At 71.9% G+C, this 51,451-nt stretch carries 44 protein-coding genes, 1 tRNA gene and 1 pseudogene; 24 read left to right on the top strand and 22 right to left on the bottom strand.

What is annotated here, in order from left to right; genetic code table 11:
* Both ACFCV8_RS10950 and ACFCV8_RS10945 read right to left on the bottom strand, forming a co-directional pair.
* A pseudogene (locus ACFCV8_RS10950) lies at nucleotides 1-313 on the bottom strand (hypothetical protein); the annotation flags it as partial.
* A gap of 1 nt (nucleotide 314) precedes the next feature.
* A complete protein-coding gene (locus ACFCV8_RS10945; protein WP_376684989.1) occupies nucleotides 315-1,139 on the bottom strand; it encodes a thiopeptide-type bacteriocin biosynthesis protein in 825 nt (274 codons plus the stop codon).
* Nucleotides 1,140-1,766: 627 nt separating this feature from the next.
* Here ACFCV8_RS10945 and ACFCV8_RS10940 point away from each other — a divergent pair.
* Nucleotides 1,767-2,924 (top strand): acyl-CoA dehydrogenase family protein, encoded by a 1,158-nt coding sequence (locus tag ACFCV8_RS10940; RefSeq protein WP_376684988.1) that lies wholly within the window; start codon nucleotides 1,767-1,769, stop codon nucleotides 2,922-2,924.
* Nucleotides 2,925-2,944: 20 nt separating this feature from the next.
* Complete coding sequence (locus tag ACFCV8_RS10935) at nucleotides 2,945-3,820, top strand: acyl-CoA thioesterase (RefSeq protein WP_376684987.1); 876 nt, start codon at nucleotides 2,945-2,947, stop codon at nucleotides 3,818-3,820.
* Nucleotides 3,821-3,864: 44 nt separating this feature from the next.
* On the opposite strand, the gene ACFCV8_RS10930 is transcribed toward ACFCV8_RS10935, so the two are convergent.
* Nucleotides 3,865-4,203 (bottom strand): hypothetical protein, encoded by a 339-nt coding sequence (locus ACFCV8_RS10930; protein WP_376684986.1) that lies wholly within the window; start codon nucleotides 4,201-4,203, stop codon nucleotides 3,865-3,867.
* Nucleotides 4,204-4,331: 128 nt separating this feature from the next.
* On the opposite strand from ACFCV8_RS10930, the gene ACFCV8_RS10925 reads away from it, so the two are divergent.
* Together ACFCV8_RS10925 and ACFCV8_RS10920 are read left to right on the top strand one after the other, a co-directional pair.
* Nucleotides 4,332-4,556 carry a hypothetical protein gene (locus ACFCV8_RS10925; RefSeq protein ID WP_376684985.1) on the top strand — a complete coding sequence of 75 codons (225 nt, stop codon included), beginning with the start codon at nucleotides 4,332-4,334 and terminating at the stop codon, nucleotides 4,554-4,556.
* Nucleotides 4,557-5,192: 636 nt separating this feature from the next.
* The gene (locus ACFCV8_RS10920) at nucleotides 5,193-8,237 is read left to right on the top strand and encodes an NACHT domain-containing protein (protein WP_376684984.1); all 3,045 of its coding nucleotides are present in this window, start codon (nucleotides 5,193-5,195) and stop codon (nucleotides 8,235-8,237) included.
* Nucleotides 8,238-8,417: 180 nt separating this feature from the next.
* Here the strand turns inward: ACFCV8_RS10920 and ACFCV8_RS10915 are convergent, their stop codons facing one another.
* From ACFCV8_RS10915 to ACFCV8_RS10900, 4 genes are all read right to left on the bottom strand, one after another.
* Nucleotides 8,418-9,203 carry a phosphatase gene (locus ACFCV8_RS10915; protein ID WP_376684983.1) on the bottom strand — a complete coding sequence of 262 codons (786 nt, stop codon included), beginning with the start codon at nucleotides 9,201-9,203 and terminating at the stop codon, nucleotides 8,418-8,420.
* A gap of 15 nt (nucleotides 9,204-9,218) precedes the next feature.
* The gene (locus ACFCV8_RS10910; RefSeq protein ID WP_376684982.1) at nucleotides 9,219-10,799 is read right to left on the bottom strand and encodes a DUF6056 family protein; all 1,581 of its coding nucleotides are present in this window, start codon (nucleotides 10,797-10,799) and stop codon (nucleotides 9,219-9,221) included.
* Nucleotides 10,796-12,439 carry a glycosyltransferase gene (locus tag ACFCV8_RS10905; RefSeq protein WP_376684981.1) on the bottom strand — a complete coding sequence of 548 codons (1,644 nt, stop codon included), beginning with the start codon at nucleotides 12,437-12,439 and terminating at the stop codon, nucleotides 10,796-10,798. Before ACFCV8_RS10905 ends, ACFCV8_RS10910 begins: the two co-directional genes overlap by 4 nt.
* Nucleotides 12,440-12,643: 204 nt before the next feature.
* Nucleotides 12,644-13,252 carry a TetR/AcrR family transcriptional regulator gene (locus ACFCV8_RS10900; protein WP_376684980.1) on the bottom strand — a complete coding sequence of 203 codons (609 nt, stop codon included), beginning with the start codon at nucleotides 13,250-13,252 and terminating at the stop codon, nucleotides 12,644-12,646.
* A gap of 98 nt (nucleotides 13,253-13,350) precedes the next feature.
* Between ACFCV8_RS10900 and ACFCV8_RS10895 the strand changes: the two genes are divergently transcribed.
* The 4 genes from ACFCV8_RS10895 to ACFCV8_RS10880 are packed head-to-tail and all read left to right on the top strand — an operon-like array spanning nucleotide 13,351 to nucleotide 19,218.
* Nucleotides 13,351-14,958, top strand: a complete 1,608-nt coding sequence (locus tag ACFCV8_RS10895; protein WP_376684979.1) for a carboxyl transferase domain-containing protein — start codon at nucleotides 13,351-13,353, stop codon at nucleotides 14,956-14,958.
* A gap of 7 nt (nucleotides 14,959-14,965) precedes the next feature.
* Entirely contained in the window at nucleotides 14,966-17,068 is a 2,103-nt protein-coding gene (locus tag ACFCV8_RS10890) for an acetyl/propionyl/methylcrotonyl-CoA carboxylase subunit alpha (RefSeq protein WP_376684978.1), read from the top strand.
* Entirely contained in the window at nucleotides 17,065-18,015 is a 951-nt protein-coding gene (locus ACFCV8_RS10885; protein ID WP_376684977.1) for a hydroxymethylglutaryl-CoA lyase, read from the top strand. The genes ACFCV8_RS10890 and ACFCV8_RS10885 overlap by 4 nt, the downstream gene beginning before the upstream one ends.
* A 36-nt stretch (nucleotides 18,016-18,051) precedes the next feature.
* Nucleotides 18,052-19,218, top strand: a complete 1,167-nt coding sequence (locus tag ACFCV8_RS10880) for an acyl-CoA dehydrogenase family protein (RefSeq protein ID WP_376684976.1) — start codon at nucleotides 18,052-18,054, stop codon at nucleotides 19,216-19,218.
* 117 nt (nucleotides 19,219-19,335) lie between these two features.
* Here the strand turns inward: ACFCV8_RS10880 and ACFCV8_RS10875 are convergent, their stop codons facing one another.
* From ACFCV8_RS10875 to ACFCV8_RS10865, 3 genes are all read right to left on the bottom strand, one after another.
* Complete coding sequence (locus ACFCV8_RS10875; protein ID WP_376684975.1) at nucleotides 19,336-19,785, bottom strand: RICIN domain-containing protein; 450 nt, start codon at nucleotides 19,783-19,785, stop codon at nucleotides 19,336-19,338.
* A 281-nt stretch (nucleotides 19,786-20,066) separates the two neighbouring features.
* Entirely contained in the window at nucleotides 20,067-20,837 is a 771-nt protein-coding gene (locus tag ACFCV8_RS10870) for a hypothetical protein (protein ID WP_376684974.1), read from the bottom strand.
* A gap of 137 nt (nucleotides 20,838-20,974) precedes the next feature.
* Nucleotides 20,975-22,417: an MFS transporter gene (locus tag ACFCV8_RS10865; RefSeq protein WP_376684973.1), complete on the bottom strand. Its 1,443-nt coding sequence runs from the start codon at nucleotides 22,415-22,417 to the stop codon at nucleotides 20,975-20,977.
* 192 nt (nucleotides 22,418-22,609) lie between these two features.
* On the opposite strand from ACFCV8_RS10865, the gene ACFCV8_RS10860 reads away from it, so the two are divergent.
* The 3 genes from ACFCV8_RS10860 (at nucleotide 22,610) to ACFCV8_RS10850 (ending at nucleotide 24,029) form a co-directional block, all read left to right on the top strand.
* Complete coding sequence (locus tag ACFCV8_RS10860; protein WP_376684972.1) at nucleotides 22,610-23,065, top strand: MarR family winged helix-turn-helix transcriptional regulator; 456 nt, start codon at nucleotides 22,610-22,612, stop codon at nucleotides 23,063-23,065.
* Between the two features lie 62 nt (nucleotides 23,066-23,127).
* Nucleotides 23,128-23,769, top strand: coding sequence for a GNAT family N-acetyltransferase (locus tag ACFCV8_RS10855; RefSeq protein ID WP_376684971.1), 642 nt, complete (start codon nucleotides 23,128-23,130; stop codon nucleotides 23,767-23,769).
* Between the two features lie 26 nt (nucleotides 23,770-23,795).
* The gene (locus tag ACFCV8_RS10850) at nucleotides 23,796-24,029 is read left to right on the top strand and encodes a hypothetical protein (RefSeq protein WP_376684970.1); all 234 of its coding nucleotides are present in this window, start codon (nucleotides 23,796-23,798) and stop codon (nucleotides 24,027-24,029) included.
* 22 nt (nucleotides 24,030-24,051) lie between these two features.
* Here ACFCV8_RS10850 and ACFCV8_RS10845 read toward each other — a convergent pair whose 3' ends face one another.
* Nucleotides 24,052-24,978 (bottom strand): NAD(P)-dependent oxidoreductase, encoded by a 927-nt coding sequence (locus ACFCV8_RS10845; protein ID WP_376684969.1) that lies wholly within the window; start codon nucleotides 24,976-24,978, stop codon nucleotides 24,052-24,054.
* A 96-nt stretch (nucleotides 24,979-25,074) separates the two neighbouring features.
* Between ACFCV8_RS10845 and ACFCV8_RS10840 the strand changes: the two genes are divergently transcribed.
* From ACFCV8_RS10840 to glmS, 4 genes are all read left to right on the top strand, one after another.
* A complete protein-coding gene (locus ACFCV8_RS10840) occupies nucleotides 25,075-25,425 on the top strand; it encodes a winged helix-turn-helix transcriptional regulator (RefSeq protein WP_376684968.1) in 351 nt (116 codons plus the stop codon).
* A gap of 33 nt (nucleotides 25,426-25,458) precedes the next feature.
* Nucleotides 25,459-26,364, top strand: coding sequence for a DUF4429 domain-containing protein (locus tag ACFCV8_RS10835; RefSeq protein WP_376684967.1), 906 nt, complete (start codon nucleotides 25,459-25,461; stop codon nucleotides 26,362-26,364).
* Between the two features lie 110 nt (nucleotides 26,365-26,474).
* Complete coding sequence (locus ACFCV8_RS10830; RefSeq protein WP_365245908.1) at nucleotides 26,475-26,750, top strand: hypothetical protein; 276 nt, start codon at nucleotides 26,475-26,477, stop codon at nucleotides 26,748-26,750.
* Nucleotides 26,751-26,813: 63 nt separating this feature from the next.
* Nucleotides 26,814-28,643 (top strand): glutamine--fructose-6-phosphate transaminase (isomerizing), encoded by a 1,830-nt coding sequence (gene glmS, locus ACFCV8_RS10825; protein WP_376684966.1) that lies wholly within the window; start codon nucleotides 26,814-26,816, stop codon nucleotides 28,641-28,643.
* A 108-nt stretch (nucleotides 28,644-28,751) separates the two neighbouring features.
* Here the strand turns inward: glmS and ACFCV8_RS10820 are convergent, their stop codons facing one another.
* Complete coding sequence (locus tag ACFCV8_RS10820) at nucleotides 28,752-29,273, bottom strand: universal stress protein (RefSeq protein ID WP_352273826.1); 522 nt, start codon at nucleotides 29,271-29,273, stop codon at nucleotides 28,752-28,754.
* 958 nt (nucleotides 29,274-30,231) lie between these two features.
* Between ACFCV8_RS10820 and ACFCV8_RS10815 the strand changes: the two genes are divergently transcribed.
* The 3 genes from ACFCV8_RS10815 (at nucleotide 30,232) to ACFCV8_RS10805 (ending at nucleotide 32,262) form a co-directional block, all read left to right on the top strand.
* Nucleotides 30,232-31,452, top strand: a complete 1,221-nt coding sequence (locus ACFCV8_RS10815) for a helix-turn-helix domain-containing protein (protein WP_376684965.1) — start codon at nucleotides 30,232-30,234, stop codon at nucleotides 31,450-31,452.
* Between the two features lie 10 nt (nucleotides 31,453-31,462).
* Nucleotides 31,463-32,065 carry an oligoribonuclease gene (gene orn / locus ACFCV8_RS10810; RefSeq protein WP_376684964.1) on the top strand — a complete coding sequence of 201 codons (603 nt, stop codon included), beginning with the start codon at nucleotides 31,463-31,465 and terminating at the stop codon, nucleotides 32,063-32,065.
* Nucleotides 32,066-32,189: 124 nt separating this feature from the next.
* Nucleotides 32,190-32,262 (top strand) — tRNA-His (locus ACFCV8_RS10805).
* 158 nt (nucleotides 32,263-32,420) lie between these two features.
* On the opposite strand, the gene ACFCV8_RS10800 is transcribed toward ACFCV8_RS10805, so the two are convergent.
* Complete coding sequence (locus ACFCV8_RS10800; protein WP_376684963.1) at nucleotides 32,421-32,990, bottom strand: suppressor of fused domain protein; 570 nt, start codon at nucleotides 32,988-32,990, stop codon at nucleotides 32,421-32,423.
* A gap of 464 nt (nucleotides 32,991-33,454) precedes the next feature.
* Between ACFCV8_RS10800 and ACFCV8_RS10795 the strand changes: the two genes are divergently transcribed.
* On the top strand, nucleotides 33,455-33,988 hold the full coding sequence (locus tag ACFCV8_RS10795) for a TerD family protein (protein WP_376684962.1): 534 nt from the start codon (nucleotides 33,455-33,457) through the stop codon (nucleotides 33,986-33,988).
* A gap of 588 nt (nucleotides 33,989-34,576) precedes the next feature.
* On the opposite strand, the gene ACFCV8_RS10790 is transcribed toward ACFCV8_RS10795, so the two are convergent.
* The 7 genes from ACFCV8_RS10790 to ACFCV8_RS10760 all read right to left on the bottom strand — a co-directional run bounded on the left by ACFCV8_RS10790 (nucleotide 34,577) and on the right by ACFCV8_RS10760 (nucleotide 42,881).
* Complete coding sequence (locus tag ACFCV8_RS10790; RefSeq protein ID WP_376684961.1) at nucleotides 34,577-35,608, bottom strand: LacI family DNA-binding transcriptional regulator; 1,032 nt, start codon at nucleotides 35,606-35,608, stop codon at nucleotides 34,577-34,579.
* Nucleotides 35,609-35,807: 199 nt separating this feature from the next.
* Complete coding sequence (locus ACFCV8_RS10785; RefSeq protein ID WP_376684960.1) at nucleotides 35,808-37,268, bottom strand: GH1 family beta-glucosidase; 1,461 nt, start codon at nucleotides 37,266-37,268, stop codon at nucleotides 35,808-35,810.
* Nucleotides 37,269-37,347: 79 nt separating this feature from the next.
* Entirely contained in the window at nucleotides 37,348-38,283 is a 936-nt protein-coding gene (locus tag ACFCV8_RS10780; protein ID WP_376684959.1) for a carbohydrate ABC transporter permease, read from the bottom strand.
* Between the two features lie 15 nt (nucleotides 38,284-38,298).
* Nucleotides 38,299-39,297, bottom strand: a complete 999-nt coding sequence (locus ACFCV8_RS10775) for a carbohydrate ABC transporter permease (RefSeq protein WP_376684958.1) — start codon at nucleotides 39,295-39,297, stop codon at nucleotides 38,299-38,301.
* A gap of 179 nt (nucleotides 39,298-39,476) precedes the next feature.
* A complete protein-coding gene (locus tag ACFCV8_RS10770; RefSeq protein WP_376684957.1) occupies nucleotides 39,477-40,808 on the bottom strand; it encodes an extracellular solute-binding protein in 1,332 nt (443 codons plus the stop codon).
* Nucleotides 40,809-41,344: 536 nt separating this feature from the next.
* A complete protein-coding gene (locus ACFCV8_RS10765) occupies nucleotides 41,345-42,304 on the bottom strand; it encodes a spermidine synthase (protein ID WP_376684956.1) in 960 nt (319 codons plus the stop codon).
* Between the two features lie 130 nt (nucleotides 42,305-42,434).
* Nucleotides 42,435-42,881, bottom strand: a complete 447-nt coding sequence (locus ACFCV8_RS10760; RefSeq protein ID WP_376684955.1) for a hypothetical protein — start codon at nucleotides 42,879-42,881, stop codon at nucleotides 42,435-42,437.
* Between the two features lie 265 nt (nucleotides 42,882-43,146).
* Here ACFCV8_RS10760 and ACFCV8_RS10755 point away from each other — a divergent pair, with 265 nt between their 5' ends.
* The gene (locus ACFCV8_RS10755; RefSeq protein ID WP_376684954.1) at nucleotides 43,147-44,490 is read left to right on the top strand and encodes a tetratricopeptide repeat protein; all 1,344 of its coding nucleotides are present in this window, start codon (nucleotides 43,147-43,149) and stop codon (nucleotides 44,488-44,490) included.
* A 15-nt stretch (nucleotides 44,491-44,505) separates the two neighbouring features.
* Here the strand turns inward: ACFCV8_RS10755 and ACFCV8_RS10750 are convergent, their stop codons facing one another.
* A complete protein-coding gene (locus tag ACFCV8_RS10750; RefSeq protein ID WP_376684953.1) occupies nucleotides 44,506-45,102 on the bottom strand; it encodes a histidine phosphatase family protein in 597 nt (198 codons plus the stop codon).
* 260 nt (nucleotides 45,103-45,362) lie between these two features.
* Between ACFCV8_RS10750 and ACFCV8_RS10745 the strand changes: the two genes are divergently transcribed.
* The 3 genes from ACFCV8_RS10745 (at nucleotide 45,363) to ACFCV8_RS10735 (ending at nucleotide 50,395) form a co-directional block, all read left to right on the top strand.
* A complete protein-coding gene (locus tag ACFCV8_RS10745) occupies nucleotides 45,363-46,373 on the top strand; it encodes a phosphatase PAP2 family protein (protein ID WP_376684990.1) in 1,011 nt (336 codons plus the stop codon).
* Between the two features lie 1,062 nt (nucleotides 46,374-47,435).
* Entirely contained in the window at nucleotides 47,436-49,028 is a 1,593-nt protein-coding gene (locus ACFCV8_RS10740) for a hypothetical protein (protein ID WP_376684952.1), read from the top strand.
* On the top strand, nucleotides 49,025-50,395 hold the full coding sequence (locus ACFCV8_RS10735) for an AAA domain-containing protein (protein WP_376684951.1): 1,371 nt from the start codon (nucleotides 49,025-49,027) through the stop codon (nucleotides 50,393-50,395). Before ACFCV8_RS10740 ends, ACFCV8_RS10735 begins: the two co-directional genes overlap by 4 nt.
* 15 nt (nucleotides 50,396-50,410) lie before the next feature.
* Here the strand turns inward: ACFCV8_RS10735 and ACFCV8_RS10730 are convergent, their stop codons facing one another.
* Nucleotides 50,411-50,899 carry a MarR family winged helix-turn-helix transcriptional regulator gene (locus ACFCV8_RS10730; protein WP_376684950.1) on the bottom strand — a complete coding sequence of 163 codons (489 nt, stop codon included), beginning with the start codon at nucleotides 50,897-50,899 and terminating at the stop codon, nucleotides 50,411-50,413.
* A gap of 100 nt (nucleotides 50,900-50,999) precedes the next feature.
* Between ACFCV8_RS10730 and ACFCV8_RS10725 the strand changes: the two genes are divergently transcribed.
* Nucleotides 51,000-51,383, top strand: coding sequence for a hypothetical protein (locus ACFCV8_RS10725; RefSeq protein WP_376684949.1), 384 nt, complete (start codon nucleotides 51,000-51,002; stop codon nucleotides 51,381-51,383).
* Nucleotides 51,384-51,451 lie beyond the last annotated feature (68 nt).

The raw sequence follows: 51,451 nt of genomic DNA, 5'->3' as shown, positions 1-51,451 counted from the left end.
CACCGGGTGCGGGCGGGCCGGGGACGTCGTGGAGGAGGGCGAGGACCGTGCGGCGCTCGGGGCCCGTCAGGCGCGGGCCGGGGACGAGCGCGCCCGGCTCCGCGGCCGACCGCCGGGCCCGTGCCGCCTGCCGCTCGACGGTGTCGGCATGCTCGACGACCCGGCCGAACGGCCCGGAGCCGCCCGCGGCCGTCCACACCGAACAGGGGATGCCGGACGCGCGCACCAGCGCGGTGGCCCGCAGCAGCGGTCCGCGGGCCGCGTCGGAACGGGCGGGCGCGGGCACGGACGCGGCGGCACGGGGTCCGGCCATGTCAGTCCACCGCCCCGTCGTCGGCCAGCGCCTCGGTGATCAGGCTCTGCCGGGCGTACGAGAACCGGCCCCGGTTCCAGTGGAAGATCACGGCATGGGCGGCGGCGCGGCGCGGCCCACGCACCGCGTCACCGGACTCGAAGTAGCCGGTGCGCCAGTGGTCCGCGGCCCGGCGCACCGCGTCACCGTGACCGTCCGCCCCCGCCCGCCACTCCTCGGGCAGGGCCGCGAGCATCCGGGCACGGGGCTGCCGCCAGTGGACGCGGATGCCTTCGGCGGCGCGGCGCAGCGCGGCGTCCCGCAGCCCCCCGGAGATGCCGCGCCCGGTGTCGGTGCGCACCGCGTCCCAGACGCCCCGGTGCTCCCAGCCGACGATCCGGAGCCCGTCGAACATGTCGCGGAGCAGGAAGAGGGAGAGCCGCCAGTCGGCGGCGGTCTCTCCCGGCCGCCGGGTGTGGTGGTCGAGCCAGGCCAGGGAGTCGGCGGTGAACAGCTCGTGCACCCAGGGCATGGAGCCGGGGCCGCCGAAGAGGTATGCCTCCGGTTCGTAGACCGCGCACACGGGAGGCCCGGCCAGGCCGTCGAACTCCCTTACCCTGGCGCCGAGTTCGGCCCGGAGCGGGACGGTTCCGCCCGCTCCGTACGCCTGGAAGCGGACCCGCAGGCCCGGGGGCTTGTGCATGAAGAAGAAGGCGCGCGCGGTGTCGGCGCCGAGGAGGTCGTGCGCGGTGCCCGCGAGCCATGCGTACAGGCGCGGCCAGGCCGTCGGCCGCGGGGTCAGGTTCACCTGGACCCAGCTCGCCTCCGGGTGCTTCACCTCCAGCATGGGACCTCCGTGTCCTACGGGTGCGGCGCGCGTGCCGTACTCGCGCCGTGTGCCATGTGCCGTGTGCGACTACGGGTGCGCATCTGCGCATGCACCCGTGCCGCACATCTGCGTCCGTGTACGTCCGTGTCCGTGCACGCATGCCGCGGTGCGGGCGCGGAGGGGGCGGTCCGAGGGACCGTCCGATGAATCCGCAGAGCCGCCGGACGGCCCGGGTGCGCGGGGTGCCCGCGGAGCTTCACGATGGAATCGGCTGCGCCGGACGGGTGTGCGGGACCGTCCTTCTCGCCTGTGTCGGCCTGCTCAGGCCCTTCATCCCTCTCATTTCCCGCGGAAGCACCGACTGAAAGGGATATCGGCATTAGTCATATCTTGGATGGTTGTGCGCTTGGCGTCATCGCCGTGGTGCGAGCGCGGTCGGCCGCGCCGGTGCACACCGGGACACGCGGTCCACCGTGCGGGCCCCGAGCGCCCCCGCGGGCAGCCTCCGGATCCACTCGCTCCGGCCCCGGCGTGCTGCGCATCACCTGGACAGCGCCTGTGACCGTTGGGTAACTTCTAACGGTCTGAGCAAGCGCTTAGCCAGCCCGGCCGAAGCCCGACCGCAGCCGACCAAGGAGGCATCCCGTGCGCCGTACGGTATTCAACGAGGACCACGAGGCGTTCCGGGAGACCATCCGCGCCTTCATCGAGGCCGAGGTCGTCCCGCACTACGACGAGTGGTTCCAGCAGGGCATCGTGCCGCGCGAGTTCTACGGCAAGCTCGCCGACCTGGGCCTGTTCGGCATCAACGTGCCCGAGGAGTTCGGCGGCGCCGGGCTGGAGACGCACAAGTTCGAGGCCGTCCAGTACGAGGAGACGGCCCGCGCGGGCGTCAACTTCGGCGGGTCCAACGTGCACGTGCTGCTGGCCCTCCCGTACATCAAGTCGCTGGCCACCGACGACCAGAAGAAGCGCTACCTGCCGAAGTTCGTCTCCGCCGAGGAGATGTGGGCGCTCGCGATGACCGAGCCGGGCACCGGCTCCGACCTCGCGGGGATGAAGACCACCGCCAAGCTCTCGGACGACGGCACCCACTACGTGCTCAACGGCTCCAAGACCTTCATCACCGGCGGCGTCCACGCCGACCGGGTGATCGTCTGCGCCCGTACCTCCGCGCCGACCGCCGAGGACCGCCGCTTCGGCATCTCGCTGTTCGCCGTCGACACCAAGTCCGAGGGCTACTCGATCGGGCGCAAGCTCGACAAGCTCGGTCTGCGCACGTCCGACACCGCCGAGCTGGCGTTCGTCGACGTGAAGGTTCCCGTCGCGGACCTGCTCGGTGAGGAGAACAAGGGCTTCTACTACCTCGGCCAGAACCTGCCGTCGGAGCGCTGGGGCATCGCCCACGGCGCGTACGCGCAGGCCAAGGCCGCCGTGGCGTTCGCCAAGAGCTACGTCCAGGACCGCACGGTCTTCGGCAAGACGGTGGCGTCCTTCCAGAACACCAAGTTCGAACTGGCCGCCTGCCAGGCCGAGGTGGACGCCGCCGAGGCCGTCGCCGACCGCGCCCTGGAAGCCCTCGACGCCGGCGAGCTGAGCCCCGCCGAGGCCGCCTCCGCGAAGCTGTTCTGCACCGAGGTCGCGCACCGTGTCATCGACCGCTGCCTCCAGCTGCACGGCGGCTACGGCTACATGAACGAGTACCCGATCGCCCGCCTGTACGCGGACAACCGGGTCAACCGCATCTACGGCGGCACCAGCGAGGTCATGAAGTCGATCATCGCCAAGTCCATGGGTCTCTGAGCCACGGCTCCTTCCGTCCCATGAGCGCAGCACTCGATTCCCTGCTCGATCTGCTCGACCTGGAGCAGATCGAGCGGGACATCTTCCGAGGTACGAGCCGTTCCTCGCTCGTCCCCCGCGTCTTCGGCGGCCAGGTCGCGGCCCAGGCCCTGGTCGCCGCGGGCCGCACCGTCCCCGCCGACCGCAGCGCCCACTCCCTGCACGCGTACTTCCTGCGGGCGGGCGACCCGGGTGCGCCGATCGTCTACAGCGTCGACCGCATCCGCGACGGCCGCTCCTTCACCACCCGCCGGGTCGTCGCCGTCCAGCACGGCCAGCCGATCTTCCACCTCTCGGCGTCCTTCCAGACGTACGAGGAGGGCCTGGAGCACCAGGCGCCGATGCCGCCCGCCCCGGACCCGGAGACGCTGCCCACCGCCGCGCAGATGCTCCCCCTTCACGCGGACCGCTTCCGCGACCCGGGCGTGGTGGACCGGCTGATCGAGGCGCGGGCCGCGGTCGATCTGCGGTACGTGGACGAGCCGCCCTTCGCCACCGTCGGCGAACCCCGCGAACCCCGCTCCCAGGTGTGGTTCCGCACCAACGGCAAGCTCGCGGACGATCCGCTGCTCCACGTCTGCCTGGCGACGTACGTCTCCGACATGACGCTGCTCGACTCGGTGCTCCTCGCCCACGGGCGCGGCGGCTGGACGGTCGGCGACGTGGTGGGGGCGAGCCTGGACCACGCGATGTGGTTCCACCGGCCGTTCCGGGCCGACGAATGGCTGCTGTACGACCAGGAGTCACCGTCCGCGTCCGGCGGGCGGGGCCTGGGCCAGGCCAGGATCCACACCCAGGACGGGCGGCTGGCGATCACCGTCATCCAGGAGGGCGTGATCCGGGTGCCCCGGGCCTGACAAGCGCCGGAACGAGCCTCTCCCGGCCTCCCCGATCGGGAGGATCACGGCCCCGGCGGCCGGGGCCGTGCCACCGCAGGGCCGGGGCCGCACCCGCCGGTGTCCCGCACCCGGCACCTCCTCCAGCTGTGACAGACCGGGCTCGGCATCGCCGCCTGGTTCGCGCCGACCATGTCGTACAAGCCGGTCGACAGCGCCAAGGGCGCCGAGGCCGTCGTGGACGGCAAGTTCGACGAGAGCTGGATCAGCACCCTCGTCCTCGTGTGCGCCTTCCCGTTCGTGATCTCGCTGTTCGCGTTCGCCGCGCGGGGTGCGCTGCGCGGGCTCTTCCTGCGCCGGCCGCCGAAGTCCTTCGGGGCGGTGGCCGCCTTGATGGGGGCCATGGCCGCCTTCTCCCTGGTAGCTGGGGTTCGCCCTTTACGGGACCGGGCTCGGTCTCACGCCCGAGTTCCGCACCGCCGACATCCACGAGGTGCTGCCGCCGGTCCTCGCCACCCTGATGGTGTGGGCAATGACCGCCCTCGACGTGGTCAACAACACCAACGCCGAGGTGCCCCTCCTCGCCCGCGCCGTGTTCCTGCTCGGCGCCCCGGTGTCGGTGACGGCCCAATCGTGCTGGGAGCCGTACCGCCTGCGCACACACCACGGCCTGACGGTACGAAGTGCCCTCGGCCGGCCGTCCGTTGGTGGCGGGATCCAGGCGCCCGCGCCGCCTCGACTCGCGAAAGGTATTTGAATAGATTCACGGATTCAGTTGCGGAGAAAGGTGGTTGGGCCGATGGACGCGATTTCCACTGCTGGACTGGTGGCCATGGCCGGCGGAGCGGGCGGGGCGGCCGGCACACAGCTCTGGGCCGCTCTGGTCGAGCTCGTTCGTCGGCCTTTCGGGCCGGGGACGAGGGAACTGGAGGAGTTCGAAAGAGCCCCCGGGGATCATGCGGCGGCAGCTGCTCTCGCGGACGCCCTGCGGGCCAGGGCCGGCAACGATCCACAGTTCGCGCAGGCATTGGGCATGTGGGAGGAGGAGCGGGTACAACTCATGGGTCAGCGTGGACCTACGGTGAGCAACACCATCACAGGGGGCAAACAGCACAACGTACTGCAGACCCGTGACGTCCACGGCGGGGTCTCCTTCCACAGCACCCCCGCACCCGGACAGCACAGCCGGGAGTGACCGGCCACATGCGGGAGCCCACCGGCGCGGTCGGCATTTCAGCCGATACGGACGACGGCTGTACGCGGCTTCCGCGCGTACGGATCAGTGGCGCTTCGCTCGGCGCGGAGCGGCAGGCTGTTTTCCGTGCGATGGAGCTCCGGGGCAAGGCCCTGGACTCCCGTCAGTTGCATTCTGAGATCACTTGCAGGGGGGCCAGTGGACGACGGCAACGTGCGTAACAGCGCTTCAGGCAATGCCGACCAGTTGGTTCAGGCAGGAGTTGTCCACGGTGGGGTGCACGTCCATCGCGGTGACGGACGTCGCATGGTCGGCGCGGCAGAGGCTGTGCGGGAAGCACTCTGGCGGCGCACCGCCGACGAGGTGGCCTTACGGGGCCTTTACCAGTTCGGAGAGTTGCGGGTTCCCTGGGAGGTCGTGCCGGGGCCGGGGGCCGACGCTGTCGGCGACGAGGGGCGGGTCCTGTCCAGCCCGGCCGCGGTCGCGGACGCGTTCTTGGCCATGCCGGCACGGCGACTGGTCCTCGTGGGCGACGGCGGTTCGGGCAAGAGCACGCTCGCGCTGTTGCTCGCCAGGGAACTGGGGGAACGCGCGGCAACCGATCCCACGGTCCCTCTCCCCGTTCTCACCACTGCCGCGTCGTGGAATCCGCAGCGTGTTCATCTTCGGGTCTGGTTCGTCCAGCAGCTGGCTTCACTGTACCCGGGCCTCGACAAGCGGCTCGGAAGGGATGTCCTGCTCGACCTCGTCGAGTCAGGTGTGGTGTTCCCGGTTCTGGATGGTCTTGACGAACTGCCACCAGAACAACGTGACCTGGTGCTTGCCGCGCTCGCCCGGACCCTGGCCCCGTCCGACGCGGTGGTCCTCACATGCCGCGAGGACGAGTTCCGTGAAGCCGGGGGCAATGAGTCCCTGCCTGCCTTGACACTGCACTCCCAGCCCGTCGGCGGGAAGGTGGTGGAGCAGTATCTCACCGGCGGAAACAACACGGCACGCCAGCAGTGGGCTCCCGTCATCGAACAGCTCCGCGAAGAACCGAGCGGGGTGCTGGCCTCCTCCCTGAACACACCCCTGATGCTGTGGCTCGCCAGGCGGACAGCCACCGTCACCAGCCCGCACATGCTCGCCGACCGGGACCGTCTGGCCGATACCCAGGCCGTGCAGAACCACCTGTTGGACGCACTCATCCCGACCGTATTCGGCATGGGCCCAAGCGCGACTCAATCCCAGGAGAATCGCTGGAAAGCACGGAACGCACAAAGATATCTGAGCTACCTCGCCCTACGCTTCTCACGCCTGTACTCACAGGATCTCGAATGGTCACGCACCGCCCCTCGCGGCGCGATATTGATCGGCCAGCTCTGCCTACTCGCATCTCTCGCTGCCGCCGCTTTCGGAATCGACCAATGGTCGGGGAATAAATACAACCCCCTACTCCTGATATTCTCACTCCTATTCACAAGCGCCATCTATTCTTCCGTGATTTACGCATACCGGATCATAACCAGCCCCGACAGCAAAAAATTCGGCCGGCGGGAACTCCTTCTTCTCGCACTCTTGATCCCGACATGGCTCCTCGGCAAGAGCACCGAAGACCTCAACCAAAGAATATATTTAGCAATACCCTTCGTATTCATACTCCTCTCGCTAATCTTTCACGTAATTCGAACATTCATACGCCCTGAGCAGGCATCCACTCCTCGAGAAAGAATGAAGCTCGAACGCAACCTGACGCTCTCATACATGGCCGCCTTCTGCATCGTCTCAATTCGCGGCACGCTGGCCGTACAAGGTCAGCACCACACCGCACCGACCTGGGTGCTTTTCTTTTCATCGTTGATTGTTCAATCCCTCTTCATGTTCTGCTTCACGCCATGGGGGCGATGGCACTGCGGTCGGGCCGCACTCGCCATGACAGGGCGCCTCCCCTGGCGGACACACGCTTTCCTCGACGACGCCCGAAGGCTCGGAGTCATTCGCCTCTCAGGCGGAAATTATCAATTTCGACACATCACTCTGCAAAAGCGATTGGCAGGCCCAGCCGAGGCAGATAGGGCTGTCGGCGCCCAGTCCAACACCTATCGATTCAGCAGGCGCCTGCCCTGGCGACGCCGGCCGAGGAGGGCGCTCCTGCCGATCGGGTGGACTCTCATCCTCATCGCCTTCATGGCGGATTACGAAGGGAGTTTCACGTCAAAAATTCTCATTGTGATCGTCGGCATGGCATGGCCAGTTCTGCTGCTGACGCTCTTCGTACGCCGCTGCCTACTCCTCGGCACGTCCGTCTCTGTGGTCATCGACCACGACCGGCTCGAAGTCACGCACCACAGACGACGCATTGTTCTCGCGCCGCATGAGGTCCGCCGCCTGTCGGTACGGGCGGTTCACAACTCGGCAGGGCGCCCGACCCGCTACCACGCCGTCCAGGCGATCCTCCGCACCCACGCGTCCTCCTCAACCGACACCCCGTCTCCTCAGGAATGGGTCACACTCATTCCGCTCACCCCGATGCACCCCCTCGACACCCCGCTCCGGGAAGCCCTGGCCCGCTTCGGAGGCACCGCCTGGGAACCTCCGACCGCAACTGACCACAGAGGTGGCAGCAGGTCCGCTTCCTCACCCGCGCTTCGCTCTCCGAACCACCACGGCGAACTCGGCGGAGTGGCATGCGCCGCAGAGCAATCGGCGGGCCCAGTCAAGGCGGACAAGGCTGTCGGCGCCCAGTCCGACACCTATCGATTCAGCAGGCGCCTGCCCTGGCGACGCCGGCCGAGAAGGGCGATCCTGCCGATCGGGTTGGCTCTCGGTTTCATTGCCTTCATGGTGGATTGCGAAGGGAGTTTCAGGTCAAACCTTCCGGTTGTGATCGTCGGCATGACATGGCCAGTTCTGCTGCTGACGCTCTTCGTACGCCGCTGCCTACTCCTCGGCACGTCCGTCTCTGTGGTCATCGACCACGACCGGCTCGAAGTCACGCACCACAGACGACGCATTGTTCTCGCGCCGCATGAGGTCCGCCGCCTGTCGGTACGGGCGGTTCAGGACTCGGTAGGACGCCCGACGCGCTACCACGCCGTCCAGGCGATCCTCCGCACCCACGCGTCCTCCTCAACCGACGCCCCGCCCTCGCAGGAGTGGGTCACACTCATTCCCCTCACCCCGATGCACCCCCTCGACACCCCGCTCCGGGAAGCCCTGGCCCGCTTCGGAGGCACCGCCTGGGAACCTCCGCCCCGCGACTGACCACAGAGGTGGCAGCGGGTTCGATTCCCCCACCCTCAGTTCGTCCTCGAAACCGCCACGGCGCCCTCGACGGACCGACATGCGACGCAGGACGAGCATCCGGCCCCGGTGCTCCCCGCATCGCCACGGCCGTACCGCCGAGGAACGCCGGGGCGCGGACAGGACCGTCGTCGTGACGGCTCAGTCCGCGTCCAGCCCCGCCGCGTCCAGCAGGTAGGCCGTCATCGGGTCGTAGAACCGCGGGTCGAGCACATGGTCGTCCAGCGGGACGGCGACCTGGAGGGTGCCCTCCGCCTCGCCGAGGAAGAGCGCCGGGTCGTTGCAGTCCGCGTACCCCACCGCGTCCAGCCCGCGCTGCGCCGCGCACCCGGCCCAGCCGTGGTCGGCGACGACCAGGTCCGGGAGCGGACGGCCCTCGCGCTCCAGACCGTCCAGAATGGCGGCCATCGGGGCGGGCGAGTGGGTGTGCCAGAGCGTCGCACCCCGCTCCTGCACGGCGACGTCCGCGAACTGGAACACCATGCCCTCGTCGGCGACCAGCCCGGAGGGAATCCGTACGATCTCGCAGCCCGCCGCCCGCAGCGCCTGCGCGGTCTGCCGGTGCACGTCCAGCAGCCCGCCCGGGTGCCCCGTCGCGAACAGCACCCGCTCCGCGCCCGCCACCGCCTTCCGCAGCCGTGCCGCCATCCGCTCCAGCGCGTCCACCGTCAGCTCCGGGTCGATGGTGTCCTGCCCGAACCGGTGCTCCGGGTCGTCACTGACGCCGCAGCGCTCGGCCATCACCGCCAGCACGTCCTGCTCGTCGCGCCACCGGTCCCCGAGCTCCAGCCCCAGCCAGTAGTGACGGTCGCCGTTGGCGAGCCGCCGGTAGTGGGAGAGGTTGTTGTCGCGCGGCGTGGCGACATCCCCGGCGATACGCGTACGGACGAGGTGTTCGACGAGGGCGGCACGGCTGGGTATCGACATGAACCCATTGTGCCGTCAGGGGTGCGCTCCGTGCCGGGAGTACGTGACCTTGTCCAGACCGTAGTACTCGGCGACGCACTCCGCGGGCCAGGGCCGCAGCCCGTGCCTGCCGAACGGCTCCACCATCCGGCCGACCGACACCGGCGTGTACGGGAGCACCCGGGCGCCGTGCGCCGCCCCCTCGCGCAGCGCCCGGTCCTGGCGGTCCCAGCGCTGGGCGCGGACCTCCATCTGGGTGCCGAGCCGGAGCAGCGGGGCGGCGAGCCCGACACAGCTCAGCGCGCAGACGGCGGCGGCGACGGCGGTCACCGCCGGGCGGGCGCCCGGCCGGTGGGCCCGCAGCACGCGCCCCAGCAGGACGCCGAGGCCGGCCAGCAGCAGGACGTAGAGCAGCAGGAAGTCGCCCCAGACCCGGGCCGCGGTCACCACCGAGGCGCCGAAGGCCGGGTAGGTGATGACGGTGCAGAGGAAACCGGAGACCAGGAAGGCAAGGGCCCCGGCGGCGACCAGGAGCAGCGGCCTCCGTCGCGGCTCCCCGTCCGCCGCCTCCGTGTCCGCCGCCTCCGTGTCCGCCGTCCCCGTGTCCGCCGCCCCCGTGTCCGGCGCCTCCGTGCCCGCCGTCCCCGTGTCCGGCGTCCGCCCGCCGTTCCGGAGCAGCAGGCCGAGCAGCAGCCCCGCCGCGAGCGCCCCCAGGTACTGCCAGGTGGCCAGGACCGTGCCCAGGATCTCGCCGAAGGCCTTCAGCGCGGTGGCCAGCTGCCCGGCGTCGAGCATGGAGCCGGCGTCGGCGCCGAAGCGAGCACGCCGGGCACGCGCGCCCGGCGCGGTGTACAGCACAACCACCCCGACGGCGATCCCGGCGAGGGCCAGCACGCACCAGCGACGGACGAGGGTGCGGCCGGGGCCGGGAAGGGTGCGCAGGCCGAGCAGCAGCACGGTGCCGATCAGGACGCAGGCGACGACCGCGGTCTCCTCCGAGAGCGTTCCGAGGAAGAACCCGCCGAAGAGCGCGACGCCCAGGGCGAGGCCCCTCCCCCGCCGGGTCCGGGCACGCAGCAGCGGGATCACGGCGGCGCAGGCCAGTACCGGGGCGAGGGTGTGCGAGACGGAGTTGGCGGGCCAGTAGAACACCTTGTACGTGTCGGGCGTCGCGAGGAAGAAGACCACCGCGCCCGTCGCGGTCACCACCAGCGGCACCCCGCGCGGCGCGGTCAGCCCCGTCCGGCGGAGCACGGTGACGGTCAGCGCCCACAGGATGCCGACCATGATCACCCCGCTGACCAGGGCGAACCAGGGATGCCCACCGGCGCCGAAGACTCCGTACGCGACGACCATCAGGGCGTTGGCGACGCGCCCGTTGTCCTCGTAGTAGAACTTCGCGATCATCCCCGAGGCGCCCTCGTCGCGTACGACGGGCAGGAAGCACCAGTCGTCGGCGCCCGGTCGGACCAGGCGGCCGATCCAGAAGACCGCGGCGAGCAGGGCGAACGGGAAGAGGCCGAGCGCCACCGTCCAGCCGGTGGCCCACCGCCGCTCCTTCCGCGGCTCCTGCTCCCCCTCGCGTTCCGTCGGGGTTTCGAGGGTGTCCGTGGTCATGCGCGGGCTCCCCTTCCGTCCGTGCCCCGGGCGGCGCCGGAGTCGATCGCCCAGCGGGCGAGCAGGAAGGAGAACGGGGTGGCCAGCAGTCCCGCGGCCACGGCGGCGAGGTTCTTGTCGATCCCCAGCCCGCTCACCCCGAGCGCGAGCAGGGCGCCGCTGAGCACCAGGTTGGCCACGCTCGACAGGGGGTAGCGGACGAACGCCCGCCAGGTCGGCCGGGTACGGCAGGTGAGGTACGAGTTGAGCAGGAAGGAGCCCACGACGCTCACCACGTATCCGAGGACGTGGGCGACCGGATACGGCATCCAGGTGTTCAGCGGGACGTACACCGCGAGGTAGACCGCCGTGTTGACGACGCCGATCGCCGCGAACGTCAGGAACTGCCGCCCGGTGCGGGAGCCGGGGGCGCACGCCTCGGCATCTTTGCGCGCCGGTTCCTCCCGGACCGCCGCCACCTGGACCCGCCCCGCCGGAGCGCGTTCCCCCGGAGTACGTCGCCCCGGGCCCGGAGCGTCCGGCCCGGGCCCGCCCGTGCCGGGCCCTGTCGTACCGAGTCCGGTCGTACCGAGTCCGGTCGTACCGGGCTCTGTCGTACCGAGTCCTGTCGTACCGAGTCCGGTCGTGCCGGAATTCACCGCGGCCGAATGGGTCCGGGCCGAATTCGCGGTGACCAGCTCCGCCGGAATTCCGCGCATCAGGACGGCGTCCAGGGATTCGCTCGTCTCCCGCACCAGATAATGCGGTCTCCGTTTGGACTCGCAGTAGATGCGGCCGACGTATTCGCCGATCACGCCCAGGGTGGCGAGCTGAATTCCGCCGAGTGCCACGACGGCGGTGAGCAGTGTGGTGTATCCGGGGACGCCGACCCCGTGCAGGGCGACATCGGCAATGATCCACAGGGCGTACCCCAGCGCCGCCAGCGCGAGGGCGAGCCCGGCGTGGATGGCCAGGCGCAGGGGGCGGCTGTTGAAGGAGATCAGCCCGTCGATCCCGTAGTTCAGCAGCCGCCTGCCGCCCCATTTCGAGCTGCCCGCCGCGCGCCGGACGTTCCGGTAGGTGAAGGCCACGGTGTCGTAGCCGATCCAGGAGAAGATCCCCTTGGAGAACCGGTTGGTCTCCGGCAGTGCGAGCACCGCGTCCACGGCCCGGCGCGACAGCAGCCGGAAGTCGCCCTCGCCGTCGACGACGGCCACGTCCATGCACCGGCCCATCGCGCGGTAGTAGGCGGTGCTGAGCAGCGTGCGCAGGGCGCCCTCGCCGCTGCGGTCGCGGCGGGCCACGACCTGGTCGTAGCCGTGCCGGTGCAGCTCCAGCATGCGGGGCAGCAGTTCCGGCGGGTGCTGGAGGTCGGCGTCCATGAGGACTACGGCGTCGCCGCGGGACATGCCCAGCCCGGCGAGCATGGCGGCCTCCTTGCCGAAGTTGCGGCTGAAGGAGAGGTAGCGGACGCGGCGGTCCGCGGTCGCGAAGGCACGGACGCGGGCACGGGTCCGGTCGCCGCTGCCGTCGTCGACGTACACGATCTCGAACGTCTGCCGTGTCGGCTCGAGGGCGGCGACCAGCTCACGGTGAAAGGACTCGATCACCTCGTCCTCGTTGAAGCAGGGGACGACGACCGAGACCTGGCATGTTTTCATTTAATTTCCCCAGCGGGCGCGGGCGAGACGCCTCAAACCATATGCCGGGGGATCACCGCGACACTCCGAGGAAATGAACCGGAAAAGGGGAAAACGGAGAAGGATCCGGGAAATCCGCAGAAACCCTGCAGAAACCTCGCCCCCACCATTCATCAATTCACATATTCGGGGCGCCGCAGGGTCTCAGGTACGGGCCGCAGGGTCTCAGGTACGGACCGCCGCCGCCTCGAACGCCCCGCGCGCCAGCCGGTGCAGCAGCGCCGCGGTCTCCGCACGGTCCGGGCGCACGCCGGGGCGCCCCAGGTGCGGGGTGGAGTTGAGCAGGCCGAAGACGGCGTGGACGGCGGCGCGGGCCTCGTGCTCGGGCAGGTCCGGATGGATCGCGCGGACCACCTCCACCCACACCTCGACGTACTGCCGCTGGAGCTGGCGGACCCGCTTGCGGTCGGCCTCCCGCAGCCGGTCGAGCTCGCGGTCGTGGAGGGTGATCAGGGGGCGGTCGTCGAGGGCGAAGTCGATGTGCCCCTCGATGAGCGCGTCGAGCAGCGCCCGCGGGGAGCCGGCCCCGCTCGCCGCGTCCTCCGAGACGCGCAGCCGCCCGCCCTCCAGCAGCCGCTCGCTGATGCCGACCAGCAGCTCGGCGAGCATCGCGTCCTTGCCCGGGAAGTGGCGGTAGAGCCCGGGACCGCTGATGCCGACGGCGGCGCCTATCTCGTCGACCCCGACGCCGTGGAAGCCGCGCTCGGCGAAGAGGCGGGCGGCCTCTCTGAGGATCTGCTCGCGGCGGGTGGGGGCGTCGGTCCTGGTGCTCATGGATTCGATTCTAGACAGCCGGGTTAGCGAACGTTAACCTGGAGAACGGACGTTAACGTTCACTAACCACTGCGGTACGGGCAAGGGGGCTCGACACGATGCAGCAGGCACCGGTGCTGTCGAGCGCGGCCGATCCCGCCTCCGAGGCCTGGAAGGCCAACGAGGCGGCGCATCACGCGCTCGCCGACGAGCTGCGCGAGCGGCTCGCCAGGGTCAGGCTCGGCGGAGGCGAGCGGGCCCGCGCCCGGCATGTGGCGCGCGGCAAGCTGCTGCCCAGGGACCGGGTGGACACCCTGCTCGATGCGGGCTCCCCGTTCCTGGAGCTGGCCCCGCTGGCCGCCGAGGGGCTGTACGGGGGCGCCGCCCCGGCGGCCGGGGTGATCGCCGGGATCGGCCGGGTGAGCGGCCGGGAGTGCGTGGTCGTCGCCAATGACGCGACCGTCAAGGGCGGCACGTACTACCCGATGACGGTGAAGAAGCATCTGCGCGCCCAGGAAGTGGCGCTGGAGAACCGTCTCCCCTGCCTCTACCTCGTCGACTCCGGCGGGGCCTTCCTGCCGATGCAGGACGAGGTCTTCCCCGACCGGGAGCACTTCGGGCGGATCTTCTACAACCAGGCCCGGATGTCCGGGGCCGGGATTCCGCAGATCGCGGCGGTCATGGGCTCCTGCACGGCGGGCGGCGCGTACGTCCCCGCGATGAGCGACGAGGCCGTGATCGTCCGCAACCAGGGCACGATCTTCCTGGGCGGCCCGCCGCTGGTGAAGGCCGCGACCGGCGAGGTCGTGACGGCCGAGGAGCTCGGCGGCGGCGAGGTCCACTCCCGTACGTCCGGGGTGACCGACCATCTCGCGGAGGACGACGCGCACGCACTGCGGATCGTGCGGAACATCGTGGGCACCCTGCCGGACCGGGGCGCGCTGCCGTGGTCCGTGCGCCCCGTCGAGGAGCCGAAGGCCGACCCCGCCGGGCTCTACGGCGCCGTCCCGGTCGACTCCCGCACCCCGTACGACGTGCGGGAGGTGATCGCCCGGGTCGTGGACGGCTCGCGGTTCGCCGAGTTCAAGGCCGAGTACGGCACGACGCTGGTCACGGGCTTCGCCCACATCCACGGCCACCCGGTCGGGATCGTCGCCAACAACGGCATCCTGTTCTCCGAGTCCGCCCAGAAGGGCGCCCACTTCATCGAGCTGTGCGACCAGCGCGGCATCCCGCTGGTCTTCCTCCAGAACATCTCCGGCTTCATGGTGGGCCGGGACTACGAGGCCGGCGGCATCGCCAAGCACGGCGCCAAGATGGTCACGGCGGTGGCCTGCACCCGGGTCCCGAAGCTGACCGTGGTCGTCGGCGGTTCGTACGGGGCGGGCAACTACTCCATGTGCGGCCGGGCCTACTCCCCCCGCTTCCTGTGGATGTGGCCCAACGCGAAGATCTCCGTCATGGGCGGCGAACAGGCCGCCTCCGTCCTCGCGACGGTCAAGCGCGACCAGCTCGGCGACGACTGGAGCGCGGCCGACGAGGAAGCCTTCAAGGCGCCGATCCGCGAGCAGTACGAGACCCAGGGCAACGCCTACTACGCCACCGCCCGGCTCTGGGACGACGGCGTGATCGACCCGATGGAGACCCGGCAGGTGCTGGGGCTCGCCCTGACCGCCTGCGCCAACGCCCCCTTGGGCGATGCCGGCTTCGGCGTCTTCCGGATGTGAGGAACAGATGACGATGTTCGACACGGTTCTGGTCGCCAACCGCGGCGAGATCGCGGTACGTGTCATCCGCACGCTGCGGGAGCTGGGCATCCGCTCGGTCGCCGTCTTCAGCGACGCGGACGCCGAGGCCCGGCACGTCAGGGAGGCCGACACCGCCGTACGGATCGGGCCCGCCCCCGCCGCCCGCAGCTATCTCCACGTCCCCGCGCTACTGGACGCGGCCCGCCGCTCCGGCGCGCAGGCCGTTCACCCCGGCTACGGCTTCCTCGCCGAGAACGCCGCCTTCGCGCGGGCGTGCGCCGAGGCGGGGCTGGTCTTCATCGGCCCGCCCGCCTCCGCGATCACGCTGATGGGCGACAAGATCCGGGCCAAGGAGACGGTCGCGGCGGCCGGTGTCCCGGTGGTGCCCGGTTCCTCGGGCAGCGGCCTCACCGACGCCCAGCTGGTCGACGCGGCCCGCGAGATCGGTACGCCGGTGCTGCTGAAGCCCTCGGCGGGCGGCGGCGGCAAGGGCATGCGGCTGGTGCGCGACGCGGCGCTGCTCGGCGACGAGATCGCGGCGGCCCGGCGCGAGGCGCGGGCCTCGTTCGGTGACGACACCCTGCTGGTGGAGCGGTGGATCGACCGGCCCCGGCACATCGAGATCCAGGTGCTGGCCGACGCCCACGGCACCGTGGTCCACCTCGGCGAGCGGGAGTGCTCGCTCCAGCGCCGCCACCAGAAGATCATCGAGGAGGCGCCGTCCGTCCTGCTCGACGAGGAGACCCGGGCGGCGATGGGCGAGGCCGCCGTGCAGGCGGCCCGTTCCTGCGGCTATGTCGGCGCGGGCACGGTCGAGTTCATCGTCCCGGGCGACGACCCGGCCGCGTACTTCTTCATGGAGATGAACACCCGCCTCCAGGTCGAGCACCCGGTGACCGAGCTGATCACCGGCCTGGACCTGGTGGAGTGGCAGCTGCGGGTCGCGGCCGGCGAACCGCTCCCCCTCACCCAGGCCGACATCGCGCTCACCGGCCACGCGGTCGAGGCCCGGATCTGCGCCGAGGACCCGGCCCGCGGCTTCCTGCCCTCCGGCGGCACCGTCCTCGCCCTGCGCGAGCCGCAGGGCCACGGGGTGCGCACGGACTCCGGGCTCGCCGCGGGCGGCGAGGTCGGCAGCCTGTACGACCCGATGCTGTCGAAGGTCATCGCGTACGGCCCCGACCGCCCCACCGCACTGCGCCGGCTGCGGGCGGCGCTCGCGGACACGGTGATCCTCGGCGTGCCGACCAACGCCGGGTTCCTGCGCCGGCTGCTCGCCCACCCGGCGGTCGCGGCGGGCGAGCTGGACACCGGCCTGGTGGAACGCGAAGCCGCCGCCCTGGTCCCGGACGGGGTGCCCGAGGAGGTGTACGCGGCGGCGGCGCTGCTGCGTACCGCCCGCTCCGGTGCCGCCGGGTCCGCCGACGCCGCCGGCTGGGTCGACCCGTTCTCGGTGGCGAGCGGCTGGCGGCTGGGCGGCACCCCGGCCCGTACGGTCCTCGACTTCCGGCTCCCGGGCCACGACCCGGTGCAGGTCTCACTGCGCCCCTGCCCCGGGGACGCGTGCGGTACGGAGCTCTCCTTCGGCCATGTCGGCGAGGGCGCGGAGCCGCCGCGGCCGGACACGGGGTGCTGCGGTCCGCTCGGCCCGCTGCCCGGCGGCCGGGAGACGGCCCGCGCGGTCCAGGTCTCCGCGGACAGGATCGCCTTCGAACTCGCGGGTGTCACCCACACGTTCACCCATGCCGCCACCCCCGAAGGGGTGTGGCTCGGCCGGGACGGCGACAGCTGGTACGTCCAGGACCACGACCCGGTGGAGGCGTCCCTGTCCGGGGCGGGCCGCTCCGGGGCGGACACCCTCGCCGCGCCCATGCCCGGCACGGTCACGGTGGTGAAGGTCGCGGTCGGGGACGCGGTCGCGGCCGGGCAGAGCCTGCTGGTGGTGGAGGCGATGAAGATGGAGCACGTCATCTCCGCCCCGCACGCCGGAACGGTGACCGAGCTGGACGTCACCCCCGGCGCCACCGTCGCCATGGACCAGATCCTGGCCGTGGTCACCCCTGCCGAGCCCTCCGGGGAGGAAGCATGACGACCGGCCGCATCGACCGCACCCTGCCCATGACCGTACCGGCGCAGGACCTTCCCGCCCGGGTCCGGATCCACGAGGTCGGCGCCCGCGACGGGCTGCAGAACGAGAAGTCCGTCGTACCGACCGAGGTGAAGGCCGAGTTCATCCACCGGCTGGCCGCCGCCGGGCTCCGCACCGTCGAGGCCACCAGTTTCGTGCACCCCAAGTGGGTGCCCCAACTGGCCGACGCGGAGGACCTGTTCCCGCGCCTCGCGGACCTCGACGGGGTCGCCCTGCCGGTCCTCGTCCCCAACGAGCGCGGGCTGGAGCGGGCGCTGGCGCTCGGGGCGAGCCGGATCGCCGTGTTCGGCTCCGCGACGGAGACCTTCGCCGCCCGCAATCTCAACCGTACGGTCGCCGAGTCGCTGGCGATGTTCGAGCCGGTCGTGGCCCGCGCCAAGGCCGACGACGTGCACGTGCGGGGCTACCTGTCGATGTGCTTCGGCGATCCGTGGGAGGGCCCCGTCCCGGTCCACCAGGTCGTGCGGGTCGCCAGGGCGCTGATGGACCTCGGCTGCGACGAGCTGTCCCTCGGCGACACCATCGGGGTCGCCACCCCCGGCCACGTACAGACCCTGCTCGCCGAGCTGAACGAGGAGGGGGTGCGCACCGACGTCATCGGGGTGCACTTCCACGACACGTACGGCCAGGCCCTGTCGAACACCCTGGCCGCGCTCCAGCACGGTGTGACCACCGTGGACGCCTCGGCGGGCGGCCTCGGCGGCTGCCCGTACGCGAAGAGCGCCACCGGAAACCTGGCCACCGAGGACCTGGTGTGGATGCTCCAGGGCCTCGGTATCGAAACCGGGGTCGATCTCGACGCGCTCACCGCCACCAGCGTGTGGCTCGCCGACCGCCTGGGCCGCCCCAGCCCGTCCCGTACCGTCCGCGCGCTCTCGGTGCGATAGGCACCCGTCCCCAGTCCCACAAGGAGTGACCCTGCCATGTCCCTGGACCACCGGCTGACCGCCGAACACGAGGAACTGCGGCGCACCGTCGAGGAGTTCGCACACGACGTCGTCGCGCCGAAGATCGGCGACATCTACGAACGGCACGAGTTCCCGTACGAGATCGTGCGGGAGATGGGGCGGATGGGCCTGTTCGGGCTGCCGTTCCCGGAGGAGTACGGCGGCATGGGCGGCGACTACCTCGCCCTCGGGATCGCCCTGGAGGAGCTGGCCCGGGTCGACTCGTCGGTGGCGATCACCCTGGAGGCCGGGGTCTCGCTCGGCGCGATGCCGGTGTACCGCTTCGGCACGGAGGAGCAGAAGCGGCGCTGGCTGCCGAAGCTCTGCTCGGGCGAGGCGCTCGGCGCCTTCGGCCTGACGGAGCCGGACGGCGGCTCGGACGCCGGGGGCACGCGTACGACGGCGGTGCGCGACGAGGCGAGCGGCGAGTGGGTGATCAACGGCTCCAAGTGCTTCATCACCAACTCCGGCACGGACATCACGGAGCTGGTCACGGTGACGGCGGTGACCGGCCGCAAGGAGAACGGCGCCCCGCTGATCTCCTCGATCATCGTGCCGTCCGGCACCCCCGGCTTCACGGTCGCCGCCCCGTACTCCAAGGTCGGCTGGAACGCCTCGGACACCCGCGAGCTGTCCTTCTCCGACGTCCGCGTGCCGCTGGAGAACCTGCTGGGCGAGGAGGGCCGCGGTTACGCCCAGTTCCTGCGCATCCTCGACGAGGGCCGGATCGCCATCGCCGCGCTGGCCACGGGCCTGGCGCAGGGCTGTGTGGACGAGTCGGTGAAGTACGCGGGCGAGCGCCACGCGTTCGGCAGGGCGATCGGCACCAACCAGGCGATCCAGTTCAAGATCGCCGACATGGAGATGCGCGCCCACATGGCCCGCATCGGCTGGCGCGACGCCGCCTCGCGGATGCTGGCGGGCGAGCCGTTCAAGAAGGAGGCGGCGATCGCCAAGCTGTACTCCTCCACGGTAGCCGTGGACAACGCCCGCGAGGCCACCCAGATCCACGGCGGCTACGGCTTCATGAACGAATACCCGGTGGCCCGCATGTGGCGCGACTCCAAGATCCTGGAGATCGGCGAGGGCACCAGCGAGGTGCAGCGCATGCTCATCGCCCGGGAGCTGGGCCTGAAGGCCTGACGGCCTGACGGCCTGACGGCCTGACGGCGTAGGGCGACACGCGACGCACGACGCGACGCACGACGGGGCGGGCCTCTTCGAAGAGGCCCGCCCCGTCCGCGTACGGACCCTCAGGGGTTACGAGTCCCAGTGCTGGTTGTCGCCGCCGTTGCAGCCGAGCGTGTAGACCTTGCCCGCGCCGTTGCTGTCCAGGCACTTGCCCGTCGCCACGTTCTTCCAGGCCACGATGCCACCGTCCGGATGCTCCACCGTCCAGCGCTGGTTGTCGCCGCCGTTGCAGCCGAGCGTGTAGACCTTGCCCGCGCCGTTGCTGTCCAGGCACTTGCCGGTCGCCACGTCCTTGAGCACACCGCCCCCGATGTCGTTGAACTCCACGGTCCACTTCTGGTTGCCGCCGCCGTTGCAGCCGAGCGCGTAGACGTCGCCCGCGCCGTTGCTGTCCAGGCACTTGCCCGTCGCCACGTTCTTGAACGACACCTGCGGACCGGCGTACGCCGGGGTGGACACCGCTGCCACCAGGGCGCATCCCACGCCCAGGGTGACCAGTGGGGTGATCCTCGACCGCATGACTGAACCTCCTGCTTGCATCAGGTGAGTTGAGGTCTCAGTGCGCTGCTCGCGGCGGGGGCGCGTTGCCCCCGCGGGGAACGCGCGGCCCTCCCGCACAGCACGACCACGTCCAAGGACCCGGGACGCGTGTCCACGCACGCCACTGCTGTACCCCGTCGCATCGGGGGCGGCGTCGTGGATTCCCGTCCTTTGTACAGCACCGTCAGGGCGTATTGCGCCAGAAACCGCCGCCGTATCCCTCTCCCCCGCCTCATGGGCCCGCCGGGCGCACCCGGCGGTCAGCAGCCGCGGTAGGGCCAGTGCGGGTCCTCCCAACGGGCGGGGCCGGTGAGGGCGAGCAGGCGTATGCCGTGGAGCAGTTCGTCGGGGGCTCCGTGACCGGCGAGGCGGGGACGGGCGTGGTCCAGCAGCCAGGCGGTCAGTTCGGCGCGCTTCTCGTCCCCGCCGTCCCAGGCGTCCCAGGGGAGTTCGTCGCCGAGGAGGTGGTACTCCCAGTCGGCGGCGGCCTCGGCGAGGTGCTGGGTGGCGGTGGTACCGGTCCGCTCCTCCCACCGGGCGAGCCACGGGGTGAGCGTGCCGGACGCCTCGGCGACCACGACGAGCAGTTCGCGGGCCGGGACCGCCGGGGCCGGATCGGTGAGTACGTGGTCCCACCAGGCGTGCAGGAACTCCGCCACCGCCTCGGCCTGTTCCCGGGGCCACGACCGCCACCGGCCCCGGTCGAAGGAGCGGCCGATGCCGGCCGGGCCGAGGATCGGTTCGACGCGGCCGGCCACGAGGGACCGGGCGAACTGCGGGAGTATCCGGCGCAGCACCGCCGGATGGTCGCTCCAGTCGGGGGCCTGCCAGGTGCGGTGCAGGAGGTCGTGGTCCAGCTCGACGTCCGGGACCTTGAGCAGGGCCAGCTCCTCGGGGCCGCCCCAGTGGCACTCGCAGTTGTGCTCGTCGGGATGGGCGGTCATGCCGCGGAAGGTGACGGCGAGACCGTCCAGCGCGGCGTCGAGGCGGTGATGGGCGGAATGCGCGGCGGAGGGGTGCGGGAAGGTCATGGGCGCGGTTCGCCTTCAGGGCTCCGGAGGCTGACGCCGCCCGAAGAGCGCGACCTTACCGGAAACCGCCGCCGCCCGTCCCTCACGAACGGACGAGGAACGGGCGGCGGCGGTACGCGGGTACGCGGGTACGCGGGTCAGACCTTCGCGGCGGCCGGTTCGGGCGTGGCGTCGGTGCCGTCCCCGGCGCGGCGCAGGGCCGGGATGGCGGCGGCGACCGCGGCGGCGACCAGGGCGACGCCGCAGCCGACCATGAGCCCGGTGCGGAAGCCGCTCTCCGAGGTGAGGGTGTGGCCGCCCATGGTGACGGTCATCTGGGAGAGGACCACACCGACCACCGCGGCGCCGATCGACGTGCCCAGCGAGCGCATCAGCGTGTTGAAGCCGTTGGCGGCGGCGGTCTCGGAGAGCGGGACCGAGCCCATGATCAGCGCGGGCATCGAGCCGTAGGCCAGACCGACGCCGCTGCTGGTCACCATGCCGACCAGCATCAGGCCCCACGCGGAGCCCATCAGCACCAGCGCCAGGCCGTAGCCGGCCGCGATGACCAGGATGCCGCAGACCAGGGTGAACTTCGGCCCCCGGGCGTCGATGAGCTTTCCGCCGAGCGGGGAGACGATCATCATCATGATGCCGCCGGGCGCCATCCACAGGCCCGCCGCGAGCATCGACTGGCCCAGCCCGTAGCCGGTCTCGGAGGGGAACTGGAGGAGCTGCGGCGAGATCAGCATGGTGGCGTACATGCCGAAGCCGACGAAGACGGAGGCGAGGTTGGTCATCAGCACCCGGGGGCGCGCGGTAGTGCGCAGGTCGACCAGCGGGTCACGGGTACGCAGCTCCCACAGGCCCCAGGCGAGCAGCACCACCACGGCGGCGGCGAACAGGCCGAGCGTGGTGGCCGACCCCCAGCCCCAGTCCGCGCCCTTGGACACCGCGAGCAGCAGGCAGACCAGGCCCGCCCCGAGGCCGAGCGCGCCGAGCACGTCGAACCGCTGCCCCTGGGCCCCGGCCGGGACGTCGGGGATCAGGAACCAGATCAGACCCGCGACCACGGTCGCCAGACCGGCCGAGCCCCAGAACAGCACCCGCCAGTCGGTGTACTGGGCGACCGCCGCGGCGATCGGCAGACCGAGCGCGCCGCCGATGCCCATGGAGGCGCTGACCAGCGCGATGGAGGAGCTGAGCTTCTCCGCGGGGATCACGTCACGCAGCAGCGCGATGCCGAGCGGCAGCACACCCATGCCCATGCCCTGGAGACCACGGCCGACGATCATGGGGACGACCGACGACGAGAGCGCGCACACCACCGAGCCGGCTATCAGCGGTACGGAGCAGACCAGCAGCATCCGGCGCTTGCCGACCATGTCGCCCAGCCGTCCGGAGACGGGTACGCAGACGGCGGAGACCAGCAGGGTGACGGTGATCACCCAGGTCGCGTTCGAGGGGGTGGTGCTCAGGATCTGCGGCAGCTCGGCGATGAGCGGCGTGACCAGGGTCTGCATGATCGCCGCCGTGATGCCGGCGATGGCCAGGGTGGCGACGACGCCGCCGGTGCGAGTTGATGGCTGGGGCGCGCCCATCCGGGACTCCTCGGGTGTGTATCGGGAAGAAGGCTATGCATCGTACACACTCCATGCATTCTGCATGTTATGTGTAAGCTACATGTCCTGTGGGAGGATGGAGGCCGGCCTCCGGAGCACACCGGGGCGCCGGAACGGACCGGGCCGCACGGACGCCCGGACGACGAGACGGCAAGGGAAGACGGCAGGCACATGACCAGGCCCACCCATGAGGTCGAGTACGAGCAGATGCTCCTCAGCCGCCACAGCCTGCTGCGGAACAAGGGCGGACGGCGCAAGGGCGGCCTGATGGACCACAGCGCCTACGTCCTGCTCAGCCGCATCCGCATCCAGGGCCCGATGTCGATCGGCGAGCTGAGCGACGCCTTCGGGCTCGACGCCTCCACCCTCAACCGGCAGACCGCGGCGGCCATGCGCGCCGGGCTCGTGGAGCGCATCCCGGACCCTGCGGGCGGCATGGCCCGCAAGTTCCGGATCACCGACGAGGGCGCCCGCACGCTCGACGCGGAGCGCGAGGGCATCGTCGACTCCCTGGAGCGGGTCATGGCCGACTGGTCGGACGAGGACATCTCCGGCTTCGCCTCCTACCTGCGCCGCTTCAACACCGACATCGAGCGCCTGGGCGGCCGCCCCTGGCCGCGCCCCTGACACCCGGCAGGCGGCGGGGAATTCGTTCGACACCACGGCTCCGCGCCCGGCAGAGTCCGGACATGAAGCCACAGCACTGGCCCCTGTACGGGCTCCGCATCCGCACGCCCCGCCTGGAGCTGCGCCTCCCGGACCTGGAGCTGCTCGACGACCTGGCCTCGGTCGCGGCCGGCGGGGTGCACGCCCCGGACGAGATGCCGTTCACGATTCCCTGGACGGACGCGCCGCCCGCCGAGCGCGCCCGGGCCACGTTCCAGCACGTGCTGCACACCGTCGCCGACTGGTCGCCCCGGAGCTGGACGCTCAGCCTGGCCGTGCTGCACGAGGGCCGGGCGGTCGGCCGGCAGGACCTGAGCGCGACGGATTTCGGGGTCACCGGTCAGATCACCTCCGGGTCGTGGCTGGGCCTCGCCCACCAGGGCCGGGGCATCGGCACCGAGATGCGCGCCGCCATCCTGCACTTCGCCTTCGCGGGCCTCGGGGCCCGGAGCGCGGTGACGGCGGCGATGACCGACAACGCCCGCTCGCTGGGCGTCTCGCGCCGGCTCGGCTACCTGCCGGACGGCCTCGCCGTCGCCGCCGTACGCGGAGAGCCCGTCACCGTGCAACGGCTGCGGATCGACCGCGCCCGCTGGGAGGAGTGCCGGAGCATCGAGGTCACCGTCGAGGGACTCGACGACTGCCGGGCGGAGTTCGGAGCGTGACGTGACCCTGCTCGTCCACGCGTGACGTGACCCTGCTCGTCCACACCTTCGTCCACGCCTTCGTCCACGACGAGGACGGGCGGCAGCGGCTGCTCGACGGCCCCGGGGACGGCAGCGGCATGGCCGGGGCCGAACGGACCCGGACCGGGCTCCGGGGCTCAAAGTGCGCGCGGGCGCGCGAGCACACCGCCCGGCTCGCCGGCATCGACCGCGCCGCCCTGCGCGCCCGGTCCGCGGGCGGCGGGGTCCTCGTCCGGTGAGCGGCGGGGACCGGCGACGGGCTCAGCGCACCAGCAGGTCGACCACCCCCGTCAGGTCCTCGTCGCCGCCGCCCTCGTCCAGCCGGCGGCGCATCAGGTCGAAGTAGGGGCGCAGCAGCTCCGCACTGGCCCCCTGCTCCTCGGCGGCGCGCAGGAAGGCGGGCGTACCGGCCACCTGCATGGCCAGGCTGGACACCACGCCCTCGGTGTAGTCGCCGCCGCGCAGGTTCGCGGCCGTCCGGTGCACCGACGGGGCCATCGCGACGAGCCAGTCGGCCAGCAGCGGGGCGAGCGCCACGGGGTCGATGTCCTCCTTGCGGATCAGCGCGAAGGCGTGGGCGGCCCCGGCGAACATCCCGTACATGGCGCCGAGCAGGGCCATGTCGTACAGGGCCGCGAAGCCCGGGTCCGTACCGACGTAGGTGGCTCCGGCCGGGGTGGCAAGGGTCTCCCGGTGCTGCTCGAACAGCTCCCGCGAGCCGCTGTGGAGGACGTAGCCGCCCGCGCCCGGGGCGCCGATCATCGGGGGGACGGCCATGATCCCGCCGTCCAGGTAGCGGGCGCCGCGCTCGTGGGCCCACCGGGCGCGGGCGCGGGCCTCGGCCGGGGTGGTGGTGGTCAGGTTGACCAGGTCCTTGCCGGTCAGATCGGTGCCGTCCAGCGTGTCCGCCACGGAGGCGTCGTCCAGCAGGCAGACGACGACCAGGGGGTTCGCCGCGACCGCCGCGGCGGCGCTGTCCGCCGCCTTCGCACCCTCGGCGGCGAGGGCGGCCGCGCGGGCGGGGGTGCGGTTCCAGACGGTGAGCGGATGGCCCGCGGCGAGCCAGGCCCGGGCCAGGGCCGTACCCATGGCGCCGAGGCCCAGCAGGGTCACGGGAGCCTTGTCGGTGATCTTCTCTCCGGCCTTCTCGGCAGGGTTCTCGGCGTTCTCGGCGGAGTGCTGTGTCATGCCGTCGAGGCTGCTCGCCGCCGCCGAAGTGATCAAGTACGCACTTCGGAGTGGGTGGTTACCCTGAGGTGAGCGAGCACGTCAAAGGGGTGGGGCATGGCGACGCCGAACCGGCCGGGCACGCCGGAGGGACACGTCTGCGGGATCGACACCGCGATGGAAGTGATCGGCGGCAAGTGGAAGGTGCTCGTCCTGTGGGCGCTCCACGAGCACCCCTGCCTCCGCTTCGGCGAACTGCGCCGCCTGCTGCCCGGGGTCACCGAGAAGGTGCTGGCCTCCCACCTGCGGGAGATGGAGGCGCACGGTGTGGTGCGGCGCGTCTCGTACGACGAGGTCCCGCCCCGCGTCGAGTACTCGCTGACCGAGGACGGCACCCGTCTCAACGAGGCGCTCCGGCCGCTGGCCGCCTGGGGCCGCGAGCGGTCGGACGCGCCGCCGCCCCCCTGAGCCCCGTTCGAACAGGCTGACAGAATGTCCGCCATGGCGGACATCACCCAGCGCGACGGGACCTGGCACTTCGACGGCGAGGCGGTACGGATCGTGCCCGGCCGGGGCAAGGGCGTCCACCCGCTCCGGGAGGCGCTCGGGGAGCGGGTCGTCCCGCTGCACGCCTTGGCGGGCGTCTCCTTCGAGCCGGACCGCAAGGGCGGCCGGCTGCGGTTGCGGCTGCGCGACGGGGCGTGCCCGGTGCTGCGCGCGGCCGACGGGCGGCTGAAGGACGCGGCGGACCCGTACCAGCTGGCTGTGGAGAAGGACCGCGACGGGGTGGCCGGGTACTTCGTCGACGCGGTGCGCAACGCCCTGCTGCTCGAGCAGGTGCCCGCCGGTCCGGCGGACGGCTTCCTGCTGCCGGGGCCCTCGCTGCCGGTCGCCGGTGGCGGCGGGGACGGCACGGCCTCCTTCGACGGGGAGACCGTACGGCTCACCTGGAACTGGAAGGCCGACGAGATCAAGACCTCGAACGGCCCGGTGGCGTTCCCGGTGTCGGAGGTGACGGACGTGCGCTGGGTGCCGCCCATCGGCCTGGAGAACGGGCACCTCCGCTTCGTCCGGGCCGGGGCTCCGGCGTCGCCGCCGGCGCCCGAGAAGGACCTGTACTCGCTGGACCTGTGGGGGCTGTCGAAGAAGGAGTACACGGCGGTGCTGGTCGCGGCGGCGGTGCTGGTACGGCTGCCCGGCGCCCCGGCCGGCGCGGGCACCGGCACCGGCACGGGAGCCCTGCCCGAGGCCGCCGGGCCCGCCGCGATCGGGTCCGCGCCCCCGGCCGGGGACGAGCACGACGTGGCTCTGCGCAGACTCCGCGAGCTCGGCGAGCTGCACCGCTCCGGGGTGCTCACCGACGACGAGTTCACCGCCGCCAAGCAGGCCGTGCTCAAGCGCCTGTGAGCCCCTGCCACCCCCTCCCGCCAAGCGCCCGAGACCGCAATCACACCCTCCCCTGCCCGATATCGGGCAGAATTGTTGCGTAAGCGCCCCGCCGACCGCAGTATCGACGAGTGCTCGAACGCCGCCCGTCGCACGACGACCTCATCGACCACCTGGTGCGCAGCACCGCGCTCCAGCGCGGTGAGGCCGCCCGGGTGATCCTCGACGTGCTGGCGTACTTCGACGAGACGACCGAGGACTTCGTCCGCCGCCGCCACCGCGAACTGCAGTCCGGCGGCCTGGTGAACGCGGAGATCTTCGAACGGATCGCGGCCGAGCTGCCGCACCGCGCGGTCGCGCCGCCGGAGCTCTCGCTCCGCCAGCTGCGCCGCATCGTCTACGGCTGACGCACCCGGTACGGCCGGGCGTACGGGCACCAGGAAACACATCGTCGGAGGGGCAGAGACTCTATGTGCGGAATCGTCGGATACATCGGGAAGCGTGACGTGGCTCCGCTGCTGCTGGAAGGGCTGCAGCGGCTGGAGTACCGGGGTTACGACTCCGCGGGCATCGTCATCACCGGCAAGGCGACGGCCCAGAAGCCCGCCGCGCTGCGGATGGTGAAGGCGAAGGGCCGGGTCCGCGAGCTGGAGGCCCGCGTCCCCAAGCGCTTCAACGGCACCACCGGTATCGCCCACACCCGCTGGGCCACCCACGGCGCCCCGAGCGACGAGAACGCCCACCCGCACCTGGACGCCGACAACAAGGTCGCCGTCGTCCACAACGGCATCATCGACAACGCCTCCGAGCTGCGCGCCAGGCTCGTCGCCGACGGCGTCGTCTTCCTCTCCGAGACCGACACCGAGGTGCTGGTCCACCTGATCGCCCGCTCCGGGGCGGACAGCCTGGAGGGGAAGGTCCGCGAGGCACTGCGCTCGGTCGAGGGCACGTACGGCATCGCCGTCATGCACGCCGACTTCAACGACCGCATCGTGGTCGCCCGCAACGGCTCCCCGGTCGTCCTCGGCATCGGCGAGAAGGAGATGTTCGTCGCCTCGGACGTCGCCGCGCTGGTCGCCCACACCCGCCAGGTCGTGACCCTGGACGACGGCGAGATGGCCACCCTCAAGGCCGACGACTTCCGTACGTACACCACGGAGGGCTCGTCCACGACGGCCACGCCGACCACCGTGGAGTGGGAGGCCGAGTCGTACGACATGGGCGGCCACGACACGTACATGCACAAGGAGATCTCCGAGCAGGCCGACGCCGTGGACCGGGTGCTGCGCGGCCGGATCGACGACCGGTTCGCCACCGTGCACCTGGGCGGCCTCAACCTGGACGCCCGCGAGGCGCGCGGGGTGCGCCGGATCAAGATCCTGGGCTGCGGCACCTCGTACCACGCGGGCCAGATCGGCGCCCAGCTGATCGAGGAGCTCGCCCGCATCCCCGCGGACGCCGAGCCGGCCTCCGAGTTCCGCTACCGCAACCCGGTCGTCGACCCGGACACGCTGTACGTCGCGGTCTCCCAGTCCGGCGAGACGTACGACGTGCTGGCCGCCGTCCAGGAACTCAAGCGCAAGGGCGCCCGGGTGCTCGGCGTCGTCAACGTGGTGGGCTCGGCGATCGCCCGCGAGGCGGACGGCGGTACGTACGTCCACGCCGGCCCCGAGGTCTGCGTCGTCTCCACCAAGTGCTTCACCAACACGGTCGTCGCGTTCGCGCTGCTCGCCCTGCACCTGGGCCGCATCCGCGACCTGTCGGTCGCCGACGGCAAGCGGATCATCGAGGGGCTGCGCAAGCTCCCCGCCCAGATCAGCGAGATCCTCGCCAACGAGGACGAGATCAAGAAGATGGCCGCCGAGTACGCGGACGCCAGGTCGATGATGTTCATCGGCCGGGTGCGCGGCTACCCCGTCGCCCGGGAGGCCTCGCTGAAGCTCAAGGAGGTCTCGTACATCCACGCCGAGGCGTACCCGGCCTCCGAGCTGAAGCACGGGCCCCTCGCGCTGATCGAGCCCGCGATGCCGACGGTCGCGATCGTGCCCGACGACGACCTGCTGGAGAAGAACCGGGCCGCGCTCGAGGAGATCAAGGCCCGTGAGGGCCGCATCCTCGCCGTCGCCCACCAGGTGCAGGAGAAGGCCGACCACACCATCGTCGTGCCGAAGAACGAGAACGAGCTGGACCCGATCCTGATGGGCATCCCGCTCCAGCTCTTCGCGTACCACACGGCGCTGGCCATGGGCCGTGACATCGACAAGCCGCGCAACCTGGCGAAGTCCGTCACCGTCGAGTAGGACCCGCCCCGCCCGCCTTCGTACGTCGCCCCGACGGTCCGTCAACCACCGTGCTTCCACGGACGAGTTGACTCAGGACCGGCGGGGCGACGCGCGTTCGGGAACGGCTCAGGGGATGACGACGACCGGGCGCTGCGCGCGCCGCGCGAGGCGGCCCGCCACCGAGCCGAAAATGCGGCCCACGACGCCGTGCGTGGAGCCCACGACGATGGCGTCGGCCGAGTACTCCCGGCCGACCTCCTCCAGTTCGTGGCAGATGTCCCCGCCGCGCTCGACCAGCACCCAGGGCACCTCGGAGAGGTAGTCCGCGCAGGCGAGCTCCAGCCCGAGGACCTCGGTGCGGTGATCGGGGACGTCGACGAAGACGGGCGGCTCGCAGCCCGCCCAGACCGTGGTGGGCAGTCGGTTGGCGACATGGACGATGATCAGGCCGGAACCCGATCTTCGGGCCATCCCGATGGCGTAGGCGAGGGCCCGTTCGCTGGAGGTGGAGCCGTCGAAACCGACCACCACTCCGTGGCGGAACGCCGGATCGCAGGAATGACGTGCTTCTTCGACCGCCAGCGGGTCCGACAGGTGGTCGGCTACCTGCTTGCGGTCGGCGGGTTCGGGGATTTCGTGACCGGCCATCGGTGTCTCGGCGAAGAGGATCCTCGTGAGGAGAACGACTTGGGGAAGGTGCTTCAGCGGGCGGTGATGCGGTGTCCGGGAATCATCTTCCCAACCCCTTACCCCCAAGGGTACGGCGCCACTCCTCCACTGCCCAGATCCGCGCAAAGCACGCGCGATGTGTCACGGAGCATGCCCGAGGCCGTCCCGGATGGCAATGGCACCTGTGTCGTACACCGACGCCAGCGGCGCCGTACGGCCCCGCTGGGTGACCGCGCGGACCGGATGAGTCACCACTCCAAACCGCTTCTACGCGAAGTTCGGGCCACCGGGCGCCCCACGCCCGCGGCGCGGCCCGCCACCCCGCCACCGGCCCTCCGGCGCGGTACGGCACCCCAGGAACCCCACCGCGTCCGCCGCGGCCCGCCCGCCCCGCTCCCGGCCCCCATGTGGCCGGAGACACACGCCGGCCCGGCAGGCGGAAACCGGTCGCCGCGAGGCGCGAGTGCCCCATTCCCCCCAATCGACCGCTTCACCTGCCCCGGGGGCGCATAGAAGCGGTCGTTCAGCAGGGTTGTGCGCCGGTTCCATGACCGAATCACGTACGCACAACTGTCTATTTCAAGCCAACTTCATCCCCCTGCCCGTTCCTTGCCGAAATGGCCGACCAACCCCCTTGCACCAGGCAGGAAGAGACCGCGCGGTACGCTTCTGCCCAACAGGGACGGGCCATCAATGCACAGCGCACTTCCCTGTGCGTTCTTCAGATGCAACGCTTCGTGATCGAATGCTTCCCGCCAAGTGACCTTGTCGACATAACGCCGGTGAGCGAACTTGTCACCTCGACACCACGGGACGCAGTAGATTCGATCTTGGGTTTCGCAGTCCGGGGAACTCGTGCAGGACCGAGGGGAAAAGTGCAGGAGCGACAGGCCCGTAAGGACCAGGGAGACGCGAACACCGAGGGGGGCTTAGCGTCATGAGCCAGGACTCCGCCACCGCAACGGAGGCTGTACGAAAGCTCAGCGGCCGTCGACGACGTGAAGTCGTCGCAGTGCTGCTGTTCAGCGGCGGCCCCATCTTCGAGAGTTCGATCCCGCTCTCCGTGTTCGGAATCGACCGTCAGGACGCGGGAGTTCCGCGCTACCGCCTGCTCGTTTGCGGCGGCGAAGAGGGACCACTGCGCACCACCGGTGGGCTCGAGCTCACCGCGCCGTACGGGCTGGAGGCGATCAGCAGGGCAGGCACCGTCGTGGTGCCCGCCTGGCGCTCGATCACCTCACCGCCGCCCGCCGAGGCACTGGAGGCGCTGCGCCGCGCCCACGAGGAAGGCGCCCGCATCGTCGGGCTGTGCACGGGAGCGTTCGTGCTCGCCGCCGCGGGCCTGCTGGACGGCCGTCCCGCGACGACCCACTGGATGTACGCACCGACGCTGGCCAAGCGCTATCCGTCGGTGCACGTCGATCCGCGCGAGCTCTTCGTCGACGACGGCGACGTGCTCACCTCCGCCGGAACGGCGGCCGGCATCGACCTGTGCCTGCACATCGTCCGTACGGACCACGGCACGGAGGCCGCCGGGGCGCTGGCCCGCCGGCTCGTCGTACCGCCCCGGCGCAGTGGCGGTCAGGAGCGCTACCTCGACAGGTCTTTACCTGAAGAGATCGGCTCCGACCCGCTCGCCGAGGTCGTGGCCTGGGCCCTGGAGCATCTGCACGAGCAGTTCGACGTGGAGACGCTGGCCGCGCGCGCCTACATGAGCAGGCGGACCTTCGACCGGAGGTTCCGTTCGCTCACCGGCAGCGCACCGCTCCAGTGGCTGATCACCCAGCGGGTGCTGCAGGCGCAGCGGCTGCTGGAGACGTCCGAGTACTCGGTCGACGAGGTGGCGGGCCGCTGCGGCTTCCGCTCGCCGGTCGCGCTGCGCGGACACTTCCGGCGCCAGCTGGGCTCCTCCCCCGCGGCGTACCGGGCCGCCTACCGGGCCCGCCGCCCGCAGGGCGGGGACCCGGGGCCCTCGGTGCCGGAGACGGTGGTGCCCGCCCAGGGCGGTGCGATGATGCGGCGGGCCGCGGCCACGGCGGGCCCGCAGCTGATGGCGCCGCCACCGCCCGGCCCGGTCCAGTCGGAACAGGGCAAGCCCGGACCCGACGCGTACACGACCGGACGCCCGACCCTGCCGGGGCAGCGCAGCGCCCCGTAGGGTGGGGGCCATGAACGATCGCATGGTGTGGATCGACTGCGAGATGACCGGGCTCTCGCTGACGGACGACGCACTCATCGAGGTGGCCGCACTGGTCACCGACTCGGAGCTGAACGTGCTCGGTGAAGGGGTGGACATCGTGATCCGCCCGCCGGACGCGGCCCTGGAGACGATGCCCGAGGTGGTACGGCAGATGCACACCACCTCGGGCCTCCTCGACGAGCTGGCCGGGGGCACCACCCTGGCCGACGCCGAGGCCCAGGTGCTGAACTACGTCCGCGAGCACGTGAAGGAGCCCGGCAAGGCCCCGCTCTGCGGGAACTCGGTCGCCACCGACCGCGGATTCCTGGCCCGGGACATGGCCGCCCTGGAGGGCTACCTCCACTACCGGATCGTCGACGTCTCCTCGATCAAGGAGCTGGCGCGCCGCTGGTACCCGAGGGCGTACTTCAACAGTCCCGAGAAGAACGGCAACCACCGGGCGCTCGCGGACATCCGCGACTCCATCACCGAGCTGCGCTACTACCGCGAGGCGGTCTTCGTACCGCAGCCGGGCCCGGACTCGGAGCGCGCGAAGGCCATCGCGGCCCACGTCGCACCCCCCACGCCGTAGCCTCTCGCGAAGCCGCTGGTCACGGCCCTTCCGAGGACATGAACCAGCGGCTGAACAACATGGGAGCGAGCACCCTCCCGGACCCTGTACACTTTTTCTCGGCCGGTCGGAAAGACCGGACGCGGTGGGTATAGCTCAGCTGGTAGAGCACCTGGTTGTGGTCCAGGATGTCGCGGGTTCGAGTCCCGTTACTCACCCTGATGGGAAGGGCCCCGGTCTTCGGACCGGGGCCCTTCGCGTATTCGGACCTTCTTCGTGCCCGAGCCCTTCTCCCGCCTGGAGCCTTCGCGTGTCCGGGGCCGGCAGCGGGTGGCGTGTGGTGTGTGTCACGGCCCTCTGGGTTTCCCGTGAGCGGTCAGAGAGCGAGACCTGCCCGGTCGAGGTCGATCAGGTCCGGGTCCCGGGCCGCGAGCTCCTGTTCGAAGGCCTGCCATCCCTCGGCCCGGACGAAGTCGGCTTCGGCCGAAGTGACGGGGATCAGCCAGACGATCGTGACGTCGCTGCCGTTCTCGATCGTCACGGAGTCGAAGTCGTCGTCGAAGTACACGGGCAGAGCGACGTAGAGGGCTGTCTTGCCGCCCGGGAGCGGGACCGGCAGAGGGATCACGTCCCCGCGCAGCACCGCGTGGCCGCCCTGCACCATGCGCTCGGCCACGAACTCCACCACGCTGGGCAGCGGGCCGGGCTCCTGGTCGTCGTTCACGTAGTCGCAGGCCAAGAGCTCCAGGTGGTAGTGGCGCTCCGACGTCCCGGCCCGCAGCGGCGTCCGGAACAGCCCGATCGTGGCGAACGCCTGGACCCGCGGGAGCCGACCGCCCCGGAACCACGCCACCTGGGGACTGCCCTCGGGAGCCCCGTCGCGGGCCGGCCAGGCGCCGCCCATGCGGCCGAGTCGGCCCTCGAGATGGTCTATCAGCTCCGGCACCGGACACTCCTCATCCGTGGTCGCGGCCCACGCCGCTCGCGTCGACGACCTCCAGACAGTAGCCGGGGGCAGAGCCCCCACAGGGGCCTCCCCCGGCCGTCGCCCTGCGCCGACCGACCGCCCGGTTCCCTCACGTCCCCATGGCGGCCGCTGAATCCGGCCCCGCTCGTCGCGAGTTCCGGGAAGAGTGCCCGGAAGGCTTCGCGCCGATCGCCGGCGCCCTCCGAGCCGGCCACCGGTCCGGGCCGTCCGCGGGAGCGCGCGAGGCCCGGCCCCTCGCACCTCTCGCTGCCGGTCGCGAGGACCGGTCCCCCCGCGTGCAGGGCCTCGTCGCAGGTCGTCGCCACTCTCGATCAGGCCGACTGCACTGGTGTGGGAACCCCTCTGACGTGCCATGATGGACGAACACCCTTGGCCGTCAGCGGTGTTGACGCGTCAAGCGCACGGAACAGGAGGAGGGTTTGGTGAACGGCACCAGAAAGGACGTTCGCAAGATAGAGGTGGCGCTGAAATGGCAGCCGAGCCCGGCCGGTGAGCCTGCCAGCCACCTGGACATCGTCGCTGCGACCTACCTGACGGCTGCCCCGCACGGAGACCCCTCGTACATAGTGCACTGGGACAGCCGTTCCCCGGACGGCACCATCTATCTCAACCGGGACAGCAAGGACGGCAAGGGCTTCGGCTGGGACGAGGTCATGACGCTGGAACTCGACCGTCTCGACGCCCGGTACGGGCGTGTGGTCGTCGGCATCGTCATCCACCAGAACGCCTGCCGCAGGACGTTCGACGGCGTGCTCAGCCGCGGTCTGCGCCTGCGCGAGGGCTACACCGTCCTGGCGGAGGACGACTTCGGCGGTGTCCTGGAGGCGACGGCGGCGACGGTCGGCGAGTTCACGCGCGACGACTCCGGGCGGTGGACCTTCCACCCCGGAGTCCGTGGATACGACCAGGAGCCGGAAGCCTTCATGAGGACGATGGGCAACGCCATCGAGTCGTGATCCCCGGCCGGCGGCCCGCACTTGCCCCGCACCGCCCCTTCCCGCACCACGCGGGGAGGGGCGGTTTCGTACGTCCGGGATCAGCCGGACGTCAACAGGACATGCGCGAAACGTCAGCCGCCTGTCCGATCGTGGGACAGCCGCTCGGCCCGGCTCAAACCCCCGTCCGGGCCGAGCGGACACGGCATTCGCGCGAGCGCGGGAAGCTGAACTCCGCTCGCGGGGCTGTCGCTTCGGCCGCCCGGAGCGGGGTGCACCGCTCCCTTCGATCCGACCAGTACACGAGAGGGCGGGCCAACCGGACCTGCCGGGCGGGAAGCCTGGCACGTACGGCCGGGATCGGCGAGGTTGCTCAGGACCTGGCTCTTCGCGCACATCGCCGCTGGTCACGACGGACGGTCCCGGCGGGCGCGCGGGATGGTCCGTCACGGAACCCGGCGTCCATCGGCTGCTGTTCACGGTCCCCGCGTGCGCGGGGCCCTTCATGGCCCCGCCGCCGCTCCACGTCTCCGGCCGGCCCCCGCGATGCGGGGAATCCTCGAGACCACCCCGGAACGTTACGGGGTGGCCCGTCGGCGGCCGGGCGGTTCAGGACGAGTCGCGGACCACCAGTTCGGTGGGGAGGACGATCTGGGGGCGTTCCTGTCGGTCGCGGTCGATCTCCTGGAGTAGTACCCGGGCCATCGTGCGGCCCATTTCCTCGATCGGCTGGCGGACGCTGGTGAGGGGCGGGTCCATGTGGCGGGCCACCGCGGAGTCGTCGAAGCCGATGAGGGCCACGTCGTCCGGGACGCGGCGGCCCGCCTCGCGGAGGGCCTGGCGGGCGCCCGCGGCCATCACGTCGGAGGCGGCGAAGACCGCGTCGATGCCGGGGCGGCGGGCGAGCAGTTCGCGCATGGCGCGGGCGCCGCCCTGCTCGGTGAAGTCGGCGGGGGCGATCAGTTGTTCGTCGGGGGCGAGGCCGGTCCCGGAGATCGCCTGCCGGTAGCCGTCGAGGCGGCGCCGGGCGCCGTACACGTCCAGCGGGCCGGTGATCGTGGCGATGGCGCGGCGGCCCCGGGAGTGCAGGTGGTCCACCGCGGCGCGGGCACCCGCGAAGTTGTCGGAGTCGACGGCGGCGAGCTTCTCCGAGGCGGACCGGCGGCCGCTCATCACGGCCGGAATGCCGAGCTCCTCCAGCAGGTCGGGCAGCGGGTCGTCGGCGTGCACGGAGACCAGCAGCACACCGTCGACGCGGTGCGCGGTCAGGTACTGGGCCAGCCTGCGGCGCTCGCGGTCGTTGCCGACGAGGGTGAGCAGCAGCTGCATGTCGGTGTCGGCGAGGGCGGCACCGACCCCGCGGACGATGTCGGAGAAGTACGGCTCGGCGAAGAAGCGGGTCTCCGGCTCGGGCACCACCAGGGCGATGGCGTCCGTGCGGTTCGCGGCGAGCGCGCGGGCCGCGCGGTTGGGGACGTAGCCCAGCTCGGCGACGGCCGCCTCCACCGCCTCCCGGGTCTGCGCGCTGACCCGGGGCGAGCCGTTGATGACGCGCGAGGCCGTGCCGCGTCCCACCCCCGCCCGCGCCGCGACCTCTTCGAGCGTGGGCCGGCCACCGCTCCGTACTCGCGCTGCCGCCATGGCTGCCTCCCGTTCGCGGCCAATTTCTCATAGCCGGATACCCAAACCAAAGTCCGGGCATCGGGCCCCGCAGCGCCTCTACGGGCCGGGTGGCAGCTTCGCACCACCCTTCTGGGAGCGCTCCCATTCTAAGGACGGAAGGAAAGGCGGAGACCCGGCTCGGGAGGGCCGGGTCTCCTGGGAGCGGGAGCAGGCGGGGTCAGGACGTCGTCGGGGGAAGGGCGTGGCGGCGGATGACGTCGGCGTACCAGTGGGCGCTCGCCTTGGGGATGCGGCGCTGGGTGGAGTAGTCGACGTAGACGGCGCCGAAGCGCTTGGAGTATCCGTACGCCCATTCGAAGTTGTCCATCAGGGACCAGAGGAAGTAGCCGCGTACGTCGGCCCCGTCGGCCACCGCCCGGCGGATGGCGTCGAGGTGGCCGTGGAGGTAGGCGATGCGTTCGGGGTCGGCGACGTGGCCCTCGGGCGAGATGTAGTCGTCGAAGGCGGCGCCGTTCTCGGTGACCATCAGCGGCAGGTCCGGGTGCTCCCGGGCCACGTCGAGGAGCAGGTCGTGCAGGCCGTCCGGGTCGATCGCCCAGTTCATCGCGGTGCGCTCGCGGCCCTCGGCGAGGTGGAAGGCGACGTGTTCGGATCCGGGCCACGGGGAGTGGTCGCTGTTGCCGTGCCCGTCGTCGCGGGAGTCGCCGGTGCCGTCGACGGGCGTGGAGACGACGGTGGGGGTGTAGTAGTTGACGCCCAGGACGTCGACCGGTGCGGAGATGGTGGCCAGGTCGCCGTCCCGGACCAGCTCCGGCCAGTCGACCAGGTGCCCGGTGTCGGCGAGCAGGTCCTGCGGGTACGCGCCGTTCAGCATCGGCCCGGTGAAGATCCGGTTGCCGACCGCGTCGATCCGGCGGGCGGCGTCCGCGTCCTGCGGGCTGCCGGTCAGCGGGCGGACGTGGTGGAGGTTGAGGGTGACCGAGATCCGCGCGGCGGCGGGGAGGTGGTCGCGCAGGATCCCGGTCGCCCGGCCGTGGGCGAGGTTGAGGTGGTGGGCGGCGCGCAGGGCGGCGGCGGGCTCGGTGCGGCCGGGGGCGTGCACGCCGGAGCCGTACCCGAGGAAGGCCGAGCACCAGGGCTCGTTCAGAGTGGTCCAGGTGGTGACGCGGTCGCCGAGCGCCCGGGCCATGATGTCGGCGTAGTCGGCGAAGCGTTCGGCGGTGACCCGTTGGGGCCAGCCGCCCGCGTCCTCCAGGTCCTGGGGCAGGTCCCAGTGGTAGAGGGTGGCGACGGGGGCGATGCCCGCTTCGAGGAGCTCGTCGACGAGCCGGCGGTAGAAGTCCAGGCCGCGCTCGACGGCCGGGCCGCGGCCGGTGGGCTGCACCCGGGGCCAGGAGACCGAGAAGCGGTAGGCGGTCAGGCCGAGGCGCTTCATCAGGGCCACGTCGTCGCGGTAGCGGTGGTAGTGGTCGGCGGCGATGTCTCCGGTGTCGCCGTTGCGGACCTTGCCCGGGGTGCGGCTGAAGGTGTCCCAGATGGAGGGGGTGCGGCCGTCCTCGGCCGCCGCGCCCTCGATCTGGTAGGCGGCGGTGGCCGCGCCCCAGACGAAGCCGGGCGGGAACTGCGCGGACGTCTCGGCGGCGGACTTCGGGGCGGTGTCGGGTCGTACGACAGTCATGCGGGAGCGCTCCCAGGGTGTGCGAAGGAATGGGGGGCAGGTGGCAGGGGCAGGGAGGGGCGGCCGGGAGGGGCCGGTGTCACCCCTTGACGGCGCCGGACATGATCCCGCCGACGATCTGCTTGCCGAAGATCACGAACACCACGAGCAGCGGCAGTGTGCTGATCAGCGCGCCGGCCATGACGATGCTCTGATCGGGGGTGTAGGAGGCGCTCAGCTGGCCGAGGGCCACCTGGAGCGTGGGGTTCTGCTGGTTGAGCGCGAGGTAGGGCCAGAAGAAGTCGTTCCACGCCTGGACGAAGGTGAGCATGCCGAGCACCGTCATCGCGGGGCGGGCGACCGGCAGCACCACGCTGAGCACGATGCGGAAGTTGTTCGCGCCGTCGATCTTGGCGGCCTCGACGAGCTCGTAGGGCAGCGCCTCGCTCAGGTACTGCCGCATGAAGAACACCCCGAAGGCGCTGACCAGGGTCGGGAAGATCACCGACTCCAGCTTTCCGCCCCAGCCGATGTCGGACATCATCATGAACAGCGGTACGACGCTGAGCTGCGGCGGGATGGTGAGTGTGGCGATGACGCCGGTCATCAGCGCGCCGCGGCCCCGGAAGCGCATCTTGGCGAAGGCGTAACCGGCCAGGGTGCAGAAGAAGAGCGTCGCCACGGTGATGCAGCCGGAGACGACGACGCTGTTGACGATGGCCTTGCCGAGGTTGGCGCTGTTCCAGGCCGCTTCGAGGTTGTGCGGCAGCCGTCCGCCGGGCAGGAACGGCGGGGTGGTGGCGAGGACTTCGTCCTGGGTGTGGGACGCGGCCACCAGCGTCCAGTAGAGCGGCAGCAGCGAGCCGATGCCGACGACGGCCAGGGCGAGGTACGCGAACGGGCCGCCCTTCAGCTGCTGTCCCGCGCCGGGCCGGAAGCGGATCGGGCGCCGTGCCACCCGGCGGCGGGCGGCCGGGCCGGCCGGATCGACGGCGGCGGTGGGGTCCGGGGTCCTGGTGGGGCTGGTCGTGGTCATGAGTGTCGCTCCCGGTCAGACCGCGGATTTGCGTACGAGGCGGCCGACGAGCCAGTTGGCCGCGGCGATGATCAGCAGGAGGGCGAGCATCGCCCAGGCGACGGCGGCTGCCGGGCCGAGATGCCCGAGGTTCCAGCCGTAGTTGTAGAGGTAGACGCTGAGCGTCTCGTACTGATTCTCGTTGCCGCCGATGGCGCCGAGGCGGCCGCCCTCCAGCAGCAGCGGCTCGCCGAAGAGCTGCATGGAGCCGATGGTGGAGATGACGATCGTGAAGAGGATCGTGGGCCGCAGCGAGGGGATGGTCACCTTGCGGAACTGCTGCCAGCGCGATGCGCCGTCCAGCGAGGCCGCCTCGTACAGATCGGCCGGCACGGCCTGCATGGCGGCCAGGTAGATCAGGGCGTTGTAGCCGGTCCAGCGCCAGATCACGATGACGGAGATGGCGATCTTCGAAGTCCAGTGGCCGTTGGCCCAGTTGGTGTCGCCGAGCCCGACGAAGTGCAGCACCCAGTTCAGCAGGCCGCCGTCGGCCCGGAAGACCAGGGCGAAGACGAGTGCCGCGGAGGCCACCGAGGTGGCGTACGGGGTGAGGACGACGGTCCGCCAGAAGGCGCTGGCGCGGAGCCGGTAGTTCAGCAGATGGGCCAGACCCAGCGCGACCAGCAGCTGCGGGACCGTCGACATGACGCCGATCAGAAAGGTGTTGGTGACGGCCGTCCAGAACTCGGAGTCGCGCAGGATCGTGCCGAAGTTCTCCCAGCCGACCCACTCCATCCGGTCCAGCCCGGTCATCTCCACCCGGTGCAGGGCTATCCATCCGGTGTAGAGCAGCGGGTAGAGCCCGAACGCGCCGAACACCAGGAAGAACGGGGCGATGTAGGCGTACGGCGATGCCTTGTCGTCGAAACGCCACAGCCGGCTCCGCCAGGTCCGCCGGGCGGCACCGGCCGGGGCGTGCGGAGATCCGCCGGGTGGCGGGACGTGCGCGTCCCGGGTGGGGATCGAGGTGGCCACGGGCGGGAGTCCTTCCCTGGGGTGCGGGGTGCGGGGTGCGGGGTGCGAGGCGCAAGGCACGGGGTGCGGGATGCGAGGCGCGAGGTGTGCGGGTTGCGGGGGGCGTGCCTTCGGGCAGCGGGGCGTGGGCGGGCCGGTGCGGGCGACCCCGGGAGGGGCGGTGCCCGCACCGGCGGCGGTCAGCCGATCGCCTTGTCGATGGCGTCGGTCGCGGCCTTCCACGCCTTGTCGGGGGCGGTGCCGCGCTGTTCCATGTTGGTGATCTGGGTGGAGATGGTGTCCTTGATGGTGGCGTCCTTCGGGCCGAGCACCGCCTCGGGGATGGTCTTGGCCTCGTCGGCGTAGATCTGCCCGATCGGCGCGTCGTTGAAGTACGGGAGCTTCGCGTTCTTCACGTCGGGCAGTTCGTAGGCACCCTTGTTGGACGGGAAGACCCCGATCGCCTTGAACACGGCGGCCTGCTGCTCCGGGGCGGTCAGCCACTTCACGAGCTTGCCGGCCTCCTCGACGTTCTTGCCCGACTTGGGCACGGCGAGGAAGGAACCGCCCCAGTTGGCGGCGGTGGCGCCGGGCGCGGTGGTGATGTCCCACTTCCCCTTGTTGCCCTCACCGGCGTTGACCGAGATCTGCCCGGCCATCCACGCGGGGCAGGTCACCGTGGCGACGGTGCCCTTGCGCAGCGCGGGGACCCAGGTGTTGGGGTCGAACTGGGCGAGACCCTGGGAGAGCTTCTTGGACGCGACCTCGGCGGCCAGGTTCCAGCCCTGCTGGACGCTGGAGCTCTCCTTGTAGATCGGCTTTCCGCTCTTGTCGTAGTACTGCTCGGCGTTGGAGCTGACCACGGCGTTGAACATGGCGCTCGCGGAGTCCATGAAGTACGTGCCCGCGGGGGCCTTCTTCTTGTACTCCTCGCCGAGCTTGAGGTAGTCCTCCCAGCCGCCCGCGACCTTCTTGGCGACCTCCTCGCGGTCGGTCGGCAGCCCGGCCTTCTCGAACAACTCGGTGTTGTAGCAGAGCGACATCGGGCCGATGTCGGTGCCCGCGCCGATCACCGCACCGCTCGGGGTGGTGGCCTGCTTCGCCTTCCAGGAGACCCACTCGTCGACGTCGATCATCTTGCTCAGGTCGGCGAAGGAGTCCGCCTTGGTGTCGACGATCTCCTTGATCCGGCCGACCTCGATGCCCTGGATGTCGGCGAGCCCGCTGTTCGAGTTCAGCTGCTGGAGCAGCTTGGGGTAGTAGACCTTCTCGTCGGCGGTGGCGTCTTCCTTGATCGTGACGTTCGGGTGCAGTTCGTGGTACTTGGCGAAGAGCCCGGCCTCCTTGTAGCCGAACTGCCCGAAGTCGGCGATCGTCAGCGTGACGTTCCCGTTCGCGTCGGGGCCCTTGCTCCCCGACGTGTCCGAGTCGCTGCTGCAGCCGGTCAGCAACAGGGCCGGGACCGTCAGGCCCGTGACGGCCAGAACCGCGGCTCTGCGGCTCGGACCGGCGACGGTGCGGGTGATGCGCATTCCACTACTCCTTGTTCCGGGTGGGACGTGCCGGGGTGGGGCTCGGTGTTCCGGTCGCGCGGCGCGGCCGGCGGCGGGAACGGGAGCGGGCGGGGGACCCGCCCGACGTGGGAGCGCTCCCACGCGTCGATGTCGGAAGGTTCCTGCCTTGAAGGGGTGGGTGTCAAGAGTTGAAGACGCTTCCGTTGCCCGAGCGTGTCCGGCAAGTCACGGGACCGTGTCCCGCCCGGGTCTTGCCACGATCCGTATACGTCCGGGGCGACTTCACCCCGGACGGAGAACCCGCAGGCCAGGGCGCGGCCCGGCGGACGGTACGGGCCCAAGGCCCCGGCACGGCGCGCACGGCACCGCCCGGCGCCCGGCCGCCGCGCCCCCGGACATCCGCCCGCCGGAAGGTGAACGGGGGACGGCACGGCGGGGCGGTCGGGGGCGGCGCGCCCGCCTCCCCCCTTCGAGCCTTCGATCCTTCGAGGGATCGAGGGTTCAAGGGTCCAGGGGCGGCGGGGAGCACGACCGCACGCCCCGCCCCGTCGGCCTCAGCCGAAGGCGGCGGGCGGCGGGGCCGGGGAGGGGCGGGCCTCGGCGTCGCGCACCGGCACGGCGCCGCCGGTGAAGTCGGCCAGCGCCCGCCCGTGTTCGACGCGGCCGGGGTGCGGGTCGGTGGCCACCTTGCGGGTCAGCTCGGCGAGCCGGGGCGTCAGGTCGGAGGCGAGCAGCACCGCGTTGCCGAACCGCTTGCCGCGCCACACGGCCGGGTCGGCGGCGAGCGCGAGTTCGGGGAAGACCGTGGCCGCGGTGGCGATCTGGGCGCGCAGATGGGCCAGCGGGGGCCCGTCCGCGAGGTTGGCGACGTAGCTCCCGCCGGTCTTCAGGACCCGGCGGACCTCGGCGAGGAATTCGGTGCTGGTCAGGTGGGCGGGGGTGCGGGCGCCGCTGAAGACGTCGGCGATGACGAGGTCCGCCCAGCCGTCCTGGATCTTCCCGAGCCCGGCGCGGGCGTCGGTGGCACGGACCCTGATCCTGGCCTGCGGGTCCAGCGGGAGCTCCCGGCGGACGAGTTGGACGAGAGCGGCGTCCACCTCGATGACCTGCTGGGTGGAGCGGGGCCGGGTCGCGGCGATGTAGCGGGCGAGCGTGAACGCCCCGCCGCCCAGGTGCACCACCTGCAGCGGCTGCCCGGGCGGGGCCAGGAGGTCGATGATGTGGCCGATCCTGCGCTGGTACTCGAAGGACAGGTACGTGGGGTCGTCGAGGTCCACATGGGACTGCGGGGCCCCGTCCAGCGTCAGCGTCCAGGCGCGCGGCCGCTCCCGGTCGGGTACGAGTTCGGCGAGGGCGCCGTCCACCGGCTCGGCGAGGGGTTCCGCCCCACGCCCGCTCCGGCCCCCGGTCGCCTTCCCCGTTCCGTTCCCCGCCCCTTTCCCTGCCCCGGCCTTCCGGTCGGACCGTCTGCGGGCGCCCGCGTTCCCGTCCGACGACGTACCTCGACGTGCCACCGCTGCTCGTACCCGCTCACTGCTCTTCGCTCCGGACCGGTACGGAACCGGCCGTGCCGGGGAAACCCGCCCACCTGCCCATTATCGGCGCGTGGGCGGGCCCGGCGGCCGGCGACGGCCGCCGGCGCGGTCAGCTGCAGCTGTCGGCGGCCTCGATGAGCCGGGCCGCCTGGTCGAGCGCGGCCCGCAGCACCGTCGGGTCGGTGACCGGGGAGTCGGCCTCGGGCGGCAGCAGCCAGTCGTTGCCGGCGCCCGGCGGCTCGGCCGGGATGCGCAGCCCCCGGCCCGCGGTCCGGGTGCAGGCGCTGCCGGGCACGTCCCACGCGTCGGCGGTGCCCGGCGGCACCAGGAAGCCGAGGGTGTCGCAGGCGCCGTCGTGCAGCACCGGCCCGACGCCCCGCCCGGTGTCCCGGCGCAGGATGTCCACGGCCTCCAGCCCCTGCCGGGCCGGTACGGTCACCAGATCGCAGGGGGCCGGGCCGTACTCCTCGGGGAACGGCGCGCACACCGGGGTGTCGGGGGCGGCAGGGGTCGTCGCAGTGGTCAGTGAGTCGGTCTCCGTGCCGAGATGCAACAAGGGACCTCTCCTCTCATCGCCGGGCGGAGCCGGATTCCGTGGTCACATGGACCAACGCTCCGACGGCGTCAAGGGCTACGGTGCCACGCCGCCGCAAAGGGTGGCAGTTCATGGCGGATCCCGCCCGTAATGCCCTCTTTACCCATAAACGTCGTGTGTGGTGATCCACAACAGCCGGTACGTTTTAGCTCCGTCGGGTCATCCGCCGGGACACCGGACACAAGGGACCCGGCTGCAGAGGTGCTGCAGAAGAGAGGTCCCGTCCATGGTGTCGACAGGGGCAGTGCCCAACCTCGCCTTCCGGCGGCTGCGCGGACAGCGCTCCGCCGGGGAGTTCGCTGCCGCCGTACGCAGATCGGCCCGTGAGATCGGCGAGCAGGTCGCGTGCGACGCCCGGTACATCGGACGCGTGGAATCCGGCGAGATCCGCTGCCCCAACTACGCGTACGAACGGGTCTTCCTGCACATGTTCCCCGGCACGACCCTGGCGGACCTGGGCTTCTCACCGCGCGAATCCGTGCGCGGACGGGCGGCACGGTCCACCGCCTTCCCCCCACCACCCCCTACGCTCCACAGCAACCCCGACGAGGAGAGCGACGTGCTGCGTCGCGTATTCATGACGAGCGGCACCACTTTGGCCGCGACCCTGGGCCTGAGCCTCGGCGGCACGTCCGCCGCTGCCGCCACACTCCCCCACCCCCGCCGGGTCGGCGAGAAAGAGGTGAGCGCCGTCGAGAAGGCGGTGCGGCAGATCCGGCTGCTCGACGACCGGCACGGCGGCGACGGCCTGTACCGCAAGGCCTCCCGCCCGCTGCGCGCGGCGTACGAACTGCTGGACTCCGGGTCCGCCGCCCGGCGTTCCACCGCCGACCGGCTGCACGCCGGAGCCGGCGAGCTGGCCATCTCGGTGGGCTGGCTGGCCCACGACTCGGGCCGGCTGGAGGACGCCCGCTCGCACTACGCGGAGGCGCTGGCCACGGCGCGGGTCTCCGGTGATCCGGCGCTGGAGGCACACGCGTTCTGCAATACGTCGTTCCTGGCCCGGGACACCGGGCGGCACCGCGAGGCGGTGCGTGCGGCGGAGGCCGGGCAGCGGGCGGCGCAGCCGCTGGGCTCGCCCCGGCTCCAGGCGCTGCTGGCCCTGCGGGAGGCGGGCGGGCGGGCCGGGCTCGGGGACCGTACGGGCTGCGAGCGGGCCATCGGCCGGGCGCTCACCGCCTTCGGCCGGGGGCCGTCCGACTCCGATCCGGAGTGGATGAGCTTCTTCCGGGAGGCGGAGCTGGAGATGCTGGAGGCGCAGTGCTGGTCGGCGCTGGGCGACTGGTCCCGGGCGGCCCGGCACGCCCGGCGGGCCACCCGGCTCCAGGACCCGCACTTCACCCGCAACCTCGCGCTGTACCGCACCGAGCTGGCCTGGGACCTGGCCCGCGCCGGCCGGGCCGAGGAGGCGGCGGCCACCGGCCACGAGGTGCTGGACCTGCTGGATCACGTCCAGTCGACCCGTATCCGGGGGATGCTCGCGGCGGCCGTGGAGACGCTGAAGCCGCAGCGGGCCACGGCCGAGGTGCGGGAGTTCCTGGACCGGTACGCGGCGACGGCCTCCGTGTAGCGCTCCGGAGGGCGCTCAGCCGTCCAGGTGGCCGGTGTCGTTCCAGCGTTCGATCGCGGGGGCGCCGTACGCCCAGCCCAGCACCGAGAGCGAGGTCGGGTCGAGCCGGATGCGCGCCGCGAACGACACGTCCTCGCCGAGCCACCGTGCGCCCAGGGCCCGCAGGATGTGGCCGTGGCCGAAGACCAGTACGTCGCGGTCGGCCGAGCGGGCCCACGCCACGATCTCGTCGGCGCGGGCGGACAGCTCGGCCCTGGTCTCGCCGTCCGGCACGCCGTCGCGCCAGATGAACCAGTCCGGCCGGATCGCCCTGATCCCGGCCGGGGTCATCCCCTCGTACGCGCCGTAGTCCCACTCCAGGAGCGCGTCCCACGGCTCGGCGCGGTCCCCGAACCCGGCGATCTCGCAGGTCTCACTGGCCCGCAGCAGCGGGCTGGTGCGCACCTCCACGTCCGGCAGCCCGTTCCAGGGCGCGCGCCGCAGCCGTTCGCCGAGGAGCTTCGCGCCCTCCCGGCCGGAGTCGAGCAGCGGGATGTCCGTCCGGCCGGTGTGGTTGCCGTTGACGGACCATTCCGTGCGGCCGTGCCGGGCGAGCAGGATTCGCGGTGCCATGACGGCCTCCCTGGGCTGTGTTCGGGGGCCGGGGTTCGGTGACCTTCGACCGGGAACCGGGACGACACGGTCATCCGGTCGTACCATCATCCCGCACATGATCGGGAGGCAACCTCGCGGGCGGGTGCGGCGTCCCACTCCCCGCGGAGGAATCCGCACGCACCGGGCCCATACGGACCCCGGGGGAATCACGGCCGCATCGCACCGTACGGTTGAACGCTCGTCGTCGGTCGCATGAAATCATGATGGAGAGCTACCGGATGCAGGATGCCCGCACCGCGCCCGCGCCGCGCCCGCGGCCCCGTTGGTGGACCGAGCTGCCGCTGCTGGCCCTGGTGTACGGAGCCTACTCGGCGGGCCGTCTGGTGGCGCGCGGTGACGTGTCGACCGCCGTCGACCACGGGCTGAGCATCCTGCGGCTGGAGAAGACGCTCCACATCAACTTCGAGCATCCGCTGAACCGGCTGTTCACCGCCCACCCCTCCATAGGCATACCCTCCGACTTCGCGTACGCCTCCCTGCACTACCTCGTCACACCGGTCGTCCTGGTCTGGCTCTTCCGCCGCCGCCAGGAGATCTACCGCCGGGCCCGCGCCTGGCTGATGACCTCCACGATGCTCGGCCTGATCGGCTTCACACTTCTGCCGACCTGCCCGCCCCGGCTGCTGGAGGCCCGGCACGGCTTCGTCGACACCATGGCCCAGTACAGCTCGTACGGCTGGTGGGGCAACGAGGCCAGCGCCCCGCGCGGCATGGGCGGCATGACGAACCAGTACGCGGCGATGCCGAGCCTGCACGTCGGCTGGGCGATCTGGTGCGGCATCCTGCTGTGGCGCCACGGCCGGAACCCGTACGTACGGGCCGCGGGCGTCGCCTACCCCGTGATCACCGTGCTCGTGGTGATGGGCACGGCCAACCACTACTTCCTCGACGCGGTGGCGGGCGCCGCCGTGATGGGGGTCGGGGCGCTGCTGGCCCGGCCGCTGATGCGGTTCGCGGACCGGGTCGCGGAGCGGTTCTCCGTACGCTTCCCGCGGCTCGCCCCGAAGGCCGAGTCCCCGGCCACCCGTAAGGAATCCCCGGTTTCCGGTGCGGAATCCCCGATTGTCAGTGCCGGGTGCGAGACTTCGGCGGGTGAGCGAATCCCTGGCCAGCGGACCACCTCCGCAGACGCCGTCGACGCCGCGTCGGGCGGCACCCCCCGGGCCGGTTCCGGCGCTCCCTCGGGAGCGGGAACGGCCGGCGACGACACTCCGGCAGCGGCTCGCTGAGCTGCGCGGACCGGCGGTCGCGCCGCGTCCGCTGGACGCCCGCGCACTGGCCGCCCTCGCCGCCAACCCCGGCTGCCGCCGCCGCGCCCTGCTGGACGGGGCCGGGGTCGACAAGGCCGCGCTGGCGGCCGCGCTCGGCGCACCGGCGCCGTTCGGCCAGTCGCAGTTCGCCTTCGTCCGGGGCAACGCCTTCGAGGCCAGGGTCAAGGCCGACGGCGGCGCGGAGCTGATCCGGCTGCTGCACGAGCGGCTCGCCCCCGGCGGGGAGCCGCCGCGCGAGGTCGCGGTGCCGGATCTGTCGGCCGCGGGCCCCGAGGGCCGTGCGGCGCGTACGGCGCTGGCGTTGCGGGAGGCGACGCGGGCGGGCGCCTGGGCGCTGCTGGACCACCCGATGCTGGCGCTGGAGGTGGCGGGGTCCCCCGCCTATCTGGAGCCGGACGCGGTGGCGGTGCATCCGGACGGCACGTGGACGGTCGTGGAGATCAAGTCGTTCCCGATGATCGACGGCTCCGCCGACGCCGCGAAGGTCGGCGCGGCGGCCCGCCAGTCCGCCGTCTACGTGCTGGCGCTGGAGCGGGTCGCGGAGCGGACCGAGGGCGCCGAGGTCGGCCACCGGGTGCTGCTGGTCTGTCCGAAGGACTTCTCCAACCTGCCCACCGCCTCGGTGGTGGATGTGCGCAAGCAGCGCGCGGTCACCCGCCGTCAGCTGACCCGGCTGGCCCGGATCGAGGACATCGCGGCTGCCCTGCCCGAGGGCACCACCTTCGATCCGGAGTGCCCCCGCGAGCGGCTGGACGCGGCGGTGGAGTCGGTCGGCGCGGCGTACGCCCCGGAGTGCCTGGCCGCCTGCGAGCTGGCCTTCCACTGCCGGGCGAAGGCGCGTGCGGCCGGTGCGGTGGAGGCGCTGGGGCGCAGTGTGCGCGGGGAGCTGGGCGGGCTGACCACGGTGGGCGCGGTGCTGGCGGCCGCCGCGGGCAAGGAGGGCGATCCGGCGGACCCGACGGTCGCGGCGCTGCGGCGGGCGGCGGCGCTGCGGGCCGAGGCGCTGGAGGGCGGTGCGGGATGTCGTTGATCGGCACACTGGCCCGGCTGGAGGCGGTGGAGAGCGGCCGGGCGCGGCCGCTGGCCACGGTCCGCCACCGCCATCTCACGGACCGGCCGCTGGTGCTGGTCCCGCTGACCACGGCGGGCGAGGCGGGTGCTCCGCTGGGCGCGCTGGTCGGGACGGACCGGGACGCGCCCCGGCTGCTGACGGTGGCGCAGCCGCGCGACCGGGATCTGCGGTTCGCGTTCCTCGCCGAGCTGGCCGAGGCGGTGCTGCCGCACATCGAGGCGTACGAGGACGTGGTCGAGCCCGCCGAGCGGAACGAGACGGATCCGGGGACGGGCAAGCGGGCCAAGGTCGAGGTCGAGCTGTGCGTGGACGCGCCGCAGCTGATCGTGCCGAGCCGGGCGGGCATCGAGTACGTCCGGCTGCTGGGCCGTTCGACGCGGTTCCGGCGCACCGCCGAGGACGATCCGGACGCCCCGTATCCGGCGCCCGCCCGGGTGCCGCTGCTGGGCCGCTGGCTGACGCATTACGGGGAGCGGGCCAGGGTGCCCGGCTCGTCGCTGCTGCTGGCGGCGACGGATCTGCTGAACCGGCACTGGGCGACCGGGCAGAGCAGCCTGGAGGACCAGCACCTGGGGGCGCTGCTGGCCTGGATCGACCCGCCGGCGGGCGAGTCGGGCGCGGCGGCGGCGTACCGGGCGGAGCTGGGGCGGGACGGCGAGGGGCAGTTGCTGTGCCCGCCGGCCGGTCCGGCCACGGACCCGGCGTTCGACAACCGGCTGCTGGCGCCCGCCGTCGAGCGGTACGACCGGGCGCGGAACTCCCTCTCCGCGGCCGAGGACGGTCTGGCGGCCGATGCCCGGCTGGGCGAGCTGTCCGCCGCCGAGCGGGACATCGGGGCGCTGCTGGCCGGGGTGACGCGGCCGACCTGGGACGCGGTGTGGCAGGCGCTGGACGTGCTGCGGGAGCTGCCCGGGGGACCCCGGGCCGAGGAGCGGTGGACGCGGGACCGCTGGTCGTTCACCGGTCACCGGGACCGGGTGCGCTCGGGCGAGCCGCCGCAGCCCCGCCGGGACGACGCGGTGACGGCGGCGCAGAAGCTGGCCGGGCGGGAGACGGCGCAGGCCCAGCTGGAGGCCCAGGAGGCGCTGGACGATCCGCTGGTGCTGGCCGGGCGGCGGCTCGCCGGTGAGGCGTTCGTGGCGGAGGTGACGGAGGTGGTGATGGCGTACACCGAGTCCAAGCGCCCCTCGCCGCGCCCGCTGCTCACGGTCCGCACGCGGGAGCGGCCCCATCTGGGCGAGCGCACCAGGGTGTACCGCTCGCTGGACGGCAGGCCGCAGGCCGCCGAGTTCGTGGCGTACGACGACGACGGCGGCCTGGTGCTGCGGGTGCTGGACCGGATGGGCCGGGGCAAGGAGCCGGCACCCGGTTCGGTGCCCGGGCCGGGTGACCGGATCGCCTGGACGCTCTTCGAGCACGAGCAGCGCGGCGGCCCGAAGCTGCCCGACCCGGAGGACACGCCCTGGACGCACGGCGGCCCGCCGGGCGCGTCCGGGCATGCCGAGCATCCCGACCCGGTGACCACGGAGGACCTGCTGTGACATCTGCTGTGCCCGTTGCCGCGACGGACGTTCCCGGCCCCGGCCTCGATCCGGGCACCCGGGCCGCGCGGGCGACGGAGGCGATCCTCGCCGACACCCTGGGCGGTACGGAGCGCGGCATCGTGGTGGACTCCCCGCCAGGCGCGGGCAAGTCGACGCTGGTGGTGCGCGCCGCGCTGGAGCTGGCGGCGGCCGGGCGCCCGCTGATGGTGGTCGCGCAGACCAACGCCCAGGTCGACGACCTGGTGGTGCGGCTTGCGGAGAAGGAGCCGGAGCTGCCGGTGGGCCGGTTGCACAGCAGCGACTCCGACCCGTACGACAAGGTGCTGGACGGGCTGGACAACGTACGGAAGTCGGCGAAGGCGGCCGATCTCGCCGGGCTCGACGTCGTCATCTCCACGGCCGCCAAGTGGGCTCATGTGAAGAACGTCGAGCCGTGGGGCCATGCGATCGTCGACGAGGCGTACCAGATGCGTTCGGACGCGTTGCTGGCCGTCGCGGGGCTCTTCGAGCGGGCGCTTTTCGTCGGCGATCCGGGGCAGTTGGACCCGTTCTCGATCGTGGGCGCGGACCAGTGGGCGGGGCTGTCGTACGACCCGTCGGCGAGCGCGGTCTCCACACTGCTGGCGCACAATCCGCGGCTGCCGCAGCACCGGTTGCCGGTGTCGTGGCGGCTGCCCGCCTCGGCGGCGCCGCTGGTGTCGGACGCGTTCTACCCGTACACCCGGTTCCGCAGCGGGACGGACCACGGTGACCGGCGGCTGTCGTTCGTCGCGGCGTCGGACGGTTCGGCCCCGGACCGGGTGCTGGACGAGGCGGCGGAGTCGGGCTGGGGGCTGCTCGAACTGCCGGCCCGGCACACCCCGCGCACCGACCCGGAGGCGGTACGGGCGGTGGCCCTGGTGGTCCGCCGGATGCTGGACCGGGGCGGTCTGGCGACGAGCGAGCGTTCGCCGGACCCGGTGCCGGTGACGGCGGACCGGATCGCGGTTGGCACCGCCCATCGCGACCAGGCGGCGGCGGTACGGGCGGCCCTGGCGGAGCTGGGGGTGAGCGGCGTCGCGGTGGACACGGCCAACCGGCTCCAGGGCCGCGAGTTCGACGTGACGGTGGTGCTGCACCCGCTGTCCGGCCGCCCCGACGCCACGGCCTTCCACCTGGAGACGGGCCGCCTGTGCGTGCTGGCCTCGCGCCACCGGCACGCCTGTGTCGTGGTCTGCCGGGCGGGCGTCGCGGAGCTGCTGGACGAACACCCCTCGACGGAGCCGGTCCAGCTCGGCGTCACGGTCAAATTCCCCGACGGCTGGGAGGCCAATCACGCGGTCCTGGCCCACCTCGCGGAACACCGGGTGTCCTGGCGGCCGTGAGGAGCGGGGCCCGGCTCAGCCGCGTTCCGCGCCGCCGGCCGCGGCTTCGTACGCGAGCAGCGTGTCGACGAACAGCTGCCGCTGGTCCGGGGTCAGCGGGGCCAGCGCCTCGCGCCAGGCGGCCGCGCCCGGGGCCAGCCAGGCGGTGATCGCGGGCTGCTGGTCGGGGGCGATGGCGACGATCCGGCGCCGCCGGTCCGCCGTGTCCTCGCGCCGTTCCAGGATTCCCTTCCGGCTCAGGTCGCCGACCAGCAGGCTCACCGTCGTCGGCGCGACCTGGAGCCGCGCCGCCAGCTCGTTCACGGTCATCGGCCCGTCGAAGAGCAGGTAGGAGAGCAGCGAGAGATGGCGCGGCGCCAGCGCGAGGGACTGCAGCGCCCCGGGCACCGGGATCTTCTTGACCCGTCCCACCATCCGGGGCATGAGCAGCAGCAACGTCCTGACGGCGTCGTCGACCCCGCTCCCGCCGTCGTCGACGGCATCGTGCGCCCCGGGCCTTGACATCGCACACCTCTCCCCATTTATCTTTGCCATCAAAGATATTTCGCTTTGTTCGCAAAGCGAACTCTCCGAGAGTACCCATGCCCCGAACGGAGTTGCCGCCATGCCGCACTTCACCGTGCACATTCGCGAGGAGACCCTCGACGGAACCGTGGAACCGAAGCTGATCGGCGCCCTGACCGACGCGGTCGGCACGGTCTACGGCGAGGGGTTCCGCCGCCTCGTCGGAGTGGACCTCATCGGCATCCCCCGGCACCGCCGGGGCATCGGCGGCGAGCCGACCGATCTCGACGCCCCTCTCGTCACCCTCAGCATGCGGGAGGCGGCGTATCACCTGCCGGAGGTCCCGGACGCCCCCGCCCGCCTGGTCACCGCCGTCACCGACGCCCTGACCGGGGTGCTCGGCGAGGACGTACGCACCCGGACCGTCGTCACCATCGCAGGCGTCCCCGACGGCCGCACCGGAGTCGCCGGCGCCGTGGCCTGACCGCGGGCCCGCGCGCGCGGGCCGGGGCCGGGGGGGGGGGGCGCCCCCCCCCCCCCCCCCCCCCCCCC

The sequence above is a fragment of the Streptomyces sp. NPDC056347 genome, from assembly GCF_042262625.1.
Taxonomy (GTDB): Bacteria; Actinomycetota; Actinomycetes; order Streptomycetales; family Streptomycetaceae; genus Streptomyces.
This window is presented reverse-complemented; position numbering and strand designations above follow the sequence as displayed.

Bases quoted from the DNA above. Each gene is read 5' to 3' on its own strand.
- ACFCV8_RS10845 (WP_376684969.1), bottom strand. From the start codon at position 24,978: ATGACACAGCACTCCGCCGAGAACGCCGAGAACCCTGCCGAGAAGGCC.
- ACFCV8_RS10725 (WP_376684949.1), top strand. From the start codon at position 51,000: ATGCCGCACTTCACCGTGCACATTCGCGAGGAGACCCTCGACGGAACC.
- ACFCV8_RS10915 (WP_376684983.1), bottom strand. From the start codon at position 9,203: ATGTCGATACCCAGCCGTGCCGCCCTCGTCGAACACCTCGTCCGTACG.
- ACFCV8_RS10865 (WP_376684973.1), bottom strand. From the start codon at position 22,417: ATGGGCGCGCCCCAGCCATCAACTCGCACCGGCGGCGTCGTCGCCACC.
- ACFCV8_RS10745 (WP_376684990.1), top strand. From the start codon at position 45,363: ATGCAGGATGCCCGCACCGCGCCCGCGCCGCGCCCGCGGCCCCGTTGG.
- ACFCV8_RS10880 (WP_376684976.1), top strand. From the start codon at position 18,052: ATGTCCCTGGACCACCGGCTGACCGCCGAACACGAGGAACTGCGGCGC.
- ACFCV8_RS10860 (WP_376684972.1), top strand. From the start codon at position 22,610: ATGACCAGGCCCACCCATGAGGTCGAGTACGAGCAGATGCTCCTCAGC.
- ACFCV8_RS10910 (WP_376684982.1), bottom strand. From the start codon at position 10,799: ATGACCACGGACACCCTCGAAACCCCGACGGAACGCGAGGGGGAGCAG.
- ACFCV8_RS10740 (WP_376684952.1), top strand. From the start codon at position 47,436: ATGTCGTTGATCGGCACACTGGCCCGGCTGGAGGCGGTGGAGAGCGGC.
- ACFCV8_RS10930 (WP_376684986.1), bottom strand. From the start codon at position 4,203: ATGGCCCCCATCAAGGCGGCCACCGCCCCGAAGGACTTCGGCGGCCGG.
- ACFCV8_RS10840 (WP_376684968.1), top strand. From the start codon at position 25,075: ATGGCGACGCCGAACCGGCCGGGCACGCCGGAGGGACACGTCTGCGGG.
- ACFCV8_RS10780 (WP_376684959.1), bottom strand. From the start codon at position 38,283: ATGACCACGACCAGCCCCACCAGGACCCCGGACCCCACCGCCGCCGTC.
- ACFCV8_RS10945 (WP_376684989.1), bottom strand. From the start codon at position 1,139: ATGCTGGAGGTGAAGCACCCGGAGGCGAGCTGGGTCCAGGTGAACCTG.
- ACFCV8_RS10895 (WP_376684979.1), top strand. From the start codon at position 13,351: ATGCAGCAGGCACCGGTGCTGTCGAGCGCGGCCGATCCCGCCTCCGAG.
- ACFCV8_RS10790 (WP_376684961.1), bottom strand. From the start codon at position 35,608: ATGGCGGCAGCGCGAGTACGGAGCGGTGGCCGGCCCACGCTCGAAGAG.
- ACFCV8_RS10785 (WP_376684960.1), bottom strand. From the start codon at position 37,268: ATGACTGTCGTACGACCCGACACCGCCCCGAAGTCCGCCGCCGAGACG.
- ACFCV8_RS10935 (WP_376684987.1), top strand. From the start codon at position 2,945: ATGAGCGCAGCACTCGATTCCCTGCTCGATCTGCTCGACCTGGAGCAG.
- glmS (WP_376684966.1), top strand. From the start codon at position 26,814: ATGTGCGGAATCGTCGGATACATCGGGAAGCGTGACGTGGCTCCGCTG.
- ACFCV8_RS10870 (WP_376684974.1), bottom strand. From the start codon at position 20,837: ATGACCTTCCCGCACCCCTCCGCCGCGCATTCCGCCCATCACCGCCTC.
- ACFCV8_RS10835 (WP_376684967.1), top strand. From the start codon at position 25,459: ATGGCGGACATCACCCAGCGCGACGGGACCTGGCACTTCGACGGCGAG.
- ACFCV8_RS10890 (WP_376684978.1), top strand. From the start codon at position 14,966: ATGACGATGTTCGACACGGTTCTGGTCGCCAACCGCGGCGAGATCGCG.
- ACFCV8_RS10885 (WP_376684977.1), top strand. From the start codon at position 17,065: ATGACGACCGGCCGCATCGACCGCACCCTGCCCATGACCGTACCGGCG.
- ACFCV8_RS10730 (WP_376684950.1), bottom strand. From the start codon at position 50,899: ATGTCAAGGCCCGGGGCGCACGATGCCGTCGACGACGGCGGGAGCGGG.
- ACFCV8_RS10925 (WP_376684985.1), top strand. From the start codon at position 4,332: ATGACCGCCCTCGACGTGGTCAACAACACCAACGCCGAGGTGCCCCTC.
- ACFCV8_RS10770 (WP_376684957.1), bottom strand. From the start codon at position 40,808: ATGCGCATCACCCGCACCGTCGCCGGTCCGAGCCGCAGAGCCGCGGTT.
- ACFCV8_RS10815 (WP_376684965.1), top strand. From the start codon at position 30,232: ATGAGCCAGGACTCCGCCACCGCAACGGAGGCTGTACGAAAGCTCAGC.
- ACFCV8_RS10755 (WP_376684954.1), top strand. From the start codon at position 43,147: ATGGTGTCGACAGGGGCAGTGCCCAACCTCGCCTTCCGGCGGCTGCGC.
- orn (WP_376684964.1), top strand. From the start codon at position 31,463: ATGAACGATCGCATGGTGTGGATCGACTGCGAGATGACCGGGCTCTCG.
- ACFCV8_RS10750 (WP_376684953.1), bottom strand. From the start codon at position 45,102: ATGGCACCGCGAATCCTGCTCGCCCGGCACGGCCGCACGGAATGGTCC.
- ACFCV8_RS10900 (WP_376684980.1), bottom strand. From the start codon at position 13,252: ATGAGCACCAGGACCGACGCCCCCACCCGCCGCGAGCAGATCCTCAGA.
- ACFCV8_RS10820 (WP_352273826.1), bottom strand. From the start codon at position 29,273: ATGGCCGGTCACGAAATCCCCGAACCCGCCGACCGCAAGCAGGTAGCC.
- ACFCV8_RS10855 (WP_376684971.1), top strand. From the start codon at position 23,128: ATGAAGCCACAGCACTGGCCCCTGTACGGGCTCCGCATCCGCACGCCC.
- ACFCV8_RS10905 (WP_376684981.1), bottom strand. From the start codon at position 12,439: ATGAAAACATGCCAGGTCTCGGTCGTCGTCCCCTGCTTCAACGAGGAC.
- ACFCV8_RS10875 (WP_376684975.1), bottom strand. From the start codon at position 19,785: ATGCGGTCGAGGATCACCCCACTGGTCACCCTGGGCGTGGGATGCGCC.